The organism is Chitinophaga sp. GbtcB8 (genome assembly GCF_019091455.1).
Classification (GTDB): domain Bacteria; phylum Bacteroidota; class Bacteroidia; order Chitinophagales; family Chitinophagaceae; genus Chitinophaga.
In genome coordinates, this window is record NZ_JAGXJN010000024.1 from 57672 (window position 1) to 115342 (window position 57671).

The window sequence follows — 57671 nt, forward strand, 5'->3', positions numbered from 1 at the left end:
GCTGCATAAACAGGTCATTGGAGCTATTAAATTGCTGCTGTTTGTTAGTGTTAAAACTTGCCTGAATATTGGTGCTAAATGTACGCCCTGTCCTTTTAAATCTTTTTCCGAAAAAGAGGTTCGTAGTTATATTAGGTGAGGCGCTTGTATTCTCATTATATATATTTCCGCTATTGATTAGCTGTTTCTGGCCGCTTAATGATTCGAATACATTCTCCTGGGAATCATTATTTTTTACATAGTTTGCATTAATACTGGCAATCACGGTATGCAGGGTATCGGGCCTATACTCCACACGCAGGTCTGATGTATGGCTGGAACCATTACTAAGAGAATGCGTTTGTTGGTTATAATAATAAGTAGTATCCGGTAATAAATTTTGTCTTGTGCTAATCCGCTCATTATCTGTATGCATATCGTTCATATAATAGCTGCCACTGAGCTTTAAAGCGCTACCTATAACTGTGCTATAATTAGCTCCCGCATTCCAAATGCGTGTAATGCCATTTCCACCTATCTGCATGCCATTTTCCTGTGAGCCATTTACATTATTACCACCGCCTAGGAAAGACAGCTGTTGATCGCCAAAGCGGTTTAAATTCCCATTTAATGCAAAACGTTCGTCTGTTCCATACCCTCCCATAGCACGGCCCAGGAAGCTGTTTTTCTTTTCTTCTTTTATGGTGATATTCACTGTTTTTTCTGTTTTGCCATCAGCGGCCCCGCTAAACTGCGCCTGATCGGATTTCCTATCCACCAGCTGTATCTTATCTATCATATCTGCAGGCAGATTTCTTGTTGCTAACTTCGGATCATCTCCAAAAAAAGGCTTTCCATCCACCAATATCCTTTTCACTGTTTCTCCATTTACTTTTATGGTACCATCAGGAGTGATCTCTACCCCTGGCAACTTCTTCAACAGCTCCTCCATCTCTGCATTCTCCCGCGTTTTATAATAATCCGCATTAAATTCCAGTGTATCTTTTTTTACAACCATAGGCATACGCACTTCTACTATTTCCACCATCCCCAGCGTAACCCCTGTTTTTTGCAAAGCAATACTGCCCAGCTGCATTAAAGTATCCGCAGGAATGGTAACCGATTTTAACTGCTGCTGGTATCCGAGGTAGGTAATGTACAACCGGTAGTCACCAGGTTGTACCTCATCCAGCGCGAAGGCACCATTCTTATCCGTAAACCCGGATGCAGCCCGCGAAGAATCCTTTGCATACAACAATGCCACCGTAGCATCCGCCAATGGTTGTTGGGTTTCTTTATCTATGATACGTCCTTTTACCCGGACATGTGAAATTGCCTGGGGCCATGCGTGGAGGGAACACAGGGCAACAAAAAGTACGATGAGGAGGATTTTACTCATCAGGGTTATTATAAGAGGTCCTTTAATGGTTCCCGCATACATACGGGGTTATTCTTTAGCCGGCGCTGTAATTTAAGAAGTAAAAAGTAATAATAAGAGAGGAACGATAAGAATTTACACCTGCAATTTTACTGCAGCAAGATTATTTATATTATGGGGAAAGCAGCTTATCGTGGCCTAAATTGCTACTCTAAAAGATCCGAATTGACTACGGTAATTTTTAAGGCTTCCTTATATTCGATTATGCTCAAAAGAACCATTCCTTCCATTGTTGCACTGCTCCTGGTAGTGCTATTCTTATACACCGGTATAAGTAAACTGATGGAGTACACCATCTTCAGAGAACAAATTGGCGCCTCCCCTATTTTACATCCCATTGCCCCATTTATTGCCTGGGCAATACCACTGGCAGAGTTTGCAGTAGCCGTTCTGCTATTTATCCCAGCATGGCGGTTATGGGGATTATATGCCTCTTTTATACTAATGCTGGCATTTACAGGTTATGTAATTACGATTGTAAGCTTCAGTAAAGAGCTGCCCTGTAGTTGTGGCGGTGTATTACAGGAAATGAGCTGGGGCCAGCATATTGTCTTCAATAGTATCATGACTGTTTTAGCATTGACAGGCGCCATCCTGGAGAAAAAACGTTCCAAAGAACAAGACTTAAACAATACCACTCACAACATTGCATCTATGTGACACTTTTATATTCTTCACTGGCTAATACGTTCAAGTATCATAACGCTATAATACCGCAGTCCCATTTTAATTTGCAATAGGTTAATCCACCACCAATAGACCTGTAGTTATTCTCATTAAAACTGTTGAGGCCCCAGCTATTCCTACACCAACAAGCAATAGTCCTCAATGACTATTCATTATGAGAGAAAATGTCAATTTGATCCTCAAAATAAACTCACCTTCACAGCCGGCTACCATTCTACAAAGGCTTAAACATCATATTGCTACCTGGGCAAACGTAGAATATCAGAAATATAGTTTTGGAATTATTTAACCAAATGCTCTTGTATAAGCTGTTCCACATTTACCTACTTCACTTCCGTATGAAAAAAGCACTTATGCAGTTATACCCAGGGTCAATAGGTCTATTTTGCCCCAAAGTATGATATTGACCAGGGTACTTTAGAAACTAACGTTCAAACTGTTTTTAAGAAGCGTTTACCAGGAAACGTGCATTAAAAAAATCTGAGATGCTCCCCCCCTTGCTAATTCCTGCCTACCCTTTATCAAAACAATGCTACCATTTTTCCCGATCCCTCACTATTTTGCACCCCATTAAACTTCCGCATGCATGAATAAACTCCTTCCAGGCATCTGCCTGCTATTAGCACCCGTCATCAGCCGCGCTACCGATTACGACCTCACCTCGCCGGATAAGAAGATAGCCGTTAAGGTACAGGTTACCAATACCCTGCAATGGTCTGTAACGTATAATAATGAAACCCTGCTGCTGCCCAGCACCATTAGTATGGAGCTGGCCAATGGCCCGGTACTGGGACAAACGCCCGTGCTGAAAAAACAGCAGCGCAATACGGTAAATAGCGTGATAGACGCTGTAGTACCTGTAAAACAGGCGCACATACCGGAACAGTATAATGAGCTGCGCCTGAACTTTAAAGGCAATTATACCGTATGTTTCCGCGCCTATAACGATGGCGTGGCTTACCGTTTTGAAACGGCCCTGGGAAAGGAGATCACCGTAAAAAATGAGCCGATCCAATACCAGCTGCCGGAAAACGACAGAAGCTGGTGGCCAATTGATGGCCATGTGTCCCCCACCTTCCAGAGCCATTATGAATATGGATTTAAAGATACCAGCATAGCCCAGATCTCCGATAAGCTGTATGCCGGCCTGCCCATTTACCTGAGCACTACCAAAGGCACTAAGGTGATGATCACGGAAGCCGACCTGCACGACTATCCCAACCAGTTCCTGTTCGGTACCAACGGCAATGCGCTGAAAGCACAATTTCCGCCGGTGATCCTGAAAGAAGAGCTGCATGGCGACCGGAGTACCAAAATCCTGCAGAACGCTGATTACATTGTAAAAACCAGCGGTACCCGCAGCTTTCCCTGGCGCACGCTGATTATTAGCCCGGATGATAAAGGCCTGCTGGAAAATGAGCTGGTGTACAAGCTTTCCACGCCCAATGTTCTGCAAAATACCAGCTGGATAAAACCCGGCAAAGTATCCTGGGACTGGTGGAATGCCAACAACATTTACAACGTGGATTTCCGGGCCGGCATTAACACCGCTACCTATAAATACTATGTGGATTTTGCCGCTAAATACGGCCTGGAATATATTATACTGGATGAAGGCTGGACCCGCACCACGCTGGACATCCTCCACTCCACCCCGCAGCTGGATATGCCTGAGCTGCTCAGCTATGCCAAAAGCAAGAATGTAGGCATTATACTCTGGGTGCTATGGAATGCCCTTGATGAGCATATGACCGAGGCACTGGACCTCTACGCCTCCTGGGGGGTTAAAGGCATTAAAGTAGACTTTATGCAGCGCGGTGACCAATGGATGGTGAACTTTTATGAACGTACAGCACAGGAATGTGCCAAACGGCAAATGCTGGTGGACTTTCATGGCGCCTACAAACCATCTGGCCTGAACCGCAAATACCCTAACGTAATCAACTACGAAGGCGTGAAAGGACTGGAGAACAGCAAAGGCGGTGATGAAATAACACCCGGCCATGATGTAACCCTGCCCTTTACCCGTATGGTGGCCGGCCCGATAGATTATACGCCCGGCGCCATGATCAATGCCAATAAGGACAACTTTCGCCATGTATTTTCTGAACCCATGAGCCAGGGCACCCGCTGCCACCAGGCTGCTATGTACGTGGTGTATGACGCTCCGTTGCAGATGCTGTGCGACAATCCTTCCAACTACCTGAAGGAGCCGGAATACACGCAATTCATTGCGCAGGTGCCCACCACCTGGGACACTACCATAGCCCTCCAGGGTAAGGCTGGTGAATATGTGGCCATTGCCCGTAAAAAGGGCGATACCTGGTACATTGGCGCCATGACCAACTGGGATGCCCGCAAGCTGGACCTGGATCTTAGTTTCCTGGGCAGTGGCAGCTACCAGCTGGAAGCCGTTCAGGACGGCATAAATGCCGACGAACATGCTGCTGACTACCGGTTCCATAAACAAACCGTAACTTCCGCCGATAAGCTAACCGTGCAAATGAGCAAAGGCGGGGGATGGCTAGGAACGCTGAAGGCCGAACGCTAAACGCGAAACGCTAAAGCTCACAAACAAATCGTCATACAAAACGTTTAATGCCTAACGACAACAACACAACGCAATCAGCGTTAAGCATTCAGCATTAAGCCTAAAACACATGTACAAACACCTGATCTATTCCCTGTCCCTGGCCGGCCTGCTGGCGGCCTGTAACCAGGGACAAAAAGAGCCCGGCGCAGGCGATAGTAATAAAGACACTACGCAAAGCGCTGCCTTTCGCCAGTATGAGGATCATTTCATTGAGGCCCTATGGAAAATATCGCCCGACTGGGCTACCGGTGTAGGTTATCACAAATACGACAGTGTGCTGGTGATACCGGATGCGGCCTCCCAGCAAAATGAGCTGGCCTTTTTACATCAACAACAGGATTCCCTGCAAACCTACGATACCAGTAAGCTAAGCAGCGCGCTGCTGATAGACTATTACCTGATCCGCAATCAGCTGGCACAGCGTAAATGGGACCTTACAACGGCTAAAACACAGGAATGGGATCCCTCCAATTATAATGTGAGCAACACTTTTGCTACCATACTCAATGAAACTTACGCACCGCTGGATACCCGCCTGCGCAGCTTTTACAGCCGCTTAAACAATGTACCGGCTTACTATGCCGCGGCTAAACAACAGATCAAAGACCCGGTACCGGAGCTTACCGGCCTGGCGCAGGACCAGAACCTGGGCGGCCTTTCCATCTTTGAAAAAGATCTGGCCGATTCCCTGCAAAAAAGCGGTTTGGCTGCCGATGAAAAAAAGCAGCTGTTAGCACGCGCAAAAACAGCCGCTGCTGCTATGAAGGATTTTGCCGCCTGGCTGAAAGCCCTGAAAGTAGAGCATCCGCGCAGTTTTCGTTTAGGGAAAGATCTGTACGAGAATAAATTCAAATTCAACATACAATCCATGTACAGCGCTGAGCAGATCTATGATTCTGCTATGGTGCGCAAAGCCTGGGTGCATGGTGAAATGGCCCGCATTAGCCGGCAGCTGTGGCCCAAATATTTCGGTAATGCGCCAGTGCCAACAGATTCCCTGGTGCTGATAAAACGCATGATAGATACACTTTCCATACAGCATGCAAAACCGGCGGAATTTCAGCAGTCTATTGAAAAGCAGCTGCCCACGCTTACAGCTTTCATCAAGGAAAAGGACTTGCTGTACATGGACCCCAGCAAACCGCTGAAAGTCCGTAAAGAGCCCGGTTATATGGCTGGCGTGGCCGGCGCCTCCATCAGCGCACCCGGTCCCTATGATAAGGGCGGCAACACCTATTATAATGTAGGCAGCCTGGAAGGATGGCCTGCACCCAAAGCAGAAAGCTTTTTGCGGGAATACAACCAGTATATTCTCCAGATCCTGAACATACATGAAGCCATTCCCGGCCATTACACGCAGCTGGTACATGCCAACAAATCCCCCAGCCTGATTAAATCATTATTGTCTAACGGCGCTATGATAGAAGGATGGGCAGTGTATACCGAACAGATGATGCTGGAAAATGGCTATGGTAACAACGCGCCTGAAATGTGGCTGATGTGGTATAAATGGATCCTGCGCACCGTTTGCAACACCATATTGGATTACAGCGTGCATGTAAAAGATATGAGTAAGGAAGGTGCCATACAGCTGCTTACCCAACAAGCCTTTCAGCAGCAGGCAGAAGCAGAGGGTAAATGGAAACGGGTGAGCGTAACCAGCGTACAGCTGACCAGCTATTACACCGGCTTTAAAGAGATCATTGACCTGCGCCATGCTTACCAGGAAAAACTGGGCAGCAAATTTAACCTGAAGGAGTTTAATGAAAAGTTCCTGAGTTATGGTAATGCACCGGTGAAGTATATACGCCAGCTGATGCTGGATTAATCACTTAAACGAATATAAAAAAGGGGAATGCAGCCGTATAAATTGCATTCCCCTTTTTATATGCCGGCCTTATCTGTGGCCCTTCACCTTGGTACCGTATTTGTATTACCAGGGGAAACGATGAGTATGAAACGGCATAATATTTTTTCACTGCTGCTTTTTGCACCGCTTATTATAGCCAGTTGTGCAACGCCGCCTAAACCACCTCGTCCGCCAAGGCCTCCGCATCCACCGCATGGTATGATACAACCAGCACCGGTTACTCCTGTTTCTTCGTGGTGGGTTTAGTGCTTTCCTGCAGCATATGTATCACCTGGTTCAGTTTTACCGGGTCGTTCATATAAGGCTCCAGGTCAAACACAGCTATCTTGCGGAAATCTGTAGGCGCGCTTTCGCCCTGTAAGGCGATGTATCCCTCTTTTAGCAGCTTTCCATCCTGTTTGACAGCAGGATCGTAATTGCTTACCTGGCCGCCGCCAATCTGGGGCTGTGTATAGGTAAGCACAGTATCGCCTTCCACAATATGTTTGATCACGGAATCGCGGAGCACCAGCGCTGATACCCTTACCCACTGCTCGCCATGATAGGTTTTAGAGGTAGAGGTAATACAGTGATCGGTGATAAGCTTACCATTCATAACAACATTAGTACCGGGTGTACACAGGTTGCCTGTGCTGCGCGGATCAGTACCATTACCGCCTAACAGCTGCACTTCTAAAGAAACAGGAAAATCCTGGTCCTTACCCATAGTGGCAGCTGCCTGGGAATGGATCATAGCGCCGTTATTCCGGATGGCCCATCCCGGCCCGCCCGGCACCTGCTGTTCCACAAAACGGTACTCCATCACCAACAGGTAAGCACTGAATTTCTTTTTATAAAAGATATGCCCGAACTGGTCATCGAAATTGCTGTAGCCATCATAACGCACTTTCAGTAATCCATTTTCTACCCGAAACGTTTTCCCGAAATTATCGTTCAGCTCATGTTTGGCGATCTTAATATCCCAATCCTTTAAATCTTTGCCATTAAACAGCTGGATCCATTTACCAGGCAGCTTAGCAGCTTTTTGTTGTGCCTGACAGCCAAAGCCAAGAAGGATAAAAAGTGCGAGGAAGAGTTTTTGCATAAGTTAGTTAATTACGAATTATCAATTACGATTTACGAATTATCAATTACGATCCCGCGAAAAACGGGGAATACCGTTGAAATAATTATAAGTGATTGAATGCTCCACCTTCATTGCCTGCCCTGAAAACTGGCGGATTATAAGCACCCTTTAAATGTCATGGATACAACTAATCAATAAGTGGAATTTTCGCTTACAATATACTCATCCCCCTGGATATTTTCCAAAGGTTAGGGAATAATTATGACACAGCTAAGCGACATCCACACAGGCGGGCACAGTACGGGGTTGGACCTGCAAAGCACAAACTAAAATAACAGTAACTACATCTTGCCGGTATAGGTAGCAATGTACCAGTTGTTACCCCAGGCATCACGAATGGCGCTGCTGCGCTCACCATAAGGCTGATCCACCGGCTCCGCAGTAGCCGTGGCGCCGGCGGCAATGGCCTGCTCATGGGTGGCATCTACATCCGGTACATACAGGTGAAAAGAAGTAGGCATGGACGGATACTCCGGGCGCGCTTCCGCAAACTCCAGGATAGCATCATCAATATAAATATGCGCATGCATGACCCGTCCTTCATCGTCTTTATACACCTGTTCACGATCGGCATTAAAAGCTGCTTTGAGGAAGATCACAAACTGCTCAGATTCTTTAACAGACAAATAGGTGGTCAGGGCACTGAAACCAGCAGGCTTATAAGTGGACATAAAAAGCGGTTTTACTAAAGTTAACGAAACATCGGAAGAAGAATGCGGGTAAAAAGATAGACGGCTACAGACATAGCTGACAGGAATATCCGGATGAAAATGGTTTGTATTTTTTTCTACACTGGGTATGATTAATTCCACAACAGCCAACCGTTTTATCCATACAATTTATTGATATACAATCCTTTAAACCCACACCTCTAAAACAGCAAGGTTTTAGCTGTAAGGTATTCATAATCAAAATGTTCTTACCATGAATTCTTATAACACATTACTGAATGGCAATAGCCAGCACGAGGCTCCCAGCGCAGGGCCTTTATACGACCACAGTAACATACTCAATGTAAGCAAGGAAGGACGAATAGCATCTATTGTTGCAGGTTCACTGATTGCCAGCGCCGCTATTGGCAGCATGGGCAAACACCCAATAAAAAGTTTAGCCCGGTTAGCAGTAGGCGGTTACCTGCTATACCGCGGTTTATCCGGTAACTGTCCGGTTACTGCAGCCATTGAACAGCGCACGGCCCGGCATAGCACTGCCATTAATATCCGCAGCTCCATGATCATCAACAAACCCCGGGAAGAAGTATATGCTTTCTGGCGCCAGCTGGGCAACCTGCCCCTGTTTATGCGTCACCTTGAGCAGGTGGACGAAAGGGATAGCACCCACTCCCGCTGGATAGCCCGCGGCCCTGGTGGTGTAGGTACCCTGGAATGGGAAGCGGAGATCGTTAAGGAAGAACCGGGCACTTTACTGGGCTGGCGTTCCATTACAGGATCGCAGGTAGCTACTGCAGGCCGTGTAACTTTTGAAGATACCCCTAATGGCGGCACAGCTATGAAGATCATGATCACCTACCGCCCGCCTGCCGGCCATGTAGGTACCGGTCTGGCCTGGCTGCTGAACTCCGCTTTTGAACGCATTGTACAGGAAGATATTCAACGTTTTAAACATTTCATGGAAACCGGTGTGGTGGTAAATGATGAAAAATAACCGTTATGAAACAAGTGGAAACCGGTAACAGAACAGTTCCACCGCAGCATACCGGCAGCAAACATAATACGGAATATGCCATTACATGCCCAACTGTGGAAGCATGTATACAACGCTTTAATATTGCAAAAGAACGATTACTGGAAGTGAACCACTGGCATCAGCTGGGAGGTTCACTTTCTGCTAATTTTACGTTAACCGACCGCCAGGGGCATGTGCTGCAACATAAAGCGGAGGAAGGCGATCATATACGCATAGACCTGCCCGGACCTGGCAGCAAGGACGGGAACGGGTATGACTGGGTAGAGATCGAAAAGATAGAAGACCGGAGCACGCGCTCCGGTAATTGTGCTTATGTGGCACTGCGTGTAAGGCCTTCCGGTAATCCCCGGCAGCCGCAAGGTAAGGTAGCGCATTTTTATAACCCGGAAGCTACCAGCTCCTTTGTGATTGAACGCGTTGGCAATAGTATTAAAGCCAGTGTGTACGGGCGCAATGAAAAACCCAATGAACAACCGGATGATCTTTTAGATAAGATAAGGAATTGGATGGTAGCTTTAACGGCAGCCATGGGGTTCTCAAAACCGCAGTGGAAGGCGCTTGTAAAGGGCCTGCTAAAATAATGGAGTACTGCAATAACAAAAGCCCTTGCAAGTTAAACCTGCAAGGGCTTTTATGATGTGATCTGTTATTCCCAGGAGCTATTACAGGCCCGGGAAATTCCACTGAAGGCGTAAAATTCTACACTCTGCAAGACCACGGTATGCTAATGGAAAAATTGTTTTGGTATATGATCTGTATTATTGGGGGGATGTTATAATATTTAACGTGGATGTTCGCGGGGATGCTCCCTGATCATTCCAGGAGATACATTCGATCTCCCGGAATAAACGAAGGAATCATTTAACAGTGCTGCTTGCCATCAGCTATTTTGTACTTCATTCTTGAATTTATCGTAAGAGGTTTTGCTTTCGTCTATTAATCGTAAGATCCGTTCGCGTACATCATCTTTTAAACCGGTTACTTCATGTTCAAACACCCTTTTCAACTCAGCCAGATCATCAGAGCCCTTTCCTACTAAACGGCCGAACTTATAACGCCAGTTACCAGTTGTATAACGGATCTTTTTCCTGGTTTCTTCTCCACTGTCTGGAGCTACCAGCAATCCTACCAATACACCTGTGGCTAAACCGGCCAGCGCACCTGATAAGAATTTTGTGCTCATATGAATTTATTTTAAGGTTTAACTAATAGTACCAAATAAATGGTGATCCTGTGCAGATCGTTGTCTGTACAGGATTTTTCAAATATCAGGCCAAGTTAAAAACCTGCTTACTCCTTCATTTAATCGATTGCCTGATACGTGAGGATCCTGAATTTGCGCACAAACTCGCCGTAGTAGGCGTAGGGCAATACATTGGTATACACCAGCAGGATAAGGTTTTCCTTTGGATCGATCGTGTATTCAGAACAATAAGCGCCGCCCCAGGTAAGGGATCCGGGAGAGGCCTGATCGCCATAATGGGTATCTGCTGTAATGATCTGTAAACCCAGGCCAAACTTGTCATTGCGGTCCCATACCAGGTTATTGCCGATCTGGTTACGGGTCATTAAATCCACAGTTTTGCGGCTTAAAAGACGCACACCGTTGAATGTACCGCCATTTAAGATCAGCTGGCACAACTTTGCATAATCCGCAATAGTACCTACTGATCCGGCACCACCCAGGTACAGGGTTTGTGCGCCGCTGGTGGCAAAGGTTCTGTTGGAAAGATTATCGCTTAGCTTTAAGGCACTATCCAGCGAAGGCAGCGCATACAGCTCCACCAGCCGGTTGGCTTTGGCGGGTGGCAGGTAAAAATAGGAATCCTCCATGCCCAAAGGTTTGAAGATGCGCTGCTGAAAAAAGTCAGACAGGCTCATACCGGAAAAGATCTCCACCAGGCGGCCGGCAATATCTATGCTCATACCGTAGGTGAACGCTGCGCCGGGATCATGCAGCAGCGGACGGCGGGCTATTTTCTTCACCACGTCTTCCAGCTTGTCATTCTTCAGAGAGTTAAGGCCCGGCAGCTTCCCCCCAAACAACAGGCTATCCAGCGGATGCTCATAAGGGATACCGGCGGTATGTGACAGTAAATGACGTATAGTCGGCGGGGTTGCAGCAGGCCGTGTTTCATAGGTACTCTTTTCCCTGTTATAGCTTACCAGCACTTTTGCATCCGTAAACTCCGGGATATATTTTGACAGCGGATCATCCAGGAAGAACTTACCTTCCTCATACAACATCATCAGCGCAATGGTAGTGATCAGTTTTGTTTGGGAAGCAATGCGGAAAATGGCGTCTTTCTGCAGCAGCTTATGCTGCTCCAGGTTGCTGTAGCCAAATGCCTTATAATGCACGATCTGCCCGTTGCGGGCAATGAAAGTAACCGCATTGGGCGCCAGTCCTTTGCTAACAGTGGCCTGCAAAAAACTGTCTATTCTTTTTAAACGGTCTGCGGAAAACCCCGCTGCATGTGCATTGGCTGCTGTTGTAAATTTCTGGGGATGGCTTTGCGCAAAGGACGGTAATGTTAGCCACCCGCAGGCGGCTAACAGAAGCAATAGTTTCTTCATCCGTGTAACGTTTAGTATTACACGGAATATACTACTCTTTCAACATTTTATCTATGAGGTTATTGAAATCAGTCTTAAACTCTTCGTAATGTTCGCCGGTACCGGGGCCTGAAAAACCGGTATGCACTTCTTTTACACGGCCCTGCTTATCTACAAAAATAGTAGTCGGGAAACCTTTGATAGCGGTGAGCTGCGGCAGTGTTTTTTCCGTTCTTTGCGGATCGGAGGTGGTAACGCCGGTAATAAGCACCGGGTATTGCACATCAAAACGTTTCAGGAAACCGGACAATGCTTTTTTCGACTTTTCAAAATCCGTAGTACGTTCATAGGCCAGGCCTATTACCTCTACCCCGCGTTGTTTATTTTCCTCATACCATTTGGAAAGAAAACCTGTTTCATCCATACAGTTAGGGCACCAGGAGCCCATGATGGTAATAACCACTACTTTGTTCTTAAAGCGGGCATCGTTAATGCTAACAGGTTTGCTATTGAGATCGGGAAAAGAGAAATCCAGTTTGGACTGCCCGGGTTTTACGGTTGCCAGCTTGGTTTCGTCGGGCAGGGCCGCTGCTGCATCTTTACGGGCAGCCCAGGTTTCTTTGCCGCTACCAATGCCTGCATAAAATACGCCCTGCTCCAAAGTATTTTGATCTGTAAGATGGGCCGTGAAATAATAGGCATGAGAACCATCAAAGGTGGAGAGCTTTAACGTATCCCCATCCAGGATGCCTTCCAGGAAACGGTAATCGCCAGTGGGTGTTAAGAAGGTGCCGGTCACTTTATTGCCATTCTGCTTAAACTCCCCTACTGCAAAGGAGCTGTCGCTTTTACCGGGTACCAGGAAATTAGTGGCCCAACGCCCGCTTACATTGCCTTTGGCCGGCTGGTGCTGGGTAAAGCGCTCTTTTACACCGGGAGCGGCGGTAAAGGGAATACTTACGTCCTGGTTGGGCAGATGGCGGATCCAGCGTCCTTTTAATTCCCCGTTTGGCTGAAGGGCGGCCCGGAACTCAGAATCGAAAAAAGGCATTTTGATAAAGATAGAATCCTGCTGTACCTGGATATCATCTACGAGTAAACGATCGCCGGCATTGAGCACATACAGCACTTTGCGGCCGTCTTTTTCGGCTGCTTCCACGTTAAATACAATATCGGCCCCATCGGCCCGGTGCAGGCGTGCCTGCCAGGTACCCTCAGCAAAAGGCTGCTGTGCATGGGCGGATAATACAGTGACCAGGGTGCAGCATAGGTAAGCAAGGAAGGATGGTAACTTTATCATAGCCAGTTATTCTATCAGATTAGTAGACAAATGTAGGAAAATGTGCGGACATAGGTAAATGATCTGGTATGCAAATGTGCAGATATACGGGTGAAATGGATAGAAGGTTAAATGTAAGGATGGGGAAAGGCTGATATGTGGATGAACAGAAGCAGATAAACGGGATAGGAAGTAAAGTATGTAAAGAGAGATACAAATATGGAGATAGCTCCAAAAAATGAGCAGTCGACAAGGATTTATTTTAATTTAAAGTAAATTGATTATCAAATAATTAATATAAGATAAAACAAAATACCAATAAAAAGCTCATTTGAGGGTATATTTGTGTGTATGACACATGCTTCTTATAATATTATCCGCAAAGCACTTATCGCTCAAAGAAAGCGCGTTGCATCTTCCCCTGCAGAAGCAACGAAGCTAATTAATGACCTGGGCATTCGTGATATCATTATTAAAGATGGTAATGATAGTCATGTTAGCCGTGTTGTTAAAAAAGTTGCCCCAAGGAAAGTCGCAGCCAGGTAATTCTCTCTCGTAGTCATCATAGTATATTCCGCGAACCAATCACCTTTTTTAAATGTCAGCCTCAGAATTATTGTATTCTTCCGACCCCGGATTAATCATAGGATTTCATGGATGTGATCAGGATGTTAGAGACAAGATCGTTATGCATCAGACTATGCTTCGATCTAGTAAAAATAAGTGGGATTGGTTAGGAGAGGGTATGTATTTCTGGCAAAATAATTATGACCGTGCCATGCATTTTGCCACAAATCCACCAGTAAACCTCAAGATTCCCAAACCGGCTGTTTTAGGAGCGGTCTTTAGCCTGGGCAACTGCCTGGATTTAGCCGATAAAAAGTTTATTGATCTGGTACAACTTTCCTTTGCGAGCTTAAAGGAATCTGTAAAAAGTGAAAAAGCTAAACTACCAATAAATCATAATCCTACTGGCGTAAATAATGCTGCCGATAACATTATCAGAATGCTTGACTGTGCGGTCATAAAGAATGTACATAAAATTGTTGCGGATACCAATCAACCGCCTTTTGATACCGTTAGAGGTATATTTATAGAAGGAGCCCCTCTCTATGAAGGTGCCGGATTTAACGATAAGACCCATGTTCAGATATGTATCAGAAATCCCAACTGCATCAAGGGCTTTTTCATTCCAAGAAGATTGGTGCAATGGCCAAAGTAGATGTTTCTTTAAGTATCTGAATATGCATTTCGACCCCATCTGCTCATCTACCATTTACCCCCTGGCCCCAAACAACAAACTCCCGATGCGCACCAAAGTGCTGCCAGCCTGCAGCGCCAGCAGGTAATCGCCGCTCATGCCAATGGATAGCTCCCGGAAATAATCCTGGTCTGGAAAATAATGTTCTTTTATGCGGGTGTGCAATGCTTTCAGCCGCTGAAATTCTTTGAGGATCTGGGCTTCATTATCCGTATTGGTGGCCATGCCCATCAGGCCGGTTATACGGATGTTGGGTAATGCCTGCTGCTGCCATTGTTGTAACAGGGCTTCCAGCTCTGCGGCATCCAGCCCGAACTTGGTTTCTTCTTCCGCAATGTGCATCTGTAATAAACAATCAATGGTGCGGTTATTTTTAGCTGCCTGATTACTGATCTCCTGCAACAGTTTAAAACTATCCACTGCATGGATCATACTTACAAAAGGCGCAATGTATTTTACCTTGTTGCTTTGCAGGTGGCCAATGAAATGCCATTCTACATCAGCCGGGAGCTCCGGCTGCTTTTGCACCAGCTCCTGTACGTAATTCTCGCCAAAAGCACGCTGGCCGGCATTGTACAGCGCCTGGATATCTGCTACGGGTTTGATCTTTGAAACGGCTACCAGCCGGGCGCCATACGGTTGTAAAGTGGCCTGCACCTGTTGATAAGCGGGTAAATTGATGGACATGAGGGCAAAGGTAAAAAAAAAGTCCATGGCCAATGGTCCATAGTCCATGGCCTGGTGCGTGGAAAATAGTAGTTCATGGAAAAGCAAAAGAGCATGGCTTATAGCGCATGCTCTTTTACATATACTTACAATACCTACAAACGCGTACTATGCAATGGACTATGGACCATCGGCCATGGACTACGCATTCAATATCGATCTGCTGATCACAATCCTTTGCACTTCAGAAGTACCTTCATAGATCTGGGTGATCTTGGCATCGCGCATCATGCGCTCCACATGGTATTCTTTTACATACCCGTAGCCGCCGTGCACCTGCACTGCTTCGGTAGTTACCCACATAGCGGTTTCAGAAGCAAATACCTTGGCCATAGAAGCGCTTAGCGTGTAGTCCTGGTGGTTATCTTTTTGCCAGGCGGCTTTCAGGCATAACAGGCGGGCGGCTTCTATCTGGGTAGCCATATCTGCCAGCTTAAACTGGATGGCCTGGTGCTGGGAAATTTCTTTCCCGAAAGCTTTTCTTTCCCTGGAATATTTTAAAGCCAGCTCAAATGCGCCACTGGCAATGCCCAATGCCTGGGATGCAATACCAATGCGGCCGCCGGACAGCGTTTTCATGGCAAACTTAAACCCAAAACCATCTTCGCCAATACGGTTTTCCTTGGGCACTTTTACATCCTGGAACATAATGCTGTGCGTATCGCTGCCGCGGATGCCCAGCTTGTTCTCTTTAGCGCCTATGGTTACCCCGGGCCAGCTTTTTTCTACGATCAGCGCATTAATGCCTTTGCTGCCTTTTTCAGGATGGGTTTGGGCTATAACCAGGTAAGTGCTGGCAGAGTTACCATTCGTAATCCAGTTCTTGGTACCATTCAGCAGGTAGTGGTCTCCCTTATCTTCCGCAGTAGTGCGCTGGGAAGTAGCATCAGAACCGGCTTCCGGTTCACTCAGTAAAAAAGCGCCGATAACTTCGCCTTTAGCCAATGGCACCAGGTATTTTTGTTTTTGCGCTTCGTCGGCGTAAGTTTCCAGCCCCCAGCATACCAGGGAGTTATTTACGCTCATACAAACAGAAGTGGATGCATCTATCTTGGAGATCTCCTCCATGGCCAGCACGTAGGAAATGGTATCCAGACCGGCGCCCCCGTATTTTGGGTCTACCATCATGCCTAAAAATCCCAGCTCGCCCAGCTTTTTAATCTGTTCGGCCGGAAATTTCTGTTTTTCGTCGCGCTCTATTACCCCTGGTAACAGCTCGTTCACGGCAAAATCCCGGGCGGCCTTTTGTATCATTAAATGCTCTTCTGTTAATTCGTAATTCATAAGTAATGCGTGGTTTTGATGTATGTAGGCTAATCAGCAAATATACTGATGTATGCTCTTCGCCCGCTCATCTGCAAAGAATTCAATGTTATCCATTATTCCTTCGTAAACGTTGAAGAAATTCTTATAAGCATGCATTCTTATTGGAATTGGTTCAGTTTTTCAGCCCGCTTGCTATAAAGCATAACAAATAATTGATAATCGTGATCGGTTAAAAACCTGTAGATTGCCGCATATGAAGAACATCAAGATCATTGAGGTTAAATCGGAAATAGGCGCAGGTACACGTGGCGCCAGCCTGGGAATAGATGCTATCAAGATTGCGGCGCTGGACTTCATGAGCAATTTCTTTGTACACTTTCCGTCCGAAATAATAGAAACTGAGAACAAGCTGTTATTTGAGCCCATAGAGTCCCCTTTTGCCAAAAGGATCAAAGGGATCTATAACATGTATGAGCGCATCAGCAAAAGCGTGTTTGATACGGTAAAGTCAAACTGGTTCCCGGTAGTATTATCCGGTGACCATAGCACCGCCGGCGCCACTATTGCAGGCCTTAAAATGGCGCACCCCAAAGCCAAGCTGGGGGTAATATGGATTGATGCCCATGCCGACCTGCATACCCCCTACACTACCCCTTCCGGCAACATGCACGGGATGCCCCTGGCTGCCTCCATTGCAGAAGACAACCTTGAATTTAAAGCCCATGAGCTGGACGATAACACCGCCAAAATGTGGAGTGCCCTTAAGAATATCGGTAAAATATCGCCCAAGGTAATGCCGGAAGATATTGTGTTCATTTCCCTGCGGGATTATGAAAAGGAAGAAGACCACCTGATCAAAAAATACGGCATGAAGGTGATCACCACCAGCGAGGTAAGACGCAAAGGGCCGGAGAATATTTCCCGCTCTGTATTCCGCTACCTGAGCGATTGTGATTACATCTACATTTCTTTTGACGTAGACAGCCTGGATGCTTCTATTTCCAAGGGTACCGGCACCCCTGTGAGCAATGGTTTGCGGGAAAGGGAAGCGGAAGACCTGATCGCCAAATTTATGCAACACCGCAAGATCTGCTGTTTTGAAATAACGGAAGTAAACCCCACCCTGGACCGTGAGAACCTGATGGCGGAGATTGCGTTTAATATACTTCAGCGGAGTGTGAATGTGCTTATGGTTAATTAATTATTCGGGGATCCTGAAATACGCAACCAGCCAGCCTACTACTTCACTGTAACTGTAAATGCCTTTTTCCTGTTTGTTGGCTTTCAGGTATTGATCATACAGCAGCTGGGAATAATCGTCCAGCGGGCCGCGGAAGGAGCGGTAAAAATCAACTACATATTTATAATCTGCTTTTATGCCGGGAACTGCGCGGCTCCATACCTGGCGGGCCAGTGCTGTATCGCGCCGGGCCAGCTGGCCGGTGCTGTACAGAAACATTTCCAGGTTAGCGGCATAACGGAAACGTATATCCGGCGAATGGTCGGCTACCAGGTAACCTACAAAGTTGGCGGTTTCCTCCGGCGCATAGCCCAGCTGGTGGGCTATTTCATGGCAGGTGGTAAAAGGCTGGGTAAACCCGGGTGTGGTGGTATTTACCTGCGCCTCGTTGGTAAAGGGATTTAAATAACCCGTTACGCCCATATAATTAAGCCAATGGCTATAAATAGGCTTTTTTATGGAAGGACGCTTATACCGCAGTAAGGGCCATTTCACAGCGGCCTGCTCGTAGGCCAGGGTTGCACGCTGGAACAGCCGGGCGCTGTCCGGGTCAGGGGCGGCAATACCACTGGTATCGCCCAAAGCAGCCTTTTGCTGGTTCACCTGCTGTAATAACGTATCGGCCAGCTTATATAACTGGTTGGTATTATAGGGTTTTACCTGCATGGGCAGCCCCATATCTGCGGCTAGTGAGTGCCGGCGATAGTTGTAACCCCACAGCAACAGGAAGGCGAAATACACGCCCAATAAGAATCCCAGGGCATTCAGCAATAGCAGGCCGGTCTGCTGCCAGCGGCCACGGAAGATATTATAACATAATTTTAACAAAAAAATGACCCCACCTATAACCCAGCCTGTATATATTAGATCGCCAACACTGAAGGGTATTGATCCTATGAGGAGTCTGAAGAATGTACTGATCCAAACATATATCCTATGAAAATAGAATGAAGTAAAACCAGTACTGGTCGAGAACAGCAGCTTAAATAACAAAAGGCAAAATACGGTCATACCTATACGCATAACCGGTCTTTTAATCGCAGCTTTTATTTCCATAATAACCTATAACCGAAAAATGAAGGCAGATGCACTTTTTCTAAACGAACTGTCTATACAACTATCTGCAAAACTGGCGGTGAAAATACAGATTAATCAGGCAGAAAGGATCAATGGCGGAGATATTAATGAAACCTACCGCCTGGATACCAATGAAGGCAACTGGTTCCTGAAAATTAACGATGGCCGCCGTTATCCCGATATGTTTGCCAAAGAGTACAGCGGGCTGGAAGCGCTGCGTAAAACCAATACTTTTACGCTGCCGGAACCGGTATGCTACGGCAATATTCACAGCCGCGGCTTCCTGGTGACCAGCTTTATGAAAAAGGGCGGTGTTACCCACGATTTCTGGGAGCAGTTCGCAGGCTCCCTCGGCAAGCTGCATCGTAATACACAATCCTACTTCGGATTTCCTGAATCCAACTATATAGGTACGCTTAAACAGTTTAACACACCGTACACTACCTGGCCGGTGTTCTATGCCTTTAACCGCCTGATGCCCCTGGTAAAACAGGCCTACGACCGTTGTGTGCTGGAAAAGGCTACGGTTAAACAGCTGGAGAAGCTCTGTAAACGGCTGCCGGCTATTTTCCCGGAAGAAGCGCCGGCCCTGCTGCATGGCGATCTGTGGTCCGGCAATTTTATGGTAGGCCCGGATGGCAAAGCCTGTATTTATGACCCGGCCGTGTATTACGGGCACCGGGAAATGGACCTGGCCATGACCCGCCTGTTCGGTGGTTTTGATACCCGCTTTTATTATGCCTACGAACACATATACCCCCTGGCCAATGGCTGGCAGCAACGTATAGGCATTTGCCAGCTGTATCCCATGCTGGTACATGCGCTGTTATTCGGCGGCAACTATGTGGATAGTATTAAAGGAGTGCTGAAGGAGTGGGATTGATCACCTCCTCACCCCATGCTCTTCAATAAACAGCAGCATTTTTACAAACTCATCTTCAATGATCGGGAAGTATTTGTTCATATCGGCAGAGATGTCGGCATAAAGGGCTTCTATTTTCTCAACCGGATTGTCTGGATCTTCGCGGAGGGTATCTTCCATCTCCTGGATCTTATCTGTGAGCCAGGTAAGGCCTACCATGGCAAAATTGGGTTTTAGCTTATGCACCTGGTTCTTCAGGTTTTCCAGGTCTTTTTCATGCACATAGTTTTCCAGCTTACGTACTTCCGTACGGATGGTTTTGATAAAGATCTCAAACAGGTCTGCGGCGTAAGCAATGTTGTTTTCATACAAAGTACGCAGGTACCTGGCGTTCAGCTCCTGGTGGAACTCGTAACCATTAATGTGCAGTTCTTCTGCTTCCTCCATTATTAAGGCAGTTTCTTCTTCGTTCAGGTATTTGTTGAGTATTTGTAATAACTGATCCGGCGTATAAGGCTTTGTCAGGATATCTGTTATTCCAATAGTACGGGCCATGGTGGCAGTGCTTTCCATAGTTACTGCGGTGGTAGCTACAATAGGGGTGGCTACGTTGGGCAGCTTTTCGTCGGCGCGTATCCGTTTGGTCAGCTCAAATCCATCCATACCAGGTATGCGGATGTCCATCAGGATCAGGTCATAATGCCGGTTGTCCAGGAAATAAATGGCGTCGGGAGCATTGGTGGCCAGCTGGCAATGGATATGGTATTTTTCCAGCAGGCTAATGATGTAACGGAGGTTCATAGGATTATCCTCAATGACCAGTAACCTGGCCCCCCCGAAATCAATATGCCTGCGCCGCGGGCCGTACCGCACGCCGGATATTGCCGGTTTATTTGTGTCAATGAACGGAAGGTTGAATGAGAAACAGGTACTGTAGCCGGGATGTTCTTCTACCAGTATATTGCCGCCCTGCCTTTCTACCAGCTGTTTCGCAATGGCCAGTCCTAAACCTGTACCACCGTAAATTTCACGGATCTCTTTTTCTGCCTGTTTGTAATTCTGAAAAACCAGCTCCAGTTTGTCCTTCCGGATGCCGATGCCGGTATCACAAACCCGGAACCGCACCCATAGTTTATTCTCCTGCCAGCTTTCCAGCGTGGCAGTTAGTATTATTTCCCCTTCTTTTGTGAACTTATCTGCATTCCCCAACAAATTCATCAGGATCTGGTTCAGCAGGAGGTCGTCTCCTACCAGCAGGTGCTGTAGCTGGGTATCTACCGTGGCTGATATCTTAACCGGCCGCTGACCAATTTTCAGCTCAAAGGTATGCTTTAATGACTGGATTAGCTCACCCAGGTTAAATTCCCGCTGGCTTACCTGCAGCTCCCCGGCCTCTATCCGGGAAATGTCCAGTATATCGGTAATAAGGCCCAGCAGGATCCCGGAGGAGTGTTTAAGCGTTTTTACATATTCCAGCTGCCGCAGGTCCAGGTGGGTTTCTTCCAGCAGGTGGGCCATGCCAATGATCACATTCAGGGGGGTGCGTTTTTCATGGCTCATATTGGCCAGGAACTCTTTCTGGTATTTCTGGGCTTCTTCCGCATCCTGCCGGGCCCGTTCCAGCTCCCGCTGCATAAGGCGGTGCCGGGTTACATCCACAATTTGCCATATGCTGCCCTTGTACCGGCCATTCTCCGTCAGGGGCAGGTAGCTGATCTCTATGGCGCGCCCGTCTATAAAAGTCACCGGCCAGCCATAATAGGGTTTCTGGCGGAGGCGCAGCTCCTTCATTTTCTCTTCAAATCCCTCCGGGTCAATGATATATGGGCGGAAAAAGCTGATAATTTCCTGGTAGGATTTATTCAGGATATATTCGCCTGCAGGACCAATATCAAACGAACTGATCACAACAGGATTGACCCAGATGAGGTAATTTTGGGCATTGGTGATCAATACCCCGGCGCTGGTATTATGCAGAAATTCTGAGATGGGTAGGGAAAAGATAGCCTGTTCCTCCGAATTTGGCATATTGGCGGTTACAAAAGGTGTTTTTCGGTGTCCCAGTCTAACTTTGGCCTTCATGGTTCATTTTTCACGGGATAGAGTGTACAGGAAAATGTTTTCACAGACAGCAGCACAGGCTCGATGCATTGATAATCAACAAATTTAGGAAATTTTTACATTTACAATAATTTTGCTACCTTTGCATCCCTCTAAAAGTGGAGGACTGTTTTATAGGAAACGAGCCCTAGTTCTTTTCTTAAAAGTAAATAACTTTGCGCACGTTCCATCTGACTTTGACATCAAATTTTAATCAGATGAAATCACTCCGTGAATTTGATATAGCCTTTGTAGGACTGAAACCCGGAGTGCATGCCTTTCAGTACCAAATTACGGATAGTTTTTTTGAAAATTACGGTCCGCAGGATTTTAGTAACTGCAATGCAACGGTAAAGCTGCAATTTGATAAAAAAAGCAGCTTTTTCATGCTAAAATTCGAAATAGGCGGCACAATAACGGTAATTTGTGACAGATGCGGGGCACCGTTTGAATTACAGCTTTGGGATGATTTTGACCAGGTAGTGAAGCTGGTAGAGAATCCGGATGAATTGCAAAACGATGAAGATCCGGATGTGACTTACATCTCAAAAACAGAATCGCACTTTAATGTGGCCGATCTGATCTATGAATACATTAACCTCAGCATTCCCATGCAGCGCATCCATCCGGATGATGCCAACGGGAAAAGCGGTTGTGATCCAAAGGTGCTGGATATGCTGGACAAAATGAACCAGCAGGCGGGAGATAATAAGAATCCAATTTGGAAAGACCTGGACAAGTTCCGGGAAAATTAAGAACGATCTTAGATTTACGGTTTTCAGCTTAAACCGGAATCGTAAATCAGGGAAAGTAAATCTAAACTTTGAAATCTTAAATTGATATACAATGCCAAATCCTAAACGCAGACACTCTCAGCAAAGATCAGCTAAGAGAAGAACGCATTACAAGGCTGTTGCGGATACTTTAAGCACTGATAGCGCAACCGGAGAAGTGCACCTGAGACATCGTGCTCATTGGGTAGAAGACAAATTATACTACAAAGGAAAAGTAGTGCTGGAGAAACAGAACAGCGCTAAATAATTTTACTTTCGTACCAGCGGGTATTAAGTTAATTACGAATTATTAAATTACGAATCACGAATTGGGATGAAGCGGATGATTATCTTCGCTATGTTTTAATTCGTAATTCGTAATTGATAAATTCGTAATTTTTGTGTATTCTACCTTAAGACAAACTAACGTTACAATGCGAATTGGGCTTGATATGATGGGAGGCGACTATGCCCCCCAGGAAGCAGTAAAAGGAGTAAAATTATTTTTAGAAACTGTTGCCACCAAAGCGCACCTGGTACTCTTAGGGGATGAACAAGCCATCACCCCCCTGCTTGCAGAAGCGCAGATCCCTGCATCAGACTATACTATCATACATGCCCCGCAGGTGATTGGCATGCATGAGCACCCTACCAAAGCACTTAAAGAAAAGCAACAATCCTCTATTGCCATCGGATTTCACCTTTTACAGAACGGGAAAATAGATGCCTTCATCAGCGCAGGCAATACCGGCGCCATGATGGTGGGTACCTTTTATTCCATTAAAGCCATAGAAGGCGTACAAAGGCCTACCATCAGCACCCCCGTTCCCCGGGAAGACGGTACTTTTGGTTTGCTGCTGGATGTGGGCATTAATTCGGACTGTAAACCGGAAAACCTGGTACAGTTTGCTATACTGGGCTCCCTGTATGCCAAGCATATCCTGAAAAGGGATAACCCCACTGTGGGTTTGCTGAACATTGGGGAAGAGGAAGGCAAGGGTAACCTGCTGGCACAGGCCACCTATCCCCTGCTGAAAGAACATCCGCAGCTGAACTTTACGGGCAATATAGAAGGCCGCCATATTTTCAGCAACAAGGTAGATGTGATCGTATGTGAAGGATTTACCGGCAACGTAGTGCTGAAAATGGCAGAATCGTTCCATGAGATAGCGGTAAAACGCAATATCAGGGATGAATACCTGGACCGCTTTAATTTTGAAACCTATGGCGGTACCCCGGTACTGGGCGTATCCCAGCCGGTGATCATTGGCCATGGTATTTCAGAAGCAGCAGCCTTTAAGAATATGATCACACTGGCGCAGCAGATGATAGAGAGCAAGCTGCTGGAAAAGATCAAAGAAAGCTTTAACGGAAAGCAGAGCTAACCAACTCACTGCTAACGGCAAATAAGAAAAGAGCGTGTACCCATACGGATACACGCTCTTTTTTATTGGGTAGTTATTTGAACAAAAGGCCTTGTTTAACAGACTGTTAATGCGCCGGCACTGTTTTTTGCACGCCCTTCTGCAGCTTATGGTATTGCAGGTAAGACACGGCCAGTATGCCCAGGAACACCAGCGGCATAATACGGTTGGCCACCGGATCGCCGGCAGCGGTATGTGCCAGGAAGGCGGCAATAAAGGTGAAGGTGAACCCGGCGTAGGTCCACTCCTTAATACGGGGCGCTACAGGCGCCAGCAGTAAAATGGCCCCTATGAGCTTGGCAATGGCCAGCTCTACACGGAAGTGATCAGGATAACCCAGGTGGTGGAAACCTTCAGTAATGGCCGGCTGTGTTAAATAAGAATAGGCCGAGAAGGTCATCATTAACGCCACAATTGCCGTGGTTATCCAGTAAATGATCTTTGTTGCTTTCATGTTTCAGTAGATTTTCTGTTCCATTAGTTTAAGAATGCAAAACTAGGTACATTTGATAACCATTTATTAGTACTATACAACAGGTTAGTAGTAACCTTTAGGTTAGTTAAAACTGTGAGATATGCCATTTGATACTTTAGAGGAACAGCCCTTCACTGAACCGGTAACAGCAACTGAATGCAGCAATCACCTGCGGGCCGTGGGCGATGCATTATACGTGATCGGCGGGAAGTGGAAACTGCGCGTTATTATTGCCCTGGGGCATGGCCATAAACGTTTTAATGAGCTGCAACGCGCCATTGAGGGCATTTCTGCCCGGGTGCTTTCCAATGAGCTGAAAGAGCTGGAGCTGAACGGGTTTATAACGCGTACCGTGCATACGCAAACACCGGTGGTGGTGGAATATACGCTTACCCCCTACAGCGCTACGCTGAAGAACGTGATGGGCGCGCTGGCGGAATGGGGCTACATGCACCGGGAAAAGATCATTAACGGTAAATGATCCGCGTGTAGCTAATGCCCAACAATATGTGCCGCCATTACGGCTACGGCCATACGGAGAACACCCCGCGCGTAGCTAATGCTCAACTAACGGCAGCTTTACAAAAAAGGTGGTACCTGTATTAATGCGGGTTTCAAACCATATTTCCCCGCGGGCCTGCTCTACAATGTTCTTACACATAGCCAATCCCAGGCCGGTACCGGAGTTTTTGGTAGTGAAGTTGGGTACAAAAATGCGGGACTGTATTTCCGGGGAAATGCCTTCACCATTATCCTGCACGCTTACAATTACCCACTGGCGGTCTTCCGTGGCTTCCATATGCATTATTATATTACCGCTCCTGCTTTCCGGGATAGCCTGTATGGCGTTTTGCAGCAGGTTAGTGAACAGGCGGTTCATCTGCGTTTTATCTGCATACACATAATAGGGCTGCGTGGGCTCATCATATCGGATCTCACAGCCGGGCTGGCCCTGGTACAGCGCATGCAGGGAGTGCAGCGTTTCATTGAGCAGCAATACCTCGTTAACGGCTTCGCCTATACGGGAAAATGCAGAGAAGTCGGAGGCAATGTTGGAGAGGTGCTCTATCTGCTCCACCAGCGTATGAGCTACATTATTGGTAAGCTCTTTTACATTAGGACTATCATTTCCCACGGCCCGCTGTAAATACTGGATGCTCAGCTTCATGGGGGTAAGCGGGTTCTTGATCTCATGTGCTACCTGCCGGGCCATTTCGCGCCAGGCCCCCTCTCTTTCACTCTTGGCCAGCTTTACCGCGCTCACTTCCAGCTTGCGCACCATTTTGTTGTATTCCTTTACCAAGGCGCCTATTTCATCGTCCTTCTCCCACTCTATCTCATCGTTACGCTGGCCCAGGTTCACATGGCGCAGCTTTTCCGTTACCAATGAGAATGACTTGGTAATTGAATTGGTGATGAGCAGCGCCAGCATACCGGCTATTAAAAAGATGAATGCATTAAAATTGATCAGCGCTACCAGGAAGTTGGAGATCTGCTGGTTCAGCTCTGTTTGCGTGGCAAAATAAGGTACGTTGAGGTAGGCAAACACCTCTCCTTTCGGATTGCGCAGGGGCACATAACCGGAAAGGTACCGCATGCTGCCTATTTTTTCTTCCTGTATGAATTGTATACGGTTCAGGCGGAACATATGAAAATAGGCTGCCGGGTGCATTTTGCGGGATAACAAGCCCTTCTCCGTCATTAAAGGCTGGGTACTTACTTCCAGGTTGCCATCCCGGTCATAAATATTAATATCCAGCGCGCGGTCTTCCGCAATATCACTTACTGATGATTGCAGGCCGGATTGGAATACCGGATCGTACAGGTCCTCCAGCTCATCAAACATACGCTGGGTGTAAAACTCCTTTTCCACATCATGAGCTACTTCGTTCATGGTTTTGCTGAGGCGCTCCCGGTTCTCTGTTTCCGAACGGTTAATGAAGAACAGGATGGTGGTGCCCCCCAGGATGATGAATGCAAATACCACCACAAAAATCACCGTGCCATGCACCTTACGGCGGATGCTTACATCCACCAGCGCCCTTAGCTGCCCTATGCGCATCCGCGCTTTTACCAGCAGATCCAGCAGCCTGTAAATAACAATAATGAGCAGGAACAGGCAGAACATGTAAGCAAACAACGTTATGAACTCAATAAAGCTGCGGCTTTCCTTTACCACCATCACCACCTTATCCCGCGAGGCTTTGTAAATGAGTACAGAATGGCCGTTCACCGTTTTCTCCGATACATCTGTTAAAGGAATATCGCTGTTATACAGCTTTATGGGAAAAGGAAAATCGTTGTTATTGCTTACCAGGATGTTCTTATCATAAATAGCGTAGGAATAGGCGGCGGCTGATTCTTTCTCCGGATCACTCAGCTCCCCGTCCACCAGCAGCTCCGGGTACAGCTTCTGCGGGTTTACCACGGCGGGTGTAAGCTCGTACACCATAGAGCCAATGATCACACTATCCCGGTAAAATACCTGTTTACCAATATAGCTGTAATCATTGAAGCTGCGCTCATTATAATACAGGTCGTTATCATTACCTACCTGGTCTGACTGCCGCAGAATGCGCGGGTTCAGCGAATACAGGCTGGCCGTATCGGAAGGGTATACGGGATAGCCATTTTCATCAAAGAAATAAAAGGTAAGATTAAAACGGCTCAGGTAACCTTTGAAATACTTTTGCTTCAGCTCATTTTCCAGCATTTCCCGTGGCAGCTGGCTGGAGCTGCGGCGGTCCTGGAAGAACAGCTGCATCAGCTCATCGTCACCGGCATTGCGGTTCACATCATTCAACAGCATTTCCAGGTAGGGATCGCGCTGTTTGGAGAGGTTAATGGCCAGGCGCTCCCGCTGGCTTAATTCCTTTTTGTTATTATAATATACCAGTACGGCGGAGGTAGTAACCGTAAGCAGCACCAGCCAGAATACAAATGCTACAGTTGCCAGGCTGTTCTCAAAACGGGAGGAGAACATGTCCAGCAGCATTACATAAAACAGCAGCCACAATACCATTACCGTGAAGTACGGGATCTCCGGGTTATGAATGCGGAACAGCAGCCACAAGATGCCTACTGCGCCTAAGAATATGTATTTAGTGCGGTGCCGCGACTGTGTAAGCTCATTCAGCAGGAAGTTAATGATCTGCGAAAAGAATAAAAAGCTAAAGGCTATAAAACCCAGTATAATGAAGCCTATGAGGCTGTATTCATTGAGGCTGAAAGGGTTGGTTACGTCAAAGGATATCTTGGAATCTATTACCAGGCTTTGGATCAGCTCTGACAGGAACTGCCCTACAATAAACATTACCAGGCTGGCCAGGGCAATCACCAGCCACGACTGCCATTTGTACCTGAGCGCCGGCGCATTAATGGTTTTTACGTGCTCCCGGAAGAACAGCAGCATCCAGAAAGTGAGCAATACGTTCAGCAACAGATCGCCCAGGGAATGAAAGATCTCATCCTTGGCGTAAATGTAGGGCATGAAGATATTGAGAGCCCGCAGGTTAAACGGGAAGGGGTATACGTAGCTAAGTACCCGCAGCGTGCCTACCATGAACAGCAGGTACAGGAATCCCATGAGGGGGTTCTTATGCCGGGCCAGCAGCGTGGCAAAAAGGTTCAGGAATATAAGCACGCAAATACAGCCCAGCACCCGCAGTATAACGCTGAGCAGGTTAGGCGGGCTTGCATCCAGCGCGGGATCGTAGTACAGGTAAAATAAAATGATGTTCCTGTTATTGAGCACCGGTATGCCCGGCGGACGCATTTGTATGCTGTATTCCTTGCCCAGGGCCGGCTTATCAAAAAAGTGATCTACCAGGTAATCATTGCTGATGCTGTATTCCATGGCTACCGGCAGCAGCCCTACCAGGTAGCGGCTATGCCCGGGCGCGCCGGGTAATTTGCGGCACAACACTTCATAATAACCGTTCTTGAGCTTTGCAAAACCAGAGCCTTGTTTCAAAGGCTGCAGGTCGTCCGGCTGAACCAGGTTGGTGCTCCAGAACAGCAGCCAGCGGCCGGTGGCGGTGCTGTCATATGCATATACGTAGTAGTCGCGGTTGTGCAGCGCTTTCAGCTCCTGTTCATTATAATTGCGCTGAAAGAGGTGCCTCATGGTGAGGGTATCGGCGGCCAGCTGCTCAAAGGAAAGCTCCCGGTTATGCAGGCTTCTTTCCAGGCTCCGCTTTACCCCCTGCGGGGATGAGTAGTACGACCAGTAATTGCTGAACAAAAAAGCAAAGGTGAATAACCATGCGGCTATGATCAGCAGGTAACCATGCCGCAGGAAAAAAAGGCGTATTTCTTTAATGTCTAACATGAAATCAATGGGCAGATGTGCAAATATGCAGATGTGCAAATATGCGAATATATAAATGTGCAGGTGATGAAAAAATGTGCGGTTTCAGATGTACAGATATTCAATTGTTCATTTCCTGCGTTCCCCCATTTGCACATCTGCACATCTGCATATTTGCATATTATTCTTTTGTTTTTACCTCGTTCCATAACCCGTCCATTTCAGTGAGGGTCATATCAGCAAGCTGGCGCCCCTGTTGTGCGGCCAGGGTTTCCATTTGCTGAAAGCGGCGTATAAACTTTTTATTGGTGCGCTCCAGCGCATTTTCTGCATCTATTTTCAAAAAGCGGGAGTAGTTGACCAGGGAAAACAGCAGGTCGCCAAATTCATCTTCCACCTCCTGCTGGTTGCCGGTTTGCAGGGCTTCCTGCAGCTCCTGCAGCTCTTCCTGCACTTTATCCATTACCTGCTGGGTATTATCCCACTCAAAACCTACCTGTTTGGCTTTTTCCTGCAGGCGCATGGCTTTTACCAGGGCCGGCAGGGATACGGGTACGCCGCTAAGGGTAGACTTTTTTCCTTCTTTCAGCTTCAGCTTTTCCCAGTTCTGCTTTACCTGCTCTTCATTTTCTACCTGCACATCACCATAAATATGCGGGTGCCGGTGAATGAGCTTGTTGCAGATACCGGTAATGACATCGTCTATAGTGAACTGCTGCTGCTCGGTTCCTATTTTGGCGTAGAACACAATGTGCAGGAGCAGGTCGCCCAGCTCTTCTCTTATGGATTGCCAGTCGTTTTCTGTGATGGCATCGGCCAGCTCGTACATTTCTTCAATGGTAAGCTGCCGGAGTGATTGCAGGGTTTGTTTCCGGTCCCAGGGGCATTTTTCCCGGAGATCGTCCATAATATTGAGCAGCTGTTGAAAGGAGGCGGTTTTTAGCGTTTCCATTGGATAAATGTAGTAAAAATAGTCCACGGACCAGAGGCAGTGCGGGAGTCCATGGTCCATAGTCGATGGTCCATTGCCTGGTGCGTGGGGGAAGTGGTGCGTGATCAGTCCACGGCCCACTGCTGAGAGGTCCATGATTAGGGTTGATGGCTGGGTGCATGGGGAGGTGGTGGTGAGAGTTGATGGCATAGTGTGTGCGGGAGGTGTTGAAAGTGAGGAAGGAAAGATGGGGAGTGTAACTGGTTGGCAGTGAGGCGGTGTTTATTTGCAGCGGAGAGCTGTAGCGGGGATGTGCCAGGCTAAACGGTTTAAAAGGCCATTATTTAACATACGATATAATACAGATAGTCAGGAGCAATACGTTATATAAGACCGGAATATTCCATGAGCTGTTACCTCCGCGGACCAGGCAGCGGACTATAAACTGTGTGGGTAGTCTGCGGGCTTTGAGCTGAGGAATGCGGGCCGGCCGGTATACGAACCACCGCCTCCGCGCACCGGGCTATGGACCATAGACCATCGACCATGGACCGGCGCCACAGGCGCCCCCGCCTGTTAACAACTTTCGATTGCCGGAAAAGCCATTTTAGTTACATTTGCGACCGGTTTTTACAAAAGCTTACTTTTTAATTATTCTTTATTAGTTAATTCATGAATACCAAACACATCGCACTCATTTCAGCGGAATTAGGTATTGCTGCCAGGCAGGCAGAAAATACCATGAACTTGTTGGCAGAAGGTGCTACGGTACCTTTTATCAGCCGCTACCGGAAAGAGGTAACCGGCAGCCTGGATGAAGTGCAGATCGCCCGTATTGAAGATCTGAAGAAACGCTACCAGGAAGTGGATGACCGCCGTGAGTTTATCATTAAAACCATCACGGAGCAGGAAAAAATGACCCCGGAGCTGCTGGGCAAGCTGGAAGCTAGCTGGAACCTTACGGAACTGGAGGACATGTACCTGCCTTACAAGCCCAAACGTAAAACCCGCGCTACCACGGCCATTGAAAAAGGCCTGGAGCCGCTGGCCAAAATTATTTTTGAGCAGGGAGACATTGCGCTGGATACCCTGGCCGCCCAATATGTAAATGATAAAGTTGCTTCTGCAGACGAAGCCCTGAAAGGCGCCCGCGATATTATTGCCGAATGGATCAACGAGAACGCGGAGCTGCGTGATAAGCTGCGTAAGCTGTTCACCCACACCGCCGTGCTTACCTCCAAAGTAATAGAAGGTAAAGAAGAAGAAGGACAGAAATACAAAGACTACTTTGATTTCCAGGAAGAGCTGCCGGCCATCCCCTCTCACCGTGTACTGGCCATCCTGCGCGGGGAAACAGAAGGTTTCCTGTACGCTACCGTAATGCCGGTGGAAGATGAAGCCCTGGAGATCATCCAGAAACAATTTGTGAAAGGCAGCGCTGCAGCCCGGGAACAAATGAACAAGGCTATAACGGATGCGTATAAACGCCTGCTGCGCCCCTCGCTGGAAAACGAGTTCCGCGCGCTGGCTAAAGAAAAAGCTGATACTGAAGCTATTGACGTATTTGCTGAAAACCTGCGCCAGCTGCTGCTGGCAGCCCCACTGGGCCCCAAGGGCGTAATAGCCATTGACCCGGGTTACCGTACCGGCTGTAAAGTAGTGGTGCTGGATGAGCAGGGCAATATGCAGGATAACGATGTAATATATCCCCTGGAAAAGAACTACAAACGCGATGATGCAGAAGCCCTGCTGAAAAAATGGGCCAAACAATATAACACCCTGGCCATTGCCGTAGGTAATGGTACTGCAGGCCGCGAAACAGAGGAGTTTGTAAAGAAGATAGACTTTGGCACCAAGATCAATGTATTTATGGTGAACGAAAGCGGCGCCTCCGTATACTCCGCTTCTGAAGTGGCCCGTGAAGAATTCCCGGACCATGATGTAACGGTACGTGGTGCAGTATCCATCGGCCGCAGGCTCATAGACCCGCTGGCAGAGCTGGTGAAAATAGATCCCAAATCAATTGGTGTAGGGCAATACCAGCACGATGTGAACCAGTCGCACCTGAAACAAAGCCTGGACCGTGTGGTGGTAAGCTGCGTAAACAATGTGGGCGTAAACCTGAACACCGCCTCCAAACACCTGCTGGCCTATATTTCCGGCCTGGGCCCTTCCCTGGCGGAAAACATTGTGAAGTACCGTAAAGAGAACGGCGCATTTAAGAGCCGTGCATCCCTGAAGAAAGTACCCCGCCTGGGCGAAAAAGCTTTTGAACAGTGCGCCGGCTTCCTCCGCATTGAAAATGGCGACAACCCGCTGGATAACTCTGCCGTGCACCCGGAACGTTATGGACTGATAGAAGCCATGGCTGCCAAACAGCAGTGCAGCGTGCAGGAGCTGATGGCTAAGGAAGACCTGCGTAAAAAGATAAATCCGAAAGAATATGTGAGTGAAGAAGTAGGCTTGCTGACACTGGAAGACATTCTGAAAGAGCTGGATAAACCCAGCCGCGACCCGCGCGATGAAATAGCCATCTTTGAATATGCAGAAGGCATTCATAAGATAGAAGATGTAAAACCCGGTATGACACTGCCCGGCGTAGTAACCAATATCACCGCTTTTGGCGCCTTTGTGGATATTGGCGTTAAGCAGGATGGGCTGGTGCACATTTCCCACCTTTCCAACAAATTTGTGGGCAACCCTAACGAGGTGGTGAAGCTGAATCAGAAAGTAACGGTAACGGTGCTGGAAGTAGATGCTTCCCGCAAACGCATTTCCTTATCTATGAAAGATAATGAGGCGCCGGCGGCAGGTGGCAGCAACAGCGGTGCACCGCGGAAAGAACGCCGCGATAATAACAGCGGCGGTAACAAGCCTGCTGGTAAGCAGGCGGCAGCTGCGCCGTTGAATGATTTTCAGGCTAAGCTGCAGGAGTTGAGGAAGAAGTTTAATTAATTTTTTCTTTGTTCCTTTTTGCTTCCCCAAAAAGGAACCAAAAAGGGGACCGCAACCGGTTACCGCCCGGTTGCGGAGTGGTACCTTGATTGAGCTTTTTTGCTACTGTGGTGCCGGGCTTTGGGCCTTGATGACATTAGCGATATTGATGACATTGGAGATATTGGAGATATCGGAGAATAGAATTTAAATGTAAAAGGGAATGCAGTTGATCGCTGCATTCCCTTTTACATTTAGCATTTTACATTTGAAATTTTATATTCTTATTTTAATAGCGTTCTTAAGAATATGCCAATGTCTTCTCCTTCCAGGATTACGCTTACTTTGGTCAGGTTTATGGCTTGCTGGGGCATATAGCCTACTTCTGCGGTGGCGGGTTGCTGCGCAATGGTGAAACCGCCGGCATCGGCAATGTTCTTGAGGCCTACAGCGCCATCGGCATTAGCGCCGGATAATAATACGCCTACTAACGCGGGGCCATATACGAGGGCGGCTGATTCAAAAGTTACATCTATGCTGGGGCGGCTATAGTGCACTTTTTCAGAGGCATCCAGTGAAAAAGTATACTCGTTTTCCAGGAGTAAATGATAGTCCGGCGGGGCTATGTAAATGGTGCCCGGTAAAATGAGCTCCTTATCCTCTACTTCCTTTACCACCAATGTTGTTTGGGAGGAGAGCAGATCTGTCAGAATAGAATCGCCGCCTTTGCCGCGGTGTACTATCACTACAAAGGCAACATCTACCGCTTCCTGTACGGCAGCCACGATCTTCAGGATGCTATCCAGGCTGCCGGCAGAGCCGCCGATCACCACCATCCGGTATTTACTTACATCACCTTCCGCCATATTCTTTCCCTGTTTTCCAGTTGTTTAAACTTACGGGCTATGGGGCTAAAGCGCAGATTCTCTTTGGAACCCAGCACCAGGAAACCCAGCTTTTCAAGGCTGTCGTCAAATAATGTGAGCACATTATCCTGCAGGTACTTATCAAAATAAATGAGCACGTTGCGGCAAAAGATCAATACAAATTCATTGAAGGAGCGGTCGGAGACCAGGTTATGCGTAGCTACGATCATCTTGGCCTTTAAACGGTCGTCGAATTTGGCCCAGTTGTATTTGGCGGTGTAGTACTTTGAAAAATCATGCTTACCGCCGGAAAGAATATAATTCTCTGAGTATTGTTTCATTTCACTGATCGGGAACACGCCTTTGCGGATATTCTCAATGGCTGTTGGGTTCAGGTCTGTTGCATACAGCAGTGATTTGTGCAGCAGGTTAGCCTCATCCAGCAGAATGGCCATGGAATACACCTCCTCCCCTGTGGCACAACCGGCGTGCCAGATGCGGATAAAGGGATGTGTGGCCAGTATGGGCAGCACCTCTTCCCGGATGGTCTTAAACACCTGGGGATCGCGGAACATTTCCGTTACATTCACCGTTAGCTCTTCCACCATACGGGTAAGGTAGGCAGGATCCTGGCGTACGCGGTATAACAGCTCTGCAAAACTGGGGAAGCGGTCTATGATCATCAGGCGACTCACCCTTCTTTTTAAAGAAGCGCGGGCGTAATTGGTGAAGTCATAGCCATAGCTGCGGAACAATTCATCCAGCAGCAGGTCCAGCTCTTCATCCTTCACACTATTTTCCATTTTATCGTGCATACTCATCCAGCAGCTGCTGCAGTTTATCTATGTCTACCGGTTTTGAGATATAACCATCGGCCCCGGCGGCCAGGCATTTATCCCTGTCGCCGGCCATGGCCTGTGCGGTAACGGCTATTACCGGCAGGTGCTGCCATTGGGGCGATGATTTGAGTATAGGAATGGCCTCATACCCATCCATGTCCGGCATCATCATATCCATTAAAATGATGCCAATCGTATTTCCGGCTGTCAGCAATGCAAATGCTTCCTGCATACCGGTGGCGGTTTCACACTGAAAACCCCTGGCTTTCAGCACGGCGGTGAGGGCAAAAATATTCCGGCTGTCGTCGTCTATTATTAATATGCTGTGCATTCCCTTATATATTGCTTTTGGAGTTATTCATATAACCATACCCGTAACAGGGACACCAGCTGGTCTACATCCACCGGTTTGGTAATGTAGTCGGATGCGCCGGCATTGATACACTTCTCGCGGTCGCCGGTCATGGCTTTGGCAGTTACCGCTATTACCGGCAGGTTGCGGTACTTATGCATTTGCCGGATGCGGCGGGTGGCTTCATATCCATCCATTTCCGCCATCATCATATCCATGAGCACCAGGTCTACGCTGGGTACTTCATCCAGCTGTTTAAGCGCTTCCCTGCCATCTATGGCGGAGATCACCTTCATGCCATAGGCTTCCAGCGATTTGGTGAGGGAGAAGATGTTGCGTACATCATCATCCGCCACCAGCACTACCTTACCCTTCAGCACCTCACTTAAAGCGCCCATACGTTTATAGCGGGTTACGCTGCGGTCTTTTGTATTCTCTTCTACCAGGTGCAGGAAAAGGGATACCTCATCCAGGATGCGCTGGTAAGAGTGCGCTGTTTTTACTACGATCGAATCTGCATATTGCTTAATGCGCATTTCTTCCACATGTGAAAGGTTGCGGCCTGTGAACACAATAATGGGCAGGTTCTCATACCCCGGCGATTTCTTTACTTCCTCCAGTACGTCGTATGAGTGCTGCGCGGGCACACCCATATCCAGGATCACACAATCCACCTCACTGCGGTTAAGGGCTGTGATGCCATCGCCTACCGTGGTCCGGATCTGTGTATGCACGTTAAATCCATCCAGGTAATAGGCCAGGGCCTGTGCATGTTTCTGGTTCTCTTCTACGATCAATACCTTTTTCGGGTGCCTGCTCAGCGCCTGTTCTATGCGCAGGAACACATCGCTCAGCTTATCTATATCTACCGGCTTATTTATAAAGTCTACTGCACCGCGTGACAGGCTGCGGGTTTTAGCCTGGTAAGACGACATCATGTGCACGGGAATGGGGCGGGTGGCTGCATCGGCTTTCAATTCCTCCATTACTTCCCAACCGGTTTTTACGGGCAGCTGTATATCCAGTAAAATGCCCAGGGGGCGGAAACGGCGGGCCAGCTCTACTCCTTCATCGCCCCTTACGGCTACAATTCCCTTATACCCTTTTTGCCGGGTATAGTCCAGCAGGGAGCGGGCAAAGGCGGTATCATCTTCTATGATCAGGATCACCTTTTCACCTGCTTTTATGTTATCACGATCATCCGGAACTGCGGGCGGAATATGCGCTGACAGGAATTGCAGATCTTTCACCAGCTCATCTTCCTTCGGTTTTTCCTGCTGTGAGGCTGTGATCTCTTCCTGCACAGGGGCCGGGATAATGGGTTTAACGGGATGAATGGAGGCGCCTTTTTGCAGGGGCAGGGTAAGCGTGAAAGTGCTGCCCTTGCCTTCCTCACTGTCCAAACTGATCTCGCCTCCCAGCAGCTTGGCCAGCTCCCGGCTAATGGACAATCCCAGGCCGGAGCCTCCGTACTTTCTGCGGGTAGAGCCATCTGCCTGCTGAAAGGCTTCAAATACAGTTTGCTGCTTATCTGCCGGTATACCAATGCCGGTATCCTGTACGGCAAAGGAAATGGTATGAACGTCTTTGGTGATGTGCAGGGTAACTGCGCCGCGGGCGGTGAACTTCAGCGCATTGGAAATAAGGTTGCGCAGGATCTGCTGCAGGCGCAGGCGGTCTGTTTCCAGCATTTTAGGCAGCTCGTCTGCTGCTGCTATGCGGAAGGTAATGTTCTTATCTTTTGCAATGGGGCCGAACAGGGAGCTCATTTCCCCTGTTACACTTTCAATATCTACATACTCATATTCAAGCTCCATTTTACCGGATTCTATCTTGGACAGGTCCAGTATTTCATCTATCAGCGTTAACAGGCCATTACCGGAGCTGCGGATCACTGTGGCATATTCTATCTGGTCGCTCAGCAGGTTACCGGCATGGTTCTCTGACAGCAGGCGGGAAAGCAGCAGGATGGAGTTGAGCGGCGGACGCAGCCCATGCGACATATTGGCCAGGAACTCTGATTTGTACTTAGTGGTTTGGGCCAGCTCTTCTGCCTTAGCCTGGATCTCAAAATTGCGTTCCAGGATCAGCTCATTCTTTTCTTCCAGCAGGCGGCTGCGTTCTTCCAGCTCCTGGTTGGCCTGCTGCAGCTCTTCCTGCTGTACGCGCAGCTCTTCTTCAGAGGCCTGCAGCTTCTGCGACTGGGCTTCCAGCTCTGTATTAATATTCTCCAGCTCACTGTGCTGCGACTGCAATTCTTCTGACTGGGCCTGTGTTTCGGCCAGCAGGTCCTGCAGGCGCTGATGGTCCTGTGCGCTGTGAATGGCCTGGCCTATATTGTAGGATGCTATTTTCAGGAATTCGCGTACCACGGAGCTGTAAGTGTCCAGGGTAGCCAGCTCCATTACTCCTTTTAAACGGCGTTCATGAATAAGAGGTACGGCTATAATGTTTTGCGGCTTAATACTGCCGGCTGCATGGTTCACTACCAGTGCGGCATCCGCTATATTTTCCAACAGCAGGTCTTTACCGGATAAGGCGGCCTGCCCGGCCAGGTCCTCGCCCAGCAGCAATGTTTTTTTAGCGCTGTCCTTATTTAACCCATAGCTGGCAGTCAGGCCCAGGGTTTCCTCATCCTTCAGCAAATAAACGGCGCCTACCTGGGAGCCGGTATAGTCTGTAATAAATTCAATAATGCTATAGGCCAGAACATCCAGCTGTTTTTCACCGATCATTTTTTCATTCAGGCTGGCAATACCGGTTTGTGTCCATTCCTTGTGCGAGAGGGTGGCGAAGGAATAGTCCAGCGATTGTGCCATCTTGTTCAGGGCCACACCCAGGGAGCCCAATACATCCTTCCCTTCATCGCTTACCCGTACCTGGTAGTTACCGCCGGAGATCTTGTCTGCAATACCCTGGATAATAGCCAGGCGGTTAGAGGTATCAATGTCTTTTTGCTCCAGGGCAAGCTGCAGCGCTACCCTTCTGTCATAATCAGCATTCACCCGCAGGAAGGATACAATGGCTACCAGCAGGGATAACAGGGAGGCTATGATAATAAGCACCGGCGTGTATGCTGCAAAACGGTTTGTTTTTTCTGTACGTAGTTTAAGCAGTGCCTGTTCCCGGTCCTGCATGGTTGTTATCAGGCGGCGTATTTCATCCATTTGCACTTTACCCTGTGTCAGGTCCTGCTCATTATTTGCAACGCCTCTTTTTTTGCTGTCAATAATATCCCGTAACAGGGCAAAACGTTGCACCACCAGGTCGCGCAGCTGCTGCAGGGATTGTTGCTGCCTGGGATTATCGAGCGTAAGCTTTTCTACTTCATTCAGCGTAGTGAGGGCGCGGTCACGGGCGCCATTATAAGGATCTAAAAACTCCGTTTTGCCGGTGAGCAGATATCCCCGTTGCCCGGTTTCCCCATCTTTTAAAGCAGAGGAGATCTGCTCCACCTTCATGATCAAGTTATTGGTATGGTCTACCAATCCCTGCCCTTCCAGCAAATTATGGATGCTCATGTAAGATGCTACAGAGCTTATGATCACCAGGAAAAGGGACAGGCCGTAAGTGATTATTAAATTCCTTTTGAATGATTCGTTCATGTATATACGTTTATAGTCCCTGTGTTTCTGTTTCTAATATGGCGGTTTGTTTCAGCGGCAGCACCAGCATAAAGGTGGCGCCCTGGCCTTCCCTGCTTTCTGCAGAGATAAGGCCGTTATGTTTCTGGATGATCTTTTTTACGATGGTTAAGCCGATGCCGGTACCATGATATTCATCTTTGCCATGCAGGCGCTGGAACATGTGGAATATTTTATCGAGGTACATTTCATTAAACCCTATTCCGTTGTCGGAAATATAGATGCGGCACCAGGCGCCTTTGCCGGAAATGCCGGCGGTAAGGGAGCGCTGGTCTATCAGCTCACTCCATATCTTAATAACAGGCGGGGTATCTTTTTTAGAGAATTTAAGCGCATTGCTGACCAGGTTCTGAAACAGCTGCCGCATTTGGTCCTGGATGGCTTCAATGACGGGCAGGTGGCTGATCTGCAGCACGGCTTCTTTTTCCTTAATGGCTACTTCCAGGTCGGCCATGGTTTCCTGTACCAGCTGGTTCAGGTTGCAGGTATTGAACCGGGGCTGTTCTGCCAGGTGGGAATAGCTAAGCAGGTCGTTAATAAGGCTGCGCATGCGCTCTGAGGAGGATATGACCTTGTTCATATACTGCAGGGCTTCCGGATCGCTGCCCAGGAACCGTTCTATTACCAGGCGGCTGAAGGTAATGATCTTGCGCAGCGGCTCCCGCAGGTCGTGGGAGGCTATGAAGGCATATTGCTGCAGCTCTGCATTGCTAAGCTCCAGCTCTTTATTGGCCTGCACCAGGGCTTTGGTACGCTCTTCCACCTTTTGCTCCAGCGTTTCTTTTATATCATTCAGCTCTTTTGTTTGCCGGTACAGGCGGGTAAAGGTTTTTACCTTTAATAGCAGGATGTCGGCATCAAAGGGTTTGGTAATATAATCCACTCCGCCGGAGGCATATCCTTTGGTTACAAAACGTTTGTCAATATTTACTGCGGACAGGAAAATGATGGGAATGTCCCTGGAGCGGCTGTAACCGGTAATGGTTTCTGCTACTTCATAGCCGTCCATGCCGGGCATTTGCACATCCAGGATAATGAGCTCATATTCATTCCTGAGTATCCTTTTCAGGGCTTCTTCGCCGGAGGTGGCAGTGTCTACCTCATAGAGATTGAGGCGGAGCAAAGCTTTTAGCGAGTAAAGATTTTCCTGTTTGTCGTCAACGATCAAGATCATACTGGGATGACTGAAAAACATTAATAAAACCAGCGTCAGCAAATTACGCAGGCGGGTACGGTCTGCCGCAGGGTTTTGAGGGCTGTGTGCAGGTCAAGATGTACATTTCCTGCAATGGCTTCCAGGATCTCCTGCAGCTCTCTGAGGCTGGTGGGTTTGGTAATAAAGCTCACCGCGCCCTTCTGCATGGCCTGTTCTACATCCTTTGGCTGTGAGGAGGTTGTGTACATGATCACCGGTATCTGTTTAAGGGCATCATCCTCTTTAAGGGCTGCCAGGCACTGGCGGCCATCCATGCGGGGCATGTTCAGGTCCAGGAAAATAACATCCGGCCGGGTAATACCTTCCCGTAATGCAGCCAGCGCTTCGTGCCCATTGGCGGCGGAAGCAAACACTACTGCGGGGTCTACCTGCTGCAATACTTCTTCAAATAATGACGTGTCGTCTAAATCATCATCAACCAGCAAAAATGTAGTTGGATTCTTCATATAATCGATCTCTTGTTCGCGCAAAATTAATTCAATCTGAGGAGTATCAGTGTTTTTGCCATAATGGTCCCCTCCGCGTATGCGGCATTTTTGGACGTGCGTCCCTCCCCGTGTTGTGGTGTACGGCGGATCTTACAATTGAATAGAGGTATAAACGAATATTAAATATAAAAACAATTTACTGCATCCGGTTATTTTGCCTGGAATTTTTGTTTCCATTCCCGCAGGCGCTGGGGGTAGGCGGTATCCTTTTTCTCTGCATAGATCTTTACCCGTCCTTTTACGGCTATGCCGGCATAAATAATATCGCGGCTCATATCTATTACCAGGGCGGCTTCGTCCCTACCGCAGTTATGCGGCTGGCAGCCTTCATTATAGAAGATATTGTTTTCTATTTCTATGGGCGGGGCTACCTGGAAGCGCTGGAAGAACAGGAGGCTGTCCCGGTTCAGCAGGCGGTGAAAACGTTCTTTCAGCGGCTCTTTATCCAGCAGGTCCACCTCGCCGGCATAACGGCCAATATAGTCCTCAAAACGGCTCCAGGAGGTGATCTCATCGGCCATAATGGTATCCGGTACCGGTATCATGGTGTCGGCAGAGGGTATGATGGTGGTATCCGGCCGGCGTTGTTCCATTTTTTTGGGTATAACAGGCTTGCATGCACACAGCTGTATGCAAAACAGTGAAGGCAACAGCATTCTCATAGTTATGGTAGCGATTCTCATTAATTCAATTACAATTTTTTGGGTGCTGCCGGGGTTCAGGTGTGTGTTGCTTCTGCCAATAGTTATTATTTACCTGTAAAGTGCGGCGCCCGTTTTTCTATAAACGCCTGCATACCTTCTTTCTGATCGTCAGATGCGAACAGCAGGTAAAAATTCTTACGTTCAAAGTGCAACCCTTCCTCCAGGCTGCTGTCAAATGCTTTAAGCACGGCTTCCTTGGCCATTTTGGTGGCTAGGGGGCTCATTCCGGCTATTTCCTTTGCCAGTTTTATAGCTTCTTCCAGGTATAGCTCTACAGGCGTTATACGGTTAACCAACCCGGCCTGCAGGGCTTCTGCGGCGGTGATAAAACGTCCTGTGAGCACCATTTCCATGGCCAGGGCTTTACCTACGGCCCTGGTAAGGCGCTGGGTGCCCCCTGCGCCAGGCATTACGCCGATCTTAATTTCCGGCTGTCCGAAACGGGCGGTTTCGCTGGCTACTATCATATCGCAGAGCATGGCCAGCTCACAGCCCCCACCCAGTGCAAAACCGCTTACGGCTGCTATGATGGGTTTCCTGGTTTTTTTGATGGCGTCCCAGGTGCTGAACTGATCGGTGTTATACATGTCTATGGCGCTTTTACCTGCCATTTGTGTAATATCGGCCCCGGCTGCAAATGCTTTTTCATTGCCACTGATGATGATTGCGCGAACCTGGTCGTCGGCGTCCAGTGTTTGCAGGGCTGCTTTCAGCTCTGTCATCAGTTGCAGGTTAAGGGCATTGAGTGCATTGGGGCGGTTCAGCTGTATGTGCGCAACGTAGGTTGCTACCTGTTGGTGTACGATTATAAATTCCGGTTGCATCTATAAAATTACAGAATTACCGCAAATATGATCAGCACAAAGAATGCGCCTACAAAAGCAAAGCTGATGCTATACCCGAATACCAGCAGCAGGGACTTGGCAAACGACCGCCGGAAGCTTTGCTGGTAGGTATTCCGCAAGGCCAGCACCAGGTATGTGAATATAAGCAGGGTGCTCCAGCCAATGAAATTCTCCCAGCCGGTTATTTTTTCCAGGATGTAAGCCAGCAGCAATACCGTATAGGCAAAACAGTGTACATGCAGGGCAAAAATGGCATGATCCGTATAATACCAGCGCTTCCAGTTGTAGATCAGCTTTAGCCACAGGGCAAATAAGGGCAGCAGCACAAACATCATTTTAGGGAAATGGTGTTTGAGGGCTTCTGAGAGGCCTTCCTGGAAATTGTCGCTAAAATCCATGTTGATCAGCTTGCGGATGGCAACCCGCTTAAACCAGCCGTCCCTTTGGTCTTTGGGCAGGGCGGCCTGCGCGGAATCATAGGCTTCCACATCCGCATACTTTTTGCGGGGGTCCAGCTCATTCTCTGCCAGTCCTGGTTCCAGCTGATCTTCACTGCTATCTTTGGCAGTGGCGGTATCATGGCTGCCGGCTGCTACCGGCGCTGCGGCATCATGCCTGTTGGCGGAATCGTACCGGTAGCGGTGCGCCAGGGAATCCACCGCCCGGGCAAGATCTTTATTATTTTTGAGGGAGTCCTTTACAGCGCCCAGGATGCCGGTAATGGACGGGAGCTGATCTTTGGCAGCGGCTTCCTTTTGGGCGGAATGTTTTTCCCTTTTTTCATGGGAATCATGGGAAAGCATGGCCCAGGTAAGGAAAAACACAAAGGATATAAAGATGTAGAGCTTTATGGGGTTTACAAAGGCTACCCGGCGGCCGGCCATATATTCTTTGGTTAAACGCCCGGGCCGGAATAACAGGTGGCTGATGGTTTTCAGGAACTGGGAATCATAGTGCAGCACATCGCCTACAAAATGTTTTACCAGGTGACCAAAAGATTCATGGGGAACGGCATTTTCCTGGCCGCAGTGCGTACAATACCTTTCCGGAACTTCCGTTCCGCAATTCAGGCAGTGCTTATCCTCCCGTAACGGTTGTGTTTTCAAGTAATTGCTAGGTTAGGCGCCTCAAAATAGCAAATCTTTGCCGCAAATTCCCAAAGGACAGAAAATCTTATATATCTAAAAAATTTTCAAATGATTTCAACGTTAGTATTTTTGTCACCTATTAGCATTTACGCGTTCAAACTATGATGCACACTAAAAAGTACTGTTTATTAGCGGGTTGCCTGCTGCTGTTCACTGCCCGTAGCATGGCCCAATACTATTACCAGGATATTTACAATACGCGCCAGACCAGCAGTAATATGGCGCAGCTGAAGGAAAACAATGTAAGGGTACAGGGGGTACAAAGCCTGGATGCCAGTATGGAAACCGACAATGACTTCAGGTGCCAGCGTATTCTTTCGCCCAACTTCCGGCAAATGCGGGCCATTACACAGTCGCGGGGTACGGGGCTGAGTATTATGACCTCTACCTTCTCTGCCAAAGGCACGCTGATGAAAACCACGGACAGTACGGAGAGCAGCATTACTACCATCCAGTACAGGTATGATACGGCCGGGCGGCTTACGGAGATCCATACCAGCTCCCTTTCAGAGGCAGGCAGCAACAAGTTCCGTGTTACAGAAACCCGTACTTACCTGTATGATGAAAGGGGCTACCTGGCCAGCATGATCCATAAAAAGAGCCTGGGTGGCAATGACTCTACCACCGTGCTGTTTAAAACGGACGAACAGGGCCATGTAACGGAGGAGCAGGAATATGGTAAGAGCATGCGCAGCCCCCGCATTTATTATAACTATGATGCACAGGGCCGTTTAACAGATGTGCTGCGGTACCATACCGCCAAAAAACGCATGCTGCCGGATTATATGTTTGAGTATGATGCGCAGCAACGCCTTTCACAAATGACCACCGTGAATGCGGAAACGGCTGATTACACCGTTTGGAAATATAAGTATGATGAAAAAGGATTGCCGCTGCGGGAAGAGTGTTATGGTAAAGAGAAAGCGCTGCTGGGCATTGTGAAATATAATTACGAGTTCCTCAAATAAACATCTTATCTAGCGCCATAGCGGGTAACAGGGCTTTATGATATTTTTATGACATAACACCGTTCCTTGTTAACGGTAATCAATGTATATTTAGAGATATGCTTATGTCAATGTAGTGACCCAATTTTAAAGCCCTGTTATTTGCTGTATGGAAACTCCGTTCACTTTTTGTGACAACCTGGTCATAAGGGTTCCGCGTTTGCCTTTTCAACTACACTTTGAAGCAGCTACAGTACAGCAATTGCTTACAGATGCCGCCTTCCTGGAATCAGTGTACATTGCCTCGCCGGTGTTGTATGATGAAGCGGTACGCTTACGCGAAGGGCAGCTGCATACGGCAAAAGAACAGGCCAAGGTTACGGATGCGCTGGTTAAATATTATACCCGCTCCTACAGCCGCTGCACGCCTTTTGGATTATTTTCCTCCTGCACTACTTTACCCTGGGCGCAAACACCCTCCCCTGCTAACTTTAAAGCCATGCCCCTGCAAAGGCACACACGGCTGGATATGTATTACCTGGGCGCATTAGCCCAACAGCTGCTGCAGCTACCCTCCATACGGGAACGGCTATTGTTTTTTCCGAACAACAGCCGCTATGTAATGGGGAATGAGCTGCGGTACATGGAATACGGGTATGTGCAAAACAAACGGTTTTACCGCATTAGCGCAGTGGAGCACCAGCCTGCTTTGCAAACGGTGCTGGCTGCTGCAGAAAAAGGGGCAACGCTGTTTGAGCTGTGCGCTTTATTAACGGTTCCCGGGCCTGATGCGCTGGATTATATTAACTCCCTGGTAGCTGCACAGGTACTGGTAAGCGAGCTGGAACCAGCCATTACCGGCCCTGCTTTTTTAACACAGCTGCTAAGCGTGCTGCAGCGGTTACAGGCACCTGCCGCACCCGTATTGGAGGAGGTGCAGGCTGCGCTGCTGGCGCTGGATACGCAGGATACCAACCCCATTGCTGCTTACGAACATATTATACAACTGATCACACAGCTGCAGACGCCTTTTGAAGCGGGTAAGCTGCTGCAGGTAGATGCATTCCGCCCCCCCGCTGCCGGCAGCGGTGTGCCTGCCAGCTTACAAACAGATCTACTGGGCGCGCTGGAAATTTTACATACCCTGCATCAACATAAAGGGGGTAAGATACCTGCCCTGCAAACCTTTATAGAAAAATTCTATGCACGGTATGCGGATGAAGCTATTCCGCTGGTACAAGCGCTGGATGCGGAATCCGGCATAGGTTACCCTGCCGGTACGGCTGCATCGTTTGCACCGCTGGTAGACGGGCTGCCCATGCCGGCACAAACGGACACGCCTGCACGTACCCTAATGGCTACGGACGAATGGCTGCTGGCACAGCTAACACGCTGCCTGCATACCGGGCAGCAGGAGCTGGTGCTGGACGATGCTGTTATTCCGCGCAGCGCAGATCATACGGAGGCTTTCCCTCCTTCCCTTTCTGCCGTGTTCCGGCTGCTGGATGCGGATAGCGGATACCTGCAGCTGGAAGGTTTTTTTGGCCCCAGCGCAGCAGGTATGCTGGGCCGGTTTGCCTATGGCGATGAGCAGCTGCATGACCTGACCCTGCATATTACGCAGGAAGAACAACGGCTGAATGAAGGGGTGATCTTTGCGGAGATCATTCACCTGCCGGACAACCGCACGGGCAACGTGATCCTGCACCCGGCTTTCAGGGAATATGAAATTCCCTATTTGGCTCAATCGTCCCTGCCTGCGGAGCAGCAAATACCTATACAGGACCTGTACCTGCGCGTGGCAGATCAGCAGCTGCAGCTATTTTCCAAAAAGCTGGATAAACAAATTATACCACGGTTAAGCAACATGCATAACTATGCGCTGCATGCATTACCCGTGTATCACTTTTTATGCGACCTGCAAAAACAAGGTTTGCGCACTGCTTACCTGTTTGAGTGGAAAACCCAACCTTTCCGCTTTACTTTTCTGCCACGGGTACGGTATAAAAATATTGTATTAAGCGTGGCGCAATGGCAGCTGGAACAGGCCGACATCAGTGCGTTGCAGCAAAACACTATGGAGGCCCTGCCGGCGGCCGTGCAGCGCTTCCGGGAACAGTGGCAGCTACCGCAGCTGTTGGTGCTGGCAGACGGCGATCATGAGCTGCTGATAGACCTGGATAATTTATACACAGTGCAGGCCTGGCTACGCACAGTAAAACAACGGACGGCCTTTACCCTGAAAGAATTTTTACCCGGTACCGGCGACTATATACAGCAATGCGTGGCCCCCATGATCAAAACCACGGCTACGTATAACCCTGTGCGTGAGCCGGTAGAAACTATTATTACACCGGGCATACAACGCAGCTTCCCCGTGGGATCGGAATGGCTGTACTATAAGCTGTATTGCGGGCCTTCACTGGCGGATAATATACTTACAGAACAGGTACGGCCTGTGGTGGAAACATTAACAGCAGCCGGTATTATAGACCAGTGGTTCTTTATCCGCTACCTGGACCCGGATTTTCACCTGCGTATACGCTTTCACTTAACAGATAACCGGCAGGCCGGGGAAGCCATTGCCCTGCTAAGCCAGGCCCTGGCGCCTTTGCAGGTTTCGCATATGATCTGGAAAACACGCCTGGATACTTATAAACGGGAGCTGGAAAGATACGGCGGCGCTGCTGCCATGGCGCTGTCTGAAAAGCTGTTTTTTTATGACAGCCAGGCCATCCTGGAACTGTTAGCCATGCTAAGCGGCGATGAGCAGGAAAAAATAAAATGGTTATGGGCACTGAAAGGCATGGATACCTGGCTGAATGATCTTCAGCTGGATACTGCGGAGAAAAAAGCTTTCATACTGCAGCAGAAAACAGCCTTTGCACAGGAAATGCAGGTGGATAAACCCATGCGGCAGCAGCTGAACCAGCAGTATGAGCAGCATGCCGGCTACATCCATGAAATTATGGAAGATATTACCCCGCAGAACCGTTTTTACCCGGTGCTACAGCTGCTGGAAGCACGCAGCCAGCAGACAGCTCCCCTCGCGCAACAGCTTATTCAGCTGCGGCAGCAAGGGCGGCTTACCGTTAACTGGTTCCATTTAACTGGCAGCTATGTGCACATGATGATAAACCGGATCATGACCAGCAAACCGCGGTTATATGAAATGGCGCTGTATGATATCCTGGACCGGTATGAAGCACGGAAGTATTATTTGGCCAATATACAAAAGGGGTAGCCGAAACACCTTTAAAAGAGTAGGCATTTATTGTTCACCTAAAAAAAATCTAAACCATGAGTGTAAAGTCTCAGCAAACCAAGTTTTCCCTGGACGTGTTAGCCAACTGGGATAAACAAAGCCACGAAAAACTGGCTATGCACAAAAGAACCATTGCTAATGTAAGCGAAACTGCTGTAACAGGACGTAAAGGCAAACAAACGGATTCTATCCTGCACCAGCCTACTACCACTGTTATCAGCACCTCTCACTAAGCATTTGTAACGAGCAGTTAAGTAAAAACATTTAGTATTCACCTGAAAAAATCTAAACCATGAGTGTAAAGTCTCAGCAAACGAAGTTTTCCCTGGATGTATTAGCCAACTGGGATAAACAGAGCCATGAAAAACTGGCTATGCACAAACGCACCATTGCCAATGTGACTGAAAATGTTGTAACAGGCCGTAAGGACCGCCAGGCGCAAGCCTCTCATGTGTCGCCGACTACTACGGTTATCAGCACTTCGCATTAATATTTGTATCGAGCAGTAAATAAAAAGGCAGGCCTGTTTGGGCCTGCCTTTTTTGATGTGCTAATGTGCTGGTTTATGTGGGGGAAAGCATACATACCAGCACATTAGCACATCAGCACATTTCCTTACTGTTTCACCAATTTGACAGTGCTTACCTTACCATTGTGCACCAGCTTCAGCACGTACAAACCACCGGGTATATTACCGGGTGCAAATGTGCGGGTATGGCGGCCAGCGGGCAATTGCTCATTGGCCAGCACCTTTACTACCTCGCCATTGGTATTATATACTGCCAGGTGTACAGGGCCTGCCTGCTGCAGCGTAAATGCTATGGTAGCATTGCTGCTTAAGGGGTTCGGGAACACGCTTACCTGCTGCAGCTTATCGCCATGTGTATCTGCGGGCGGCGCTACAAATGCCTGCCTGGCGGCTGTTTTGGCGGTGCTGGTAGTGGTGATCACCAGCCGGGGCGCATTAGTGCCGGTTTCTTTGGAGTTCCACAGGGTACGCGGGTCTGCAACTAAACCATTCAGCAGGGCCAGGGAAATAGCCGGACGGCCGGCTGCTTTTTCACTTTGTACATAAGCAGTAATATCCCAGCTGTAGTAACGGCCTGTAGCATCCGTTACTGTGGCAGTGGCCAGTGCGGTGGCGCCAGGCGCGGGTTTGTTGTTCCAGGTAATACCGGCTTCTGTCCAGGTAGTGCTGGCTACCGGGTACGCCCCTACGGGAACATTGGTTACGCGGTTATCATCCTGGCGGCCGTAAACTTTCAGTACGGCGGATGTGATAGTGCCGCTTACGCTGCTGAGATCAAATCCCAGGTAAGTCTGACGGTCGTTACCTACGTTGGGATTAGAGTTGACCTTGGAGATCAGGTTCACTGCATCCAGCGCACCGTAAGCGCTATCAGCATAAACACCATTACGTACATAGGCATCTTTTGCGGCGCCTAATGTTACCTGCTGGCTGCTCTGCGTGCCTGTTCTCACCTTTACTTCCGTATAACTGTTCCAGGCGCTTACATTATTGCCATGGCCTAAGATGCGTACATACTTAGCGGTTTTTGCAGCAAACGTAAAAGTTTCCAATGCCAGGGAAGTACCGCTGCTTTGCAGACCGGTAGCGGCATTGGTAAATGTAAGGCCATCTGTGCTGGTTTGCACATCAAACAGCGCACGGCGGGTATTGCCCTGGTAAAAAGCAATATCCACCCCGGTTACTGAAACGGGATTATCTAAACAGAGCTGGATCCATTGCCCATCCCCACTGGCAGACCAGCGGGTATTGAGGTCATTATCCAGCACGTTGGCGGCCACATTTCCATCATCGCTGCTGGCGCTGGCGGGAACACATGCCGGCGGCGGTGTAGTACCTGCTTCCGGCTTCCACCAGTTACCGGAAATAAACAGCTGGCATAACAGGCTGTAAGAATCACTGTAATAACCGGACTTTTTAGTTTTCAGGAAGTTCCAGCCACTGTTCACAAAAGCCTGGTTAGCGCTGTTGGCCACTGCGGCTGCTACAAAAGGCGCTACAAATACTGCTTCAGGATCAGTACCGCTGGTGGCGCCATTCAGCTGGTAGCCATCGCGGATGCTGGCGGGGTTGCCGCCGCTTTTCTGAATGATCCAGGCAGCTATTTTATTGGAAATGGTTTGCGCGCTTGTTGAGCCGTATAATGCATAGTCCATTACTACGCGCAAGGGTACACGACAGGCGTTGTAATTATATTCATTAGTTTGCGGGCCTTCATCAATAAAGTTCTTGGGAGCAGGCTCCGGCGGATTCTTTACCACGAAGTCGGAGATTAAACCGGTGGAGGGTGAATACGCAGCGCTGAACTGGTTGTACACGCTGTACAAATTATTGATCAGATTCAACCAGGCTGCATCATTTGTTTCCTGGTAAAAGGCGCGCATATGGCTTAACATCCAGTCGGAAGGACGGGTATTCAGCGCACTTTTGCTGTCCCAGTCGCCCAGGTTCAGGCGGTTGGTGGTAGTAACATTGGCGGCTTTAATACCATTGGTGATCATTTTCTTAGCTTCGTTCAGGTAATTGATAGCGCCATCTGATCCCCACTGGTAGTGCGCCAGGATAAGGGAGTAGGCTATATCAATATCGCCATCTGTTGCGGAATCAAAATGCCCTTGTGCGCTGGCATTATCTGCTACTACCCAGCCCATAATATTGCTGTTGATAGAGCTGCGGTATGCACGCGCAGTTTTAAACAGCCCGTCGTAAATAGTGCGGGCATTGGCATCATGACCGGCCATCAGCACGGTAATAACCATGCCGTAACCTTGTCCTTCAGAGGAGCCTAACGGCGTGTAGCCGTCAGCGTCACCGCTGATCTCTCCTTTAATGTAATAGCCGCCGGGCAATGAAGCCAGGTTGTTCTTCAGGTACTTTGATTTCCAGTAATCATAAAAGCTTGCTACACTGGTGTTCATGTCGGCCTGTGTAACGTTGTTTGGTTTGATACAGCCAGGATAGCTTACAGCTTGTGGAAATGGCTTTTTTTGTGCTTGTACGATCAGGCCTGCAATGCATAACATGCCGGTTGCCAGTATGGCATAGGGTTTTCTCATAGACATTGATTTTAAGGGTGATTCAGGTTTTTCTTTTATAGGTTTTCGTTACTGCTTTGACGTGGTTACAGGGTAAAGGTAGGAGATAAAATTGTGAAATCATTTACCGGATGAATGTATGAGGGGCGTGTTTGTGGTAGCATCCGGGATGGCGGCAATTTGTTGATGATGTCTGGTTATTAGGGGCGTTCTTTCCCGTAGGTCCGTCACCCGGACCTACGGGAGGCAAACGATGAAGACCTTTTTGTTGATGGTGTTTGATTGTTCTACAACTTTCTATTATCGCTTGCTACTCCTTAATGCTCTAATATTCTGCAAAGGCATCATCTTTATAACACCAAAGCCATCTTTCGCCCGGTTCTGCGGAGGAAATGACGGGGTGGCCGGTTTCGTGCTGGTGATGGCTCATGTGCTGGCTGGGTGAATCATCGCAGCAGAGCGTGATACCGCAGGTTTGGCAGGTGCGCAGGTGTAACCAGCGGCCGCCATGTTTTACGCATTCAGCGCATTCATACTTTTCTGCGGTTTTTATTTCTTCTATGCTTTGCAGGTGCTTACAGAGTTCGGGCTGTGACATGGGCGTTAATTGATGAATGATATTTGATGTGTGATGTAAGATGTAAGACGAACGAAGTATAAAGCATGAAATTGGCTGCTATTTGTTATTTCATACTTCATACTTCATAACTCCTGCATCCTATCTTGATTATTAATTCTTAATTATTAATTCTTACTTCACCTCTGCCAGATACTTATGTACAAAACTAATGGCCATGGAGCCCTCTCCTACGGCGGCGGCTACACGGTTCATGGCGCTGGCGCGAACGTCGCCGGCGGCAAAAATGCCAGGGCAGCTGGTTTCCAGCAGGTAAGGATCGCGCTGCTGCTTCCAGATCTTGCCGAAAGCATCATACTTTTTCAGCTCACGGCCGGTTTCAATAAAACCCTTTTCATCCTTGATGATGTTGAGGGCTATCCAGTCGGTGAAGGGCCTGGCGCCTATGAAAATGTACAGTGCATCGGCGGCTTCCGTACAGGTTTCGCCGGTTTCCACATTCTTTATTACCAGCTTTTCCAGCTTGTCGGCGCCAATGGCTTCTGCAATTTCTGTACGCGGACGGATCTTAATATTGCTGGCGCCCCTGATCTGCTCTATCAGGTAGGCGGACATGGTGCTGCTCAGATCATCCTTACGGATCAGGATGTACACGTTCTTCGCAAACTTGGAAAGGTACATGGCAGCCTGCCCGGCGGAGTTGCCGCCACCTACAATGTATACCTCCTTATCCTTGCAGGCCGTGGCCTCTGTCATGGCGGCGCCGTAGTAAATGCCCGCACCGGTGAACTGATCTACGCCCTGGGTTTCCAGCTTGCGGTAATCTACCCCGGTGGTAATGATCACACTGCGGGTGTTGATCACGCTATCATCTTCCAGGACGATCTTATTATAACCATCCTTTTGCTGAATATCTTTTACGGATTGCGGTGTAATAAACTCCGTACCCAAACGTGTGGCCTGCGCAATGGCACGGCGGGTAAGCTCTGCCCCGCTTAAACCGGTAGGAAAACCCAGGTAGTTCTCAATGCGGGAGCTGGTGCCTGCCTGTCCGCCCGGTGCGCGGCGTTCTATCAGCAGGGTCTTTAGTCCTTCTGATGCGCCGTATACACCGGCTGCCAGCCCTGCGGGGCCTGCGCCAATGATCACCACATCATATACATCATGTTTTACGTGCGGGTTCAGGCCTACCTTACCGGCAATTTCCATAATGGTAGGCGTTACCAGGTAGCTACCGTCTTCAAAGAATACTACGGGCAGCTCTTTCAGGCTTAAGTTGTTCAGCTCCAGCAGGCGGTTAGCATCGCCTGTGGTTTGTACATCCAGCCACTGGTAAGGTATGAGGTTGCCTGCCAGGAAATCCTTTACGGCATGTGATTGCTGGGAGAACTGGTAACCCACTACTTTAATACCCTTGAAAACCGGGTGGTATATGTGCTGCCAGTCGTCCAGCAGCTCATCTATTACCGGGTACAGCTTTTCTTCCGGCGGGCCCCAGGGTTTTACCAGGTAATAATCCAGCTGTACGGAGTTAATGGCTTTAATGGCGGCATCTGTATCAGAATAAGCGGTGAGCAGCACCCGGCGGGCTTCCGGGTAGAACTGCATGGCCTTTTCCAGGAAATCTACCCCTTCCATAACAGGCATGCGCTGGTCTGAGATGAACATGGCAATAGTTTCGCCCTTGTTCTTTAGCTCCAGCAGGCTGTCAAGCGCTTCGTTCACTGTGGTGGTGCTGATAATTTTATAATTCTTACGGTATTGACTTTTGAGGTCGCGCACAATAGCACGCAATACCTGTTCATCATCATCTATACAGAAAATTAAAGGTTGTTCCATGGCTTTTTAGACGGTATGAGTTGACATAATTTCCGCGGCGTTAAATATACAATTTAAAAGAATGATCACCCTTGTATGGGCAGCGACACCTTAAACTCCGTTCTTCCGGGTTCTGAGATTGCCTTTACATTACCGTTATGCTGGCGGACGATCTGCATAACAATATCCAGCCCCATACCGGTGCCCTTGCCAATGCCTTTGGTGGTGAAGAAGGGATCAAAAACGCGGCTTCTGATCTCTTCCGGGATACCGGGGCCATTGTCAATGATGGACACATATACGCAGTGGCGGTCCTTCGAGGTTTGTATTTCCAGCACCCCCTTTTTATTGGGCTCCATGGCATCCAGGGCATTGTCAATGAGGTTGGTCCATACCTGGTTCATTTCGCCAATAAGGGCTTTGATCTGCGGAAGCGTATTATCAAAATTCTCCACCAGCTCCACATTACCCTTACGCAGGCGGTGCTGCAATATAACCAGGGTATTGCGGATGCCGCTATGGATGTCTGTCAGCTCCTTATCATGCCCCTGGTCCATGTGGGTGAACACCTTTACGGAACCTACCAGGGTGGCAATACGTTTGGAGGCTTCTTCGATATCCAGCACCATTCTTTCTTTCACCAGGTTACTGTTGATCCAGTTAAACACGGGCGAAAGGTCCTTTTCCTGAACATGCTGCTTAAACTCCTCCAGGTTATCAAGCGTAAAACCAAACTCCACCATGTTCTCTGCCACTTCCTGGCTGTTGGCTACATTGTGGTCATCCAGCCAGTCCAGCAGCTCATCTTCTTTATCTGAACGCTGCATAAGGGTAAGCACTGGTTTTTCTGTTCCATGCAGGATGGAAAATAATAGTTTGCTCACCATATCTACCTGCTCCGGCGTTGCCTTGATAGCCATGATCTCCCGGAAGGTGGTGGGTTCCAGCTGCAGGTGTTTTTTCAATGATTCTGCGCCCCGTACAATTGCGGCAGCGGGGTTATTAAGCTCATGCGCCAGGCCGGCGGAGAGCTTGCCCAGGGCCATCATTTTTTCGTTCTGCTGCTGGAAGGAGGTGTACTCCCGCACGCGATCCGTCATCATATGCACCAGGGCCTGCGTAAGCTCAAAATGGGTGCGGATCAGCTCCGGCGATTTCTCGATGGGGAGGCTCATGATCTGCGTATCTTCCAGGGCTTCGCCGAAGGCGGCAGCTACCTTTCCTCTTGAAAAAGGCAGGTAACCGGCTATGGACCGGGCAGGCCATACCGCTAATTCCCGCACTTCATTATTCTGCAGGCGGTATACGCGAATGCGGCCGGTTACTAAAAAGTGGGTACCCCAGATGGCAGTATCCGGCTCAAACAGGAATCCGCCCGGGGGTATAATTTGATGCTTGCTATTATCTATCATCCATTGCAGCTGTTCTGCCGGAACATCCTTAATGGCCTCTATGGTCCGGAGCCATTCTACAGTAACCTGGTTCATCTTAAATTATTGGTTTAGAAGTGGGAAGGCATGCCGCAGGGAGATCATCCGTGCTTACAAACTTAAAGTTACTTAAATTTGCCATGTTTTAGGAAGGATCAGATAAGTATACAAAGCAGCAAGGAATCATGAGCAAGGATGCAATCAGATTGGATATTTCCACTACGGTCAGACATTATTTAGCGGCTGACAACAATGCCCAGCAAGGTTTCGGGATTGAAAAATACACGGACCTGCAGGCGGGCGATTTTGCGATACTAAGCAATGAAGGCGGCCGGCATAACGGCCCTCCGGTGAAAACCGATCATTTTGCCCTTGTACTGTGCATGCGGGGGCACGGCGTTAAAACCATCGGACACCATACGTTTGAGGTAACACCGCAATCCATACACATCGTTTCTCCCCGCGACCTGCACTCTTTTGAAAATGCCTCTGACGATCTGCTGTTATACATGATCCTGTTCCGGCATGACTTTGTAGCCCATACTTTTATTAAAGAGCAGATCCTGGATCAGCTGTTAGAGCTACCGCCGGAGCTTCCTCCCATTTACCACCTGGATGAACGTGAGTTCACCTCTATCCGCGATCTTTTCATCAAAATTGAACGGGAATACCGGGAGGCGCCTGCCTATTTTTTGCAGATGGTGCGGCTGCTGGTAGTAGAGCTATTATATGAAATTAACCGCGCACATGAAAGGGCCCTGCAGCAACCTATCAAACCAGCCGGCCGGCCTTTACAGCTGGTAGCAGCGTTTAAGAAACTGGTGGAAACGCACTTTTTAACTATCCGTACCGTGCAGCAATATGCAGACCTGCTGCATGTATCTGCCAAACACCTGAGCGAGCAGGTAAAACATGCTACCGGTGAAAATGCCCTGACGATCATTCACCAGCGGATATTCCGGGAGGCGGAGTATTTATTACATACCTCCGATCACAGTATCAAGGAAATTGCGGATCAGCTGAACTTCGATACCAGCTCGCACTTCAGCCGGTTCTTTAAACATTTTGCGGGGGTGAACCCTTCAGAGTTCCTGGTGAAGAAGGATACCGGGAATAGGCGTATCAGCAATAAATCATAGCCGGGACATGAACTGCACCTGAAGAGGACCAGAAGGGAGAACGCTTTTACCCATGGGGTTACCCTGGCATTTACCAGAGATGCACACGGGAGACAGCGTTGCAGACACCTGATGGTGGCGGGAGGAGCTGGGGAGCAATAACGTTGTTCCGGGATCACTGGTGCTGTTTTCAGGTGAGTAAGCTGCTGTTCACTTTCGCTCATTTCGTTCATTTTCGCTCATTTCGCTCAAAAACGATCAAATGTGATCAAAACGTTCACTCCATTTGGGTTGCATTTCTCCTGCCTATAGTTTTGCCCCTGTTCACCTTTAAACTTTTATTTTATGGGAAAACAAGCAGGCCCTCTTTACATTACGGGGCGGGTAGGAGATTTTTGTTACTACAAAATGAATGGTCAATATTATGTACGGAAACAAAGCTCATTGAGCCGTAAACGGGTGAAAAGAGGCCGCGCTTTTCAGCGTACCATGCAGTATGCCGCCTGGCTGGCGCAGGCCTCTAAAATAGCTGCGGGCGTATACCGGTTAATGCCACGGGAAATGCGGGATGTAAGCCAGTACCGGGCTATGACCGGCAGAGGGATTACATTGCTGAAGGGCGGTATGGCAGCGTCTGAGATACAGGCGCGGTTGATGGCGGTGTACCTGGGAGGTGGTTAGGCTGCCTTTCCGGAAAATTGGTTCTATTATCCTCCTTATTGGCATTGTGCAATCTTCTAAGCCGGCCTAATTTTGTCCTATCGAACGATGAACTAATACACGTTTCGTAAGTATTAAAACCAATAGAAGATGAAAAAGACAATTAAGACAGGCATTATGGGACTGCTCCTTTTAACAGGTTTAACCCTTTCTTCCAAAGCACAGGATGCCTCCAAAAAAGTGACTGCTGAAAGGCCTGCTTTTCTTTTAAGCGTAGGCCCTGAAGCTAATTTACCCTTAGGTGATTTTAAAGATGCTTATGATTGGTCAATCGGCGGTTCTGTACAGGGCGATTATGCTATTCTGAAAAGGGACCTGTACGTTACACTGAATGCCGGTTATTCTGATTTTATGGCCAAAGACATTGCCGGTTTTTCTGCCAAAGACCTGCAGCTAATTCCGGTAAAAGCGGGTTTGAAATATTACCCGGTAAGTAATTTTTATGTACAGGCACAGGCGGGCGCTGTTTTCATAGCGAATAAGAGCGATGTGCTGGCAGATAAATCTGCAGCTTTTGCCTATTCTCCGCAAGTGGGTTACCTGTTCCATTTAGGTAATGGCAGCTACCTGGATGCAGGTGTGAAGTTTGAAGGTTACAGCAAGTTTGCAGATGGCGGTTCTTCTAATAATGTAATAGGACTGCGTGTGGCTTATGCCTTCGGTTTATAAGTATTTCATAGGGGTTTTAAAAATAGGTTAAGGAAAAATAAATGCCCCCGGTGCTTGCCTCCGGGGGTGTTTTTTTAAAAAAAGTTGGTGAATTCTAAAGAATAGCTATCTTTGCAATCCCAAGAAAAAAATAGCTCTTAAAAAATTATGCGGAAGTAGCTCATTTGGTAGAGCACGACCTTGCCAAGGTCGGGGTGGCCGGTTCGAGCCCGGTCTTCCGCTCAGAGATAAGGTTCCAAATTGCGCAAGCGGTTTGGAATTTTTATTTACAATTCTTTTGGTTTGATTATCTTTAATTAAATCGAAGATACCCTGGTGGTGGAATTGGTAGACACGCGGGACTTAAAATCCCGTTCGCAGCAATGCGAGTGTGGGTTCAACTCCCATCTGGGGTACATAGAGGCGCTGGCGCGCTGAATTAAAACGGGAATTTTCAAGGCTTGCTTGAGAATTCCCGTTTTCTCTTTGAGAATCCTGGTTTATGAAAATCAATATCAAATTCAATCACGATGATCCATATAACTTCAGTCGAAATAAACTGATCAGGGCAATCTGGTTGATTTTAGGAACATTTTGGACTTTACTCGGAGGTTGTGGACTGATCATTGATCTATTTTTCCCTTCTGTTTCTAACACCTATCATAACATTGCTGGCGAAAGCAATATTGGACGTTTATTAGCCGGATTATTATTTTTAGGCATCTTGTTTTATTTCCGAAGCATAGGAGGAAAAAAGAAATCGACATAATTTGAATTGCGATTTTAACTTAACACTTTATTTTTCTACCTAGATTTAAACCAACGAGTTTAAATAGTTATTATGAAACAGATAGCCAAAGAGGAACATCACTACATTATTTGCTTTACATCTCAAGATATTCGTACGGGTTATTTTAGCTCTATTCAAGGTACTATGAGTAGGGATTTTCTACCAGCAATTGCCATTCCGGCAAATCAGTAAAAGTTTGCACGTCAACCCGCCTGATGCAAAACCCATGTATAGGCATTCCTCTTTCGGTTATTATTATTTTGGTGTTGGGTCAAACCCATACATAAAGTTATTTAAGTGTCCGCCCGAACTTTCAAGCCCAACTATGTCCATAAGTTCTTCAAAGTAGTGGCAAATTCTTTCTCTGTCTTCTGTATCAAGTTGCAAGTAAATGCCTGAGAATCGTTCAAGTCCCTTCTTGATGGCATTTTGATATTCTTTATCTGTTGTAGTTACATTATCAGCCAGTTTTTTAAAGTCGTCAGCGGCCAGGTTGATTTTCTCTGTGTATATGCGTTTTAAGGTTGGGATACCAATTCCTGGATAAAAAAGTTTATCATCTTGTATAAATTTCTCTTTG

The 57671-nt window shown here is 48.1% G+C and carries 50 protein-coding genes and 2 tRNA genes (2 of these 52 cut by a window edge); 25 read left to right on the top strand and 27 right to left on the bottom strand.

The window, feature by feature from the left end:
- On the bottom strand, positions 1 to 1378 hold the 5' portion of the coding sequence (locus KVT36_RS19915; RefSeq protein ID WP_217605213.1) for an outer membrane beta-barrel protein. Its footprint begins 1292 nt before the window's first position; the window shows 1378 of its 2670 coding nt (coding positions 1–1378); it begins with the start codon at positions 1376 to 1378; its stop codon lies off the left edge, out of view.
- A gap of 243 nt (positions 1379 to 1621) precedes the next feature.
- On the opposite strand from KVT36_RS19915, the gene KVT36_RS19920 reads away from it, so the two are divergent.
- The 3 genes from KVT36_RS19920 to KVT36_RS19930 all read left to right on the top strand — a co-directional run bounded on the left by KVT36_RS19920 (position 1622) and on the right by KVT36_RS19930 (position 6525).
- The gene (locus tag KVT36_RS19920; protein ID WP_217605214.1) at positions 1622 to 2077 is read left to right on the top strand and encodes a MauE/DoxX family redox-associated membrane protein; all 456 of its coding nucleotides are present in this window, start codon (positions 1622 to 1624) and stop codon (positions 2075 to 2077) included.
- Between the two features lie 613 nt (positions 2078 to 2690).
- Positions 2691 to 4655, top strand: coding sequence for a glycoside hydrolase family 97 protein (locus KVT36_RS19925; RefSeq protein WP_217605215.1), 1965 nt, complete (start codon positions 2691 to 2693; stop codon positions 4653 to 4655).
- 109 nt (positions 4656 to 4764) lie between these two features.
- The gene (locus KVT36_RS19930; RefSeq protein ID WP_217605216.1) at positions 4765 to 6525 is read left to right on the top strand and encodes a DUF885 domain-containing protein; all 1761 of its coding nucleotides are present in this window, start codon (positions 4765 to 4767) and stop codon (positions 6523 to 6525) included.
- Between the two features lie 259 nt (positions 6526 to 6784).
- Here KVT36_RS19930 and KVT36_RS19935 read toward each other — a convergent pair whose 3' ends face one another.
- Both KVT36_RS19935 and KVT36_RS19940 read right to left on the bottom strand, forming a co-directional pair.
- Complete coding sequence (locus KVT36_RS19935; protein WP_217605217.1) at positions 6785 to 7651, bottom strand: DUF1080 domain-containing protein; 867 nt, start codon at positions 7649 to 7651, stop codon at positions 6785 to 6787.
- A 323-nt stretch (positions 7652 to 7974) separates the two neighbouring features.
- Positions 7975 to 8364 (bottom strand): glyoxalase/bleomycin resistance/extradiol dioxygenase family protein, encoded by a 390-nt coding sequence (locus KVT36_RS19940; RefSeq protein WP_217605218.1) that lies wholly within the window; start codon positions 8362 to 8364, stop codon positions 7975 to 7977.
- A 253-nt stretch (positions 8365 to 8617) separates the two neighbouring features.
- On the opposite strand from KVT36_RS19940, the gene KVT36_RS19945 reads away from it, so the two are divergent.
- Both KVT36_RS19945 and KVT36_RS19950 read left to right on the top strand, forming a co-directional pair.
- Positions 8618 to 9358 carry an SRPBCC family protein gene (locus KVT36_RS19945; RefSeq protein WP_217605219.1) on the top strand — a complete coding sequence of 247 codons (741 nt, stop codon included), beginning with the start codon at positions 8618 to 8620 and terminating at the stop codon, positions 9356 to 9358.
- Between the two features lie 5 nt (positions 9359 to 9363).
- Positions 9364 to 9981 carry a hypothetical protein gene (locus KVT36_RS19950; RefSeq protein ID WP_217605220.1) on the top strand — a complete coding sequence of 206 codons (618 nt, stop codon included), beginning with the start codon at positions 9364 to 9366 and terminating at the stop codon, positions 9979 to 9981.
- Between the two features lie 299 nt (positions 9982 to 10280).
- Here KVT36_RS19950 and KVT36_RS19955 read toward each other — a convergent pair whose 3' ends face one another.
- From KVT36_RS19955 to KVT36_RS19965, 3 genes are all read right to left on the bottom strand, one after another.
- Complete coding sequence (locus tag KVT36_RS19955) at positions 10281 to 10583, bottom strand: YtxH domain-containing protein (RefSeq protein ID WP_217605221.1); 303 nt, start codon at positions 10581 to 10583, stop codon at positions 10281 to 10283.
- Between the two features lie 119 nt (positions 10584 to 10702).
- Positions 10703 to 11977, bottom strand: a complete 1275-nt coding sequence (locus KVT36_RS19960; protein ID WP_217605222.1) for a serine hydrolase — start codon at positions 11975 to 11977, stop codon at positions 10703 to 10705.
- 31 nt (positions 11978 to 12008) lie between these two features.
- Positions 12009 to 13256, bottom strand: a complete 1248-nt coding sequence (locus KVT36_RS19965; RefSeq protein WP_217605223.1) for a TlpA disulfide reductase family protein — start codon at positions 13254 to 13256, stop codon at positions 12009 to 12011.
- Positions 13257 to 13586: 330 nt separating this feature from the next.
- Here KVT36_RS19965 and KVT36_RS19970 point away from each other — a divergent pair, with 330 nt between their 5' ends.
- Positions 13587 to 13781, top strand: a complete 195-nt coding sequence (locus KVT36_RS19970; protein ID WP_217605224.1) for a hypothetical protein — start codon at positions 13587 to 13589, stop codon at positions 13779 to 13781.
- 52 nt (positions 13782 to 13833) lie between these two features.
- Positions 13834 to 14457, top strand: coding sequence for a hypothetical protein (locus KVT36_RS19975; protein WP_217605225.1), 624 nt, complete (start codon positions 13834 to 13836; stop codon positions 14455 to 14457).
- Positions 14458 to 14511: 54 nt separating this feature from the next.
- Here KVT36_RS19975 and KVT36_RS19980 read toward each other — a convergent pair whose 3' ends face one another.
- Complete coding sequence (locus KVT36_RS19980; RefSeq protein WP_217605226.1) at positions 14512 to 15183, bottom strand: YggS family pyridoxal phosphate-dependent enzyme; 672 nt, start codon at positions 15181 to 15183, stop codon at positions 14512 to 14514.
- 180 nt (positions 15184 to 15363) lie between these two features.
- Complete coding sequence (locus KVT36_RS19985; RefSeq protein ID WP_217605227.1) at positions 15364 to 16506, bottom strand: acyl-CoA dehydrogenase; 1143 nt, start codon at positions 16504 to 16506, stop codon at positions 15364 to 15366.
- 235 nt (positions 16507 to 16741) lie between these two features.
- On the opposite strand from KVT36_RS19985, the gene KVT36_RS19990 reads away from it, so the two are divergent.
- Entirely contained in the window at positions 16742 to 17689 is a 948-nt protein-coding gene (locus KVT36_RS19990; RefSeq protein ID WP_217605228.1) for an arginase, read from the top strand.
- Here the strand turns inward: KVT36_RS19990 and KVT36_RS19995 are convergent, their stop codons facing one another.
- Positions 17690 to 18784 (bottom strand): DUF3810 domain-containing protein, encoded by a 1095-nt coding sequence (locus KVT36_RS19995; protein WP_368670035.1) that lies wholly within the window; start codon positions 18782 to 18784, stop codon positions 17690 to 17692.
- A gap of 19 nt (positions 18785 to 18803) precedes the next feature.
- Between KVT36_RS19995 and KVT36_RS20000 the strand changes: the two genes are divergently transcribed.
- Positions 18804 to 19688: a fructosamine kinase family protein gene (locus KVT36_RS20000; protein WP_217605230.1), complete on the top strand. Its 885-nt coding sequence runs from the start codon at positions 18804 to 18806 to the stop codon at positions 19686 to 19688.
- Here KVT36_RS20000 and KVT36_RS20005 read toward each other — a convergent pair whose 3' ends face one another.
- Complete coding sequence (locus KVT36_RS20005; protein WP_217605231.1) at positions 19689 to 21749, bottom strand: response regulator; 2061 nt, start codon at positions 21747 to 21749, stop codon at positions 19689 to 19691.
- Between the two features lie 236 nt (positions 21750 to 21985).
- Between KVT36_RS20005 and KVT36_RS20010 the strand changes: the two genes are divergently transcribed.
- The 3 genes from KVT36_RS20010 (at position 21986) to plsX (ending at position 23925) form a co-directional block, all read left to right on the top strand.
- Positions 21986 to 22522: a DUF177 domain-containing protein gene (locus tag KVT36_RS20010; RefSeq protein ID WP_217605232.1), complete on the top strand. Its 537-nt coding sequence runs from the start codon at positions 21986 to 21988 to the stop codon at positions 22520 to 22522.
- A 91-nt stretch (positions 22523 to 22613) separates the two neighbouring features.
- Positions 22614 to 22808 (top strand): 50S ribosomal protein L32, encoded by a 195-nt coding sequence (gene rpmF / locus KVT36_RS20015; protein ID WP_089915028.1) that lies wholly within the window; start codon positions 22614 to 22616, stop codon positions 22806 to 22808.
- 166 nt (positions 22809 to 22974) lie between these two features.
- On the top strand, positions 22975 to 23925 hold the full coding sequence (gene plsX, locus KVT36_RS20020) for a phosphate acyltransferase PlsX (protein ID WP_217605233.1): 951 nt from the start codon (positions 22975 to 22977) through the stop codon (positions 23923 to 23925).
- A gap of 106 nt (positions 23926 to 24031) precedes the next feature.
- Here plsX and KVT36_RS20025 read toward each other — a convergent pair whose 3' ends face one another.
- Positions 24032 to 24418: a DoxX family protein gene (locus KVT36_RS20025; protein WP_217605234.1), complete on the bottom strand. Its 387-nt coding sequence runs from the start codon at positions 24416 to 24418 to the stop codon at positions 24032 to 24034.
- Positions 24419 to 24539: 121 nt separating this feature from the next.
- Here KVT36_RS20025 and KVT36_RS20030 point away from each other — a divergent pair, with 121 nt between their 5' ends.
- Positions 24540 to 24920: a helix-turn-helix domain-containing protein gene (locus KVT36_RS20030; protein ID WP_217605235.1), complete on the top strand. Its 381-nt coding sequence runs from the start codon at positions 24540 to 24542 to the stop codon at positions 24918 to 24920.
- A gap of 75 nt (positions 24921 to 24995) precedes the next feature.
- Here KVT36_RS20030 and KVT36_RS20035 read toward each other — a convergent pair whose 3' ends face one another.
- Positions 24996 to 28769, bottom strand: coding sequence for a HAMP domain-containing sensor histidine kinase (locus KVT36_RS20035; protein ID WP_217605236.1), 3774 nt, complete (start codon positions 28767 to 28769; stop codon positions 24996 to 24998).
- Between the two features lie 160 nt (positions 28770 to 28929).
- The gene (mazG, locus tag KVT36_RS20040) at positions 28930 to 29700 is read right to left on the bottom strand and encodes a nucleoside triphosphate pyrophosphohydrolase (RefSeq protein WP_217605237.1); all 771 of its coding nucleotides are present in this window, start codon (positions 29698 to 29700) and stop codon (positions 28930 to 28932) included.
- 651 nt (positions 29701 to 30351) lie between these two features.
- On the opposite strand from mazG, the gene KVT36_RS20045 reads away from it, so the two are divergent.
- Positions 30352 to 32634 carry a Tex family protein gene (locus tag KVT36_RS20045; protein WP_217605238.1) on the top strand — a complete coding sequence of 761 codons (2283 nt, stop codon included), beginning with the start codon at positions 30352 to 30354 and terminating at the stop codon, positions 32632 to 32634.
- Between the two features lie 263 nt (positions 32635 to 32897).
- Here the strand turns inward: KVT36_RS20045 and KVT36_RS20050 are convergent, their stop codons facing one another.
- The 9 genes from KVT36_RS20050 to KVT36_RS20090 all read right to left on the bottom strand — a co-directional run bounded on the left by KVT36_RS20050 (position 32898) and on the right by KVT36_RS20090 (position 42673).
- The gene (locus KVT36_RS20050) at positions 32898 to 33479 is read right to left on the bottom strand and encodes a chemotaxis protein CheB (RefSeq protein WP_217605239.1); all 582 of its coding nucleotides are present in this window, start codon (positions 33477 to 33479) and stop codon (positions 32898 to 32900) included.
- The gene (locus tag KVT36_RS20055) at positions 33461 to 34300 is read right to left on the bottom strand and encodes a protein-glutamate O-methyltransferase CheR (protein WP_254640104.1); all 840 of its coding nucleotides are present in this window, start codon (positions 34298 to 34300) and stop codon (positions 33461 to 33463) included. Before KVT36_RS20055 ends, KVT36_RS20050 begins: the two co-directional genes overlap by 19 nt.
- Positions 34284 to 34649 carry a response regulator gene (locus KVT36_RS20060; RefSeq protein WP_217605240.1) on the bottom strand — a complete coding sequence of 122 codons (366 nt, stop codon included), beginning with the start codon at positions 34647 to 34649 and terminating at the stop codon, positions 34284 to 34286. Before KVT36_RS20060 ends, KVT36_RS20055 begins: the two co-directional genes overlap by 17 nt.
- A gap of 23 nt (positions 34650 to 34672) precedes the next feature.
- The gene (locus KVT36_RS20065) at positions 34673 to 38275 is read right to left on the bottom strand and encodes a response regulator (protein WP_217605241.1); all 3603 of its coding nucleotides are present in this window, start codon (positions 38273 to 38275) and stop codon (positions 34673 to 34675) included.
- Positions 38276 to 38285: 10 nt separating this feature from the next.
- The gene (locus tag KVT36_RS20070; RefSeq protein WP_217605242.1) at positions 38286 to 39488 is read right to left on the bottom strand and encodes a response regulator; all 1203 of its coding nucleotides are present in this window, start codon (positions 39486 to 39488) and stop codon (positions 38286 to 38288) included.
- 35 nt (positions 39489 to 39523) lie between these two features.
- Complete coding sequence (locus KVT36_RS20075) at positions 39524 to 39976, bottom strand: response regulator (protein WP_217605243.1); 453 nt, start codon at positions 39974 to 39976, stop codon at positions 39524 to 39526.
- Between the two features lie 191 nt (positions 39977 to 40167).
- Positions 40168 to 40611 (bottom strand): hypothetical protein, encoded by a 444-nt coding sequence (locus KVT36_RS20080; RefSeq protein WP_217605244.1) that lies wholly within the window; start codon positions 40609 to 40611, stop codon positions 40168 to 40170.
- Positions 40612 to 40766: 155 nt separating this feature from the next.
- Positions 40767 to 41546: an enoyl-CoA hydratase-related protein gene (locus KVT36_RS20085; RefSeq protein WP_217605245.1), complete on the bottom strand. Its 780-nt coding sequence runs from the start codon at positions 41544 to 41546 to the stop codon at positions 40767 to 40769.
- Positions 41547 to 41554: 8 nt separating this feature from the next.
- Positions 41555 to 42673 carry a DUF3667 domain-containing protein gene (locus KVT36_RS20090; protein ID WP_217605246.1) on the bottom strand — a complete coding sequence of 373 codons (1119 nt, stop codon included), beginning with the start codon at positions 42671 to 42673 and terminating at the stop codon, positions 41555 to 41557.
- A 143-nt stretch (positions 42674 to 42816) separates the two neighbouring features.
- Here KVT36_RS20090 and KVT36_RS20095 point away from each other — a divergent pair, with 143 nt between their 5' ends.
- The 4 genes from KVT36_RS20095 to KVT36_RS20110 all read left to right on the top strand — a co-directional run bounded on the left by KVT36_RS20095 (position 42817) and on the right by KVT36_RS20110 (position 47417).
- A complete protein-coding gene (locus KVT36_RS20095; RefSeq protein WP_217605247.1) occupies positions 42817 to 43683 on the top strand; it encodes an RHS repeat domain-containing protein in 867 nt (288 codons plus the stop codon).
- A 148-nt stretch (positions 43684 to 43831) separates the two neighbouring features.
- Positions 43832 to 46906 (top strand): lantibiotic dehydratase, encoded by a 3075-nt coding sequence (locus KVT36_RS20100; RefSeq protein ID WP_217605248.1) that lies wholly within the window; start codon positions 43832 to 43834, stop codon positions 46904 to 46906.
- Between the two features lie 56 nt (positions 46907 to 46962).
- The gene (locus KVT36_RS20105) at positions 46963 to 47160 is read left to right on the top strand and encodes a hypothetical protein (protein ID WP_089915079.1); all 198 of its coding nucleotides are present in this window, start codon (positions 46963 to 46965) and stop codon (positions 47158 to 47160) included.
- A gap of 59 nt (positions 47161 to 47219) precedes the next feature.
- Positions 47220 to 47417: a hypothetical protein gene (locus KVT36_RS20110; RefSeq protein ID WP_217605249.1), complete on the top strand. Its 198-nt coding sequence runs from the start codon at positions 47220 to 47222 to the stop codon at positions 47415 to 47417.
- Between the two features lie 125 nt (positions 47418 to 47542).
- On the opposite strand, the gene KVT36_RS20115 is transcribed toward KVT36_RS20110, so the two are convergent.
- The 4 genes from KVT36_RS20115 to KVT36_RS20130 all read right to left on the bottom strand — a co-directional run bounded on the left by KVT36_RS20115 (position 47543) and on the right by KVT36_RS20130 (position 53872).
- Entirely contained in the window at positions 47543 to 50011 is a 2469-nt protein-coding gene (locus KVT36_RS20115) for a glycosyl hydrolase family 8 (RefSeq protein ID WP_217605250.1), read from the bottom strand.
- Positions 50012 to 50315: 304 nt separating this feature from the next.
- Entirely contained in the window at positions 50316 to 50588 is a 273-nt protein-coding gene (locus KVT36_RS20120) for a UBP-type zinc finger domain-containing protein (RefSeq protein ID WP_217605251.1), read from the bottom strand.
- Between the two features lie 153 nt (positions 50589 to 50741).
- A complete protein-coding gene (locus KVT36_RS20125; protein WP_217605252.1) occupies positions 50742 to 52406 on the bottom strand; it encodes an FAD-dependent oxidoreductase in 1665 nt (554 codons plus the stop codon).
- A gap of 65 nt (positions 52407 to 52471) precedes the next feature.
- Positions 52472 to 53872 (bottom strand): sensor histidine kinase, encoded by a 1401-nt coding sequence (locus tag KVT36_RS20130; protein WP_217605253.1) that lies wholly within the window; start codon positions 53870 to 53872, stop codon positions 52472 to 52474.
- A 128-nt stretch (positions 53873 to 54000) separates the two neighbouring features.
- On the opposite strand from KVT36_RS20130, the gene KVT36_RS20135 reads away from it, so the two are divergent.
- The 7 genes from KVT36_RS20135 to KVT36_RS20165 all read left to right on the top strand — a co-directional run bounded on the left by KVT36_RS20135 (position 54001) and on the right by KVT36_RS20165 (position 57283).
- On the top strand, positions 54001 to 54954 hold the full coding sequence (locus KVT36_RS20135) for an AraC family transcriptional regulator (protein WP_217605254.1): 954 nt from the start codon (positions 54001 to 54003) through the stop codon (positions 54952 to 54954).
- Between the two features lie 324 nt (positions 54955 to 55278).
- Positions 55279 to 55614 (top strand): hypothetical protein, encoded by a 336-nt coding sequence (locus tag KVT36_RS20140; protein WP_217605255.1) that lies wholly within the window; start codon positions 55279 to 55281, stop codon positions 55612 to 55614.
- A 129-nt stretch (positions 55615 to 55743) separates the two neighbouring features.
- Positions 55744 to 56322 (top strand): outer membrane beta-barrel protein, encoded by a 579-nt coding sequence (locus tag KVT36_RS20145; protein WP_217605256.1) that lies wholly within the window; start codon positions 55744 to 55746, stop codon positions 56320 to 56322.
- A gap of 149 nt (positions 56323 to 56471) precedes the next feature.
- Positions 56472 to 56544, top strand: a tRNA-Gly gene (locus KVT36_RS20150).
- A gap of 87 nt (positions 56545 to 56631) precedes the next feature.
- Positions 56632 to 56717, top strand: a tRNA-Leu gene (locus KVT36_RS20155).
- A gap of 86 nt (positions 56718 to 56803) precedes the next feature.
- On the top strand, positions 56804 to 57070 hold the full coding sequence (locus tag KVT36_RS20160) for a hypothetical protein (RefSeq protein WP_217605257.1): 267 nt from the start codon (positions 56804 to 56806) through the stop codon (positions 57068 to 57070).
- A gap of 72 nt (positions 57071 to 57142) precedes the next feature.
- Positions 57143 to 57283, top strand: coding sequence for a hypothetical protein (locus KVT36_RS20165; RefSeq protein ID WP_217605258.1), 141 nt, complete (start codon positions 57143 to 57145; stop codon positions 57281 to 57283).
- 63 nt (positions 57284 to 57346) lie between these two features.
- Here KVT36_RS20165 and KVT36_RS20170 read toward each other — a convergent pair whose 3' ends face one another.
- Positions 57347 to 57671, bottom strand: partial view of a DUF4844 domain-containing protein gene (locus KVT36_RS20170; protein WP_217605259.1) — the 3' portion only. Its footprint extends 116 nt past the window's final position; 325 of the gene's 441 nt are visible here — the last part of the coding sequence; its start codon lies beyond the right edge, outside the window; it ends in the stop codon at positions 57347 to 57349.

What these genes read in the sequence shown, in the direction of transcription:
- KVT36_RS20070 (WP_217605242.1), bottom strand. Translation starts at nt 39,488, where the DNA reads ATGATCTTGATCGTTGACGACAAACAGGAAAATCTTTACTCGCTAAAA.
- KVT36_RS19990 (WP_217605228.1), top strand. Translation starts at nt 16,742, where the DNA reads ATGAAGAACATCAAGATCATTGAGGTTAAATCGGAAATAGGCGCAGGT.
- KVT36_RS19920 (WP_217605214.1), top strand. Translation starts at nt 1,622, where the DNA reads ATGCTCAAAAGAACCATTCCTTCCATTGTTGCACTGCTCCTGGTAGTG.
- KVT36_RS19995 (WP_368670035.1), bottom strand. Translation starts at nt 18,784, where the DNA reads ATGGAAATAAAAGCTGCGATTAAAAGACCGGTTATGCGTATAGGTATG.
- KVT36_RS20145 (WP_217605256.1), top strand. Translation starts at nt 55,744, where the DNA reads ATGAAAAAGACAATTAAGACAGGCATTATGGGACTGCTCCTTTTAACA.
- KVT36_RS19945 (WP_217605219.1), top strand. Translation starts at nt 8,618, where the DNA reads ATGAATTCTTATAACACATTACTGAATGGCAATAGCCAGCACGAGGCT.
- rpmF (WP_089915028.1), top strand. Translation starts at nt 22,614, where the DNA reads ATGCCAAATCCTAAACGCAGACACTCTCAGCAAAGATCAGCTAAGAGA.
- KVT36_RS20105 (WP_089915079.1), top strand. Translation starts at nt 46,963, where the DNA reads ATGAGTGTAAAGTCTCAGCAAACCAAGTTTTCCCTGGACGTGTTAGCC.
- KVT36_RS20050 (WP_217605239.1), bottom strand. Translation starts at nt 33,479, where the DNA reads ATGGCGGAAGGTGATGTAAGTAAATACCGGATGGTGGTGATCGGCGGC.
- KVT36_RS20120 (WP_217605251.1), bottom strand. Translation starts at nt 50,588, where the DNA reads ATGTCACAGCCCGAACTCTGTAAGCACCTGCAAAGCATAGAAGAAATA.
- KVT36_RS19925 (WP_217605215.1), top strand. Translation starts at nt 2,691, where the DNA reads ATGAATAAACTCCTTCCAGGCATCTGCCTGCTATTAGCACCCGTCATC.
- KVT36_RS20035 (WP_217605236.1), bottom strand. Translation starts at nt 28,769, where the DNA reads ATGTTAGACATTAAAGAAATACGCCTTTTTTTCCTGCGGCATGGTTAC.
- KVT36_RS20075 (WP_217605243.1), bottom strand. Translation starts at nt 39,976, where the DNA reads ATGAAGAATCCAACTACATTTTTGCTGGTTGATGATGATTTAGACGAC.
- KVT36_RS19940 (WP_217605218.1), bottom strand. Translation starts at nt 8,364, where the DNA reads ATGTCCACTTATAAGCCTGCTGGTTTCAGTGCCCTGACCACCTATTTG.
- KVT36_RS20045 (WP_217605238.1), top strand. Translation starts at nt 30,352, where the DNA reads ATGAATACCAAACACATCGCACTCATTTCAGCGGAATTAGGTATTGCT.
- KVT36_RS20135 (WP_217605254.1), top strand. Translation starts at nt 54,001, where the DNA reads ATGAGCAAGGATGCAATCAGATTGGATATTTCCACTACGGTCAGACAT.
- KVT36_RS19980 (WP_217605226.1), bottom strand. Translation starts at nt 15,183, where the DNA reads ATGTCCATCAATTTACCCGCTTATCAACAGGTGCAGGCCACTTTACAA.
- KVT36_RS20060 (WP_217605240.1), bottom strand. Translation starts at nt 34,649, where the DNA reads ATGCACAGCATATTAATAATAGACGACGACAGCCGGAATATTTTTGCC.
- KVT36_RS19970 (WP_217605224.1), top strand. Translation starts at nt 13,587, where the DNA reads ATGACACATGCTTCTTATAATATTATCCGCAAAGCACTTATCGCTCAA.
- KVT36_RS19975 (WP_217605225.1), top strand. Translation starts at nt 13,834, where the DNA reads ATGTCAGCCTCAGAATTATTGTATTCTTCCGACCCCGGATTAATCATA.
- KVT36_RS20160 (WP_217605257.1), top strand. Translation starts at nt 56,804, where the DNA reads ATGAAAATCAATATCAAATTCAATCACGATGATCCATATAACTTCAGT.
- KVT36_RS19950 (WP_217605220.1), top strand. Translation starts at nt 9,364, where the DNA reads ATGAAACAAGTGGAAACCGGTAACAGAACAGTTCCACCGCAGCATACC.
- KVT36_RS19930 (WP_217605216.1), top strand. Translation starts at nt 4,765, where the DNA reads ATGTACAAACACCTGATCTATTCCCTGTCCCTGGCCGGCCTGCTGGCG.
- mazG (WP_217605237.1), bottom strand. Translation starts at nt 29,700, where the DNA reads ATGGAAACGCTAAAAACCGCCTCCTTTCAACAGCTGCTCAATATTATG.
- plsX (WP_217605233.1), top strand. Translation starts at nt 22,975, where the DNA reads ATGCGAATTGGGCTTGATATGATGGGAGGCGACTATGCCCCCCAGGAA.
- KVT36_RS20025 (WP_217605234.1), bottom strand. Translation starts at nt 24,418, where the DNA reads ATGAAAGCAACAAAGATCATTTACTGGATAACCACGGCAATTGTGGCG.
- KVT36_RS20130 (WP_217605253.1), bottom strand. Translation starts at nt 53,872, where the DNA reads ATGAACCAGGTTACTGTAGAATGGCTCCGGACCATAGAGGCCATTAAG.
- KVT36_RS19985 (WP_217605227.1), bottom strand. Translation starts at nt 16,506, where the DNA reads ATGAATTACGAATTAACAGAAGAGCATTTAATGATACAAAAGGCCGCC.
- KVT36_RS20065 (WP_217605241.1), bottom strand. Translation starts at nt 38,275, where the DNA reads ATGAACGAATCATTCAAAAGGAATTTAATAATCACTTACGGCCTGTCC.
- KVT36_RS19965 (WP_217605223.1), bottom strand. Translation starts at nt 13,256, where the DNA reads ATGATAAAGTTACCATCCTTCCTTGCTTACCTATGCTGCACCCTGGTC.
- KVT36_RS20055 (WP_254640104.1), bottom strand. Translation starts at nt 34,300, where the DNA reads ATGAGTATGCACGATAAAATGGAAAATAGTGTGAAGGATGAAGAGCTG.
- KVT36_RS19955 (WP_217605221.1), bottom strand. Translation starts at nt 10,583, where the DNA reads ATGAGCACAAAATTCTTATCAGGTGCGCTGGCCGGTTTAGCCACAGGT.
- KVT36_RS20080 (WP_217605244.1), bottom strand. Translation starts at nt 40,611, where the DNA reads ATGGAACAACGCCGGCCGGATACCACCATCATACCCTCTGCCGACACC.
- KVT36_RS19960 (WP_217605222.1), bottom strand. Translation starts at nt 11,977, where the DNA reads ATGAAGAAACTATTGCTTCTGTTAGCCGCCTGCGGGTGGCTAACATTA.
- KVT36_RS20085 (WP_217605245.1), bottom strand. Translation starts at nt 41,546, where the DNA reads ATGCAACCGGAATTTATAATCGTACACCAACAGGTAGCAACCTACGTT.
- KVT36_RS20115 (WP_217605250.1), bottom strand. Translation starts at nt 50,011, where the DNA reads ATGAGAAAACCCTATGCCATACTGGCAACCGGCATGTTATGCATTGCA.
- KVT36_RS20000 (WP_217605230.1), top strand. Translation starts at nt 18,804, where the DNA reads ATGAAGGCAGATGCACTTTTTCTAAACGAACTGTCTATACAACTATCT.
- KVT36_RS20125 (WP_217605252.1), bottom strand. Translation starts at nt 52,406, where the DNA reads ATGGAACAACCTTTAATTTTCTGTATAGATGATGATGAACAGGTATTG.
- KVT36_RS20005 (WP_217605231.1), bottom strand. Translation starts at nt 21,749, where the DNA reads ATGAAGGCCAAAGTTAGACTGGGACACCGAAAAACACCTTTTGTAACC.
- KVT36_RS19935 (WP_217605217.1), bottom strand. Translation starts at nt 7,651, where the DNA reads ATGCAAAAACTCTTCCTCGCACTTTTTATCCTTCTTGGCTTTGGCTGT.
- KVT36_RS20010 (WP_217605232.1), top strand. Translation starts at nt 21,986, where the DNA reads ATGAAATCACTCCGTGAATTTGATATAGCCTTTGTAGGACTGAAACCC.
- KVT36_RS20140 (WP_217605255.1), top strand. Translation starts at nt 55,279, where the DNA reads ATGGGAAAACAAGCAGGCCCTCTTTACATTACGGGGCGGGTAGGAGAT.
- KVT36_RS20100 (WP_217605248.1), top strand. Translation starts at nt 43,832, where the DNA reads ATGGAAACTCCGTTCACTTTTTGTGACAACCTGGTCATAAGGGTTCCG.
- KVT36_RS20165 (WP_217605258.1), top strand. Translation starts at nt 57,143, where the DNA reads ATGAAACAGATAGCCAAAGAGGAACATCACTACATTATTTGCTTTACA.
- KVT36_RS20030 (WP_217605235.1), top strand. Translation starts at nt 24,540, where the DNA reads ATGCCATTTGATACTTTAGAGGAACAGCCCTTCACTGAACCGGTAACA.
- KVT36_RS20110 (WP_217605249.1), top strand. Translation starts at nt 47,220, where the DNA reads ATGAGTGTAAAGTCTCAGCAAACGAAGTTTTCCCTGGATGTATTAGCC.
- KVT36_RS20095 (WP_217605247.1), top strand. Translation starts at nt 42,817, where the DNA reads ATGATGCACACTAAAAAGTACTGTTTATTAGCGGGTTGCCTGCTGCTG.